This is a genomic window from Lentzea flaviverrucosa (assembly GCF_003350445.1).
Classification (GTDB): Bacteria; Actinomycetota; Actinomycetes; order Mycobacteriales; family Pseudonocardiaceae; genus Lentzea; species Lentzea californiensis.
On sequence record NZ_QQAU01000008.1, the window covers coordinates 228,490 to 284,630 of the forward strand.

Genomic DNA, 56,141 nt, shown 5'->3' on the forward strand with positions numbered 1-56,141 from the left:
GTCCCGTCCGACGGCTTCGGCCTGCCCGCGATGCGCCACCGCGTGCACCGCCTGTCCGGCGCGTTGTTCGTGGAGTCCGAACCGGGCGCGGGCACGGCGATCTCGGCGCGGGTGCCCGCGTGATCCGCCTCGTCATCGTCGACGACCACCCGGTCGTCCGCGACGGCCTGCGCGGCATGCTGTCCACCGGCGACTTCGAGGTGGTGGGGGAGGCCGCGTCCGGAGACGAGGCGGTCGCCGTCGTCACGGCGGTGTCGCCGGACGTGGTGCTGATGGACCTGCGCATGCCGGGTTCGGACGGCGTGTCCGCGATCGAGCGGCTGCGCGACCACCCGTGCCGCGTCCTGGTGCTCACCACCTACGACACGGACCGAGACGTGCTGCCGGCCATCAAGGCGGGTGCCACCGGCTACCTGCTGAAGGACACCCCGCGCGACGAACTGCAACGCGCCATCCGCGCCGCGCACGCGGGCGAGGCGGTGCTGTCGCCCGCCGTGGCCACGAGGCTGCTGGGCCAGGTGCGCGAGCCCGCGCTGGAACCGCTGTCCACAAGGGAGCTCGACGTGCTGGCGCTGGTGGCCAAGGGATCGACGAACCGGGCGGTGGCGGCGGCGTTGTTCATCAGTGAGGCGACGGTGAAGACCCACCTGCTGCACGTCTACGCCAAGCTGGGGGTGTCGGACCGGGCCGCGGCCGTCGCCGTGGCGTACGAGCGCGGGCTGCTGAGAGGGGCCGGACGCTGACGTCCCGCTGATCTGGTCGATGCGAGCCCGGAAACGGGCCCTCGGCGGAGACCGGAGCGCGGAGACCGCAAGGCGAGGACCATGCGGCGGGACCACTTCGGTTGGTCCCGCCGCCTGCGGCAACTCCCCCTTGCCAGTGGCACCCCCCGATGCCACTCCCTCACCCCTCGCGATGAAGGAACTCCCGCCAGTCTCCGAGATACGAGAAACCGTCGGGATCACTCGTTCGGAGTAGTCCAGAGCTCGTCGACCATGGATTTCGCCGTGTCGGTGAGTTGCTGGCCGCCGAAGCGGCCGATGCGCGTCCACGGGCCGAGGCTCACCTCGTAGACGGGCGTGTCCCACGCCTCGGGGTGGGTGAGGTAGCCGAGGTAGTTGTTGGCGTACCCGATGGGCAGCACCGTGCGGTCGTCGTCGGACATCGACTTCAGCTCGAAGCCGAGTTCCACGAACGGCTCACCGGGCAGGCCGGCGAGAGCGAGTCCGCCGATGCGCAGCACCTGCACCTCGGCGTCGATGGGGTCGGTGCCGCGATCGATGGCGACGAGGACCTCCTCGGTGTCCTGCACCAGTTGCGTGAGCTGGACGATCTCGGTCCTCGGGGCGCCGCGGTCGACGGCGTCCGCGAGTGCGCGCCGGCGGTCGATCAGCTCGGCCTCGAAGGGCCCCCGGTCCGGCAGGCTGCGGGAGGCGACCTGGACGGTGCGCTGGGCGGCCGTCACCGGGCCGGTGAGTTCGGTCTCTCCGGGGATGTCGAGCGCGGTCTGAGCGAGGTACATGCCCATGCGCTCGTTGTGCGCGAACAGGTTGCGGATGACCTCGAAGTCCGGGTTGTTCTCCTCGTCGAACCTGGAACCGTCGTGCGTGAGCGGGTCGGGCGGCGGCGCCTGGTTGCCGGCCGCGCCGGGCAGGAACAGCGCGGCCTGGCAGTGCGGTTCGCTGAGCTCGATCATCGCGGACGTGACGCCGGGGAAGTCGGCCGAGACGTACGGCTGCACCTGCACGTACACCGGGTGCGTGGTGAAGTGGTAGAGGACGGTGCTCCACTCGTCGCCCTGCAGCCGCACGACGGTGACCTCGGGGTCCTCCGGCGGGGCACCGGGGTAGACGTGGCTGTTGCGGTTGATGGCCAGCGTGCCGCGCAACACCTCGCCCGTGCCGACCGTCACGGTCACCGGCCGCCGGCTCTCGACGGCTTCGCGTGCGGCCTGGACGATCCTGTCGCGGAACGTCGCCAGCCAGTCCTGGTCGGGAAACGGCCGGAAGTCGGCCGTCTCCGGGCTGGAGTGCGTGTGGGAGCTGGCGATCATGACGTGCGTGGGTGGCACACCGGTCTGCTGCTGAATGCGCCCGCGGACCTCGGCGGTGAAGTCGCGGCCCGGCCCGAGGATGCTGTTGTTGATGCCGAGTGAGTCGACGGCGATCACGATCACGGTCTCCCCGTTGGTGATCGCCGTGGCACGGACGAACAGCGGATCGTGCACTCCGAGGAACAGCGAATGCCGCGGTTGACCACCTAAGTAGGGAGCTGTTGAAGGCGGCGTCACATCTACTTTCGCCGAACCGGCCTGGAATTGCATGACTTCACCCCTGTACCTGGATTACCTGTACAAGTGCAGGTTCCAGTCGCCCAGATGTGAGATGTCCGTGAGATCGCCCGAATGGAGGAACTCGTTCCTGAGCACGGTGGCGAGCGCGGCGCCACCGTCCTCGAGCTCGACGACCCCGATTTCCAGCTCGGCGGGCTCGGCGGGGATCAGGTGGTCGCGCAGCACCGTGAGCGGGAGGTCGTACAGCTCACCGACGACCTGTGCCCTGCCGGAGGCGTGCATGGCGGGGAACTCGTCGCGGACGGAGAAGTAGCGGTACTTCGGCGCGCTCTTCACCCGGCCGAGCATCGGAGTGCCCTGGAGCTGGCCGTGAAGGGGCCCACCCTGCATGCCGCCGCCGTTGAGAAAAATAAGTGTCATTCTCTTCTGACCTCGGGTTCTCGAGTGGGGTCTGATTGTGAAAGGTGTGCCAGCCTGCGGTTTCTCTCCGAGTGAACGGTCCGTTCACACCCAGTTGCCGAAATGATCAGGAACTTGTTGGGAGACAATTTCGTTGCGCCAGGAGGAAGCGCGCGGGGGTGCGGTGGATCGGGGTGGTGAGGTCGCTCAGCGGTAGACCGGTGCCGCCGTGCCTGAGTGAGACGAGCTCGGCGGCGATCGACACCGCGGTCTCCGCGGGGCTGCGGCCGCCCAGGTCGAGGCCCACGGGGGAACGCAGCCGCGCCAGCGACGCCTCCGGAACCCCTTCCGAGCGCAGGCGTTCGAGCCTTTCGGCGTGGGTGCGGCGGGAGCCCAGGGCACCGACGAACGCCAAAGGCCTGGACAGGGCCTCCACCAGTACGGGGATGTCGAACTTCGGGTCGTGCGTCAGCACCACGACGGCGGTCGAGTCGTCGGTGTGGGTGGAGGCGAGGTAGCGGTGCGGCCAGTCGACGACCACGGAATGTGCTGCGGGGAAACGGGAAGAAGTGGCGAACACGGGGCGTGCGTCGCACACGGTCACGTGATAGCCGAGAAAGCGTCCGATCTCGGCCACCGCGGCGGCGTGGTCGATGGCGCCGAACACCAGCAGGCGTGGCGGCGGCATCCACGACTCGGTGAACACCCTGCCCTCCGCCTCGAAGCGCACCGACACCGGGCTCCCGTCGGCAGAAGCCTCCAAGGCCGCGCGCAGCGAAGGGGAATCGCGTTGCACCAGCACGTCCAGTGAGCCGCCGCAGGTGAGGCCGACCGCGAACGCCGTGTCGTCGGAGTACCCGAACGAGGCGAGTGCGGGCACGCCCGACTCCAGGACCTGGCACGCCAGGTCGTGGACCTCGGCCTCCACGCAGCCGCCGGACACGCTGCCGATCACCTCGCCCGAGGGTCCGACGGCCATCGCGGCGCCGACCGGTCGCGGCGCACTGCCGCGCACGGCCACCACCGAGGCGACCGCGAACCGGTCCCACGCCAGCAATGTCGGCGCCAGGTCACGCATCGAGCCCTCCAGAGGTCTGAGAAGAGCTCGGCCGGGTGGCCGCCCGGCCGAGCCCCCTGGTCACTTGCCGCTGATCAGGTCCACGCCGAAGTACACGGCGAACATCAGGGCGAGGCCGGTCATCAGCCAGCCCGGCCAGCGGCCCTTGCAGACGCGCAGCACGACGTAGGACACGAGGCCCGCGCCGATGCCGTTGGTGATCGAGTAGGTGAACGGGATGATGGCGATGGTCAGGAAGACCGGGATCGTGTAGTCCGTTTCCTGCCAGGGGATCCGGCGGATCTGGGTCATCATCAGGCCGCCGATCACCACCAGCGCCGGGGCCGCCGCCTGCGCGGGCACCACCGTCGCCAGCGGCGTGAAGAGCAGTGCCACCAGGAACAGACCGCCGGTCACCACCGAGGCCAGGCCGGTTCGGGCGCCTTCGCCAACGCCCGCGGCCGACTCCAGGAACACGGTGTTCGGGGCGGACCCCGTGACGCCACCGGCGATCGCGCCGGCGCCGTCGACCACCAGGATCTTGCCCATGCCCTCGACCTTGCCGTCCTTGGTCAGGCCCGCCTCGTCGGAGACCGACGTGATCGTGCCCATGGCGTCGAAGAAGCCGGACAGCACCAGCGTGAACAGGAAGATCGTCGCCGCGATCACGCCGGCGGACACGAAGCCGCCGAACAGGTCCACCCGCCCGAACAGGCCGAAGTCCGGCGAGCTGACCACGGAGTCGGGCAGCGACGGGGTCACGAGACCCCAGCCCTCGACGTCGAACGCGGCGTTCACGCCGATGGCGACGACGGTGGCCACCACGATGCTGATCAGCACGGCACCGGGCACGCCGCGCGCCAGCAGCACGATCATCAGCAGCAGGCCGAGGCAGAAGATCGCGATCGGCCAGCCGCTCAGGTGGCCGTCGACGCCCATCCGCACCGGCACCGTCGAGTGCGCCGCGTCCGGTGTGCGGGTCACGAAACCGGCGGAGACCAGTCCCACCAAAGCGATGTAGAGCCCGATGCCCACGGTGATCGCGATCTTCAACGGCTCCGGGATCGCGTTGATGATCCGTTCGCGGACGCCCGAGGCGGCCATGACCACGATGCAGATGCCTTCCAGCACCACCAGACCGAAGGCCTGCGCCCACGTCATCGTCGGTGCCATCTGGAAGGCCACCACGCCGTTGACGCCGAGACCGGCGGCGATGGCTAGGGGAGCGTTGCCGACGAGTCCCATGAGGACGGTCATCACACCGGCGGCGAGCGCCGTCGCCGTGGTGATCTCGGCGATGGTGAGCTTGGCGCCGGTGATGTCCGCGGACGCGCCGAGGATCAACGGGTTCAGCAGCACGATGTACGACATCGCGACGAACGTGGTGATACCGCCGCGCACCTCGCGTCCGAACGTGCTGCCGCGCTCGGTGATGCGGAAGAACTGGTCGAACGACGAGGACGTCGGTCGGCTCCGTAACTGGGTCATTGAAGGACGGCCTTTCCCATGCCGGTGGGCGCGTTCCAACGCCGGAACGCGTTTGAGACAGCTCCGGTCAGCGATCAGGCTTGTGGCCCTTTATTGCGCGGCCAGCGCTCCTCCGGGGGCACGCCGCTCATGGACTGGTTGCTCGTGAACAAACACAGCCTTAGTAATCGATCCGAGTTGCGAGTGACGTCCACGCGGTGAACGGGGCGTTGTCCTCACCAGTGGAGATCTGATGTACCGGCAAGTCCCACTCACTGCGGGGCTTGCTGAACAGCTCGTAGAACTCCCGGTCGTCGAAACCCGCCGCCGCCGCGTCGTCGCGGTCGGCGGCGTAAATGACCTTGTCCACCCGCGCCCACAGCGCGGCGGACAAGCAGAGGGGACACGGCTCGCACGAGGAGATCAGCGTGCAGCCGGTCAACTTGAAGTCACCGAGGGCCTGGCAGGCCGCGCGGATCGCGACGACCTCGGCGTGGGCGGTGGGGTCGAGGTTCGGCGTCACCTGGTTCACGCCGGTGGCGATCACCTCGCCGTCACGGACGATCATCGCGCCGAACGGCCCCCCGCCGGAGGCCACGTTGCGGGTGGCCAGGTCGATGGTGGCGAGCAGATGTGCGTTCACGGCAGACAACTCCAGGGATCAAGCACAGATCAGGTACCGGTGAGGTGTTCCGGGCGGACCGGGACGCGGGTGAGCGCCAGGCCGGTCGCCGCGCGGATCGCCGCCACGATCGCCGGGGTCGACGAGATGGTGGGCGGTTCGCCGACGCCCCGGATGCCGTACGGGGCATGGGGATCGGCGAGCTCGAGCACGTCGATGCTCATCGGCGGCATGTCGAGCACGGTGGGGATGAGGTAGTCGGTGAAGGACGGGTTGCGGACCTTGCCGCCGGAGGTCTGGATCTCCTCCATCACCGCGAGGCCGAGGCCCTGGGCGGAACCGCCCTGGATCTGGCCGACCACGGCCTGCGGGTTGAGCGCCTTGCCGACGTCCTGCGCGCAGTCGAGCGACACCACGCGCACCAGGCCGAGGTCGACGTCCACGTCGACGACGGCGCGGTGGGCGGCGAAACCGTACTGGACGTGAGCGTTGCCCTGTCCGGTGACGGGATCGAGAGCTTCGGTCGCACGGTGACGCCACTCGGTGGTCTCGTCGATCACCTCGTCGCCGATGTCGGTACGGCCTGCCAGGCGATCGAGCACGATCGCGCACGCGGCCTTCACCGCGCCGCCGGTGACGTACGTCTGGCGCGAGGCCGAGGTCGAGCCACCGTTGCCGATCGTGGTGTCCATCGGCAGCACGGTCACGCGCTCGATGCCGAGCTCGGTCCGCACGATCTGCTGCATGATCGTCACCAGGCCCTGGCCGACCTCACACGCGGCGGTGTGCACCGCCGCGGCCAGCGAGCCGTTGACCATCGAGACCCGGACGCGCGCGGTCGAGTAGTCGTCGTAACCCTCGGAGAAGCAGATGTTCTTGATGCCGACCGCGTAGCCGACGCCGCGGACGACGCCCTCGCCGTGCGTGGTGTTCGAGACGCCACCGGGCAGCTCGCGGATGTCCGAGGACGTCCCGGCGGGCAACGGTTTGTCCTGCACCAGCTTCAGCAGCTGCGCGACGGGCGCGGCCGAGTCGACGACCTGACCGGTCGGCATCACCGAGCCTTCGGTCATCGCGTTCCGCACGCGGACGTCGACCGGCGACATGCCCAGCGCCTCCGCCAGCTTGTCCATCTGGGACTCGTAGGCGAAACCTGCCTGCACAGCACCGAATCCGCGCATCGCGCCGCACGGCGGGTTGTTCGTGTAGAGGCCGTAGGCGTCGATCGTGACGTTGTCGACCTCGTACGGGCCGACGCCCAAAGTAGCCGCATTGGCCACAACAGCGGGCGTTGAGGACGCGTACGCGCCGCCGTCGAGGTACATCTTCGTGCGGACGTAGACCAGCTTGCCGGTGTGGTCGGCGCCGTGCTCGTAGTACAGCACGGCCGGGTGCCGGTGCACGTGCCCGTAGAACGACTCTTCGCGGTTGTAGACCATCTTCACGGGCTTGCCGGTGTGCAGGGCCAGCAGGCACGCGTGCACCTGCATCGACAGGTCCTCGCGGCCACCGAACGCACCGCCGACGCCGGACAGCGTCAGCCGCACCTGCTCCTGCGGCAGGCCCAGCGCGGCCGCGATCTGGTCGCGGTCGACGTGCAGCCACTGCGTCGCGACGTAGAGGTCCACCGAGCCGTCGGTGGCCGGCACCGCGAGCCCGGACTCCGGCCCGAGGAACGCCTGGTCCTGCATGCCGACCTCGTACCGCCCGGTCACCACGACCTCGGCCTGGACGTCCTGCGAGCCGCGCCGGATCGGCACGTGCCGCACCAGGTTGCCGCCGGGGTGCAACGGGGTGTCGTCCGCGGCGGTCTCCATGTCCACGACGGGTTCGAGCACGTCGTAGGTCACGACGATCTTCTTCATCGCCCGCAGCGCGGTCTCCGGGTGGTCGGCGCCGACCAGCGCGACCGGTTCACCCTGGTAGCGCACGACGTCCACGGCCAGCACCGGCTGGTCCTTGTGCTCCAGCCCGTACAGGTTGCGGCCGGGTACGTCCGAGTGCGTCAGCACCGCGTACACGCCCGGCACCTTCAACGCCTCCGTCAGGTCGACCGACGTGATGCGGGCGTACGGGTGCGGCGAACGCAGCGTCGCGCCCCAGATCATGTCCTCGTGCCACAGGTCGGACGAGTAGGCGAACTCGCCGCGCACCTTCAGGTTGCCGTCCGGGCGCTGCGGCGACGTCCCGATGCCACCCGACACCGCGGAGGTCAGTTCGGCGGGAGTGAGGGTCATCGCGCAGCCTCCTGGAGCTTGGCGCTGGCCGCGGAGAGGTCACGGGCCAGCTCGTCGGTCGACGCCGTCAGCAGGACACCGTCCCGCACCACGACCTCACCGCCCACGATCAACAGTTTCAACGGCGGGGGAGTGCCGAGCACCAGTGCCGCCACCGGGTCCGCGATCCCCGCGTAGTCCATTCCGGACAGGTCCCACACGGCGAGGTCGGCGACCTTGCCCGGCTCGATCGAGCCCAGCGAGTCCGCCCGGCCCAGCACCTGCGCGCCGCCCATCGTGCCCATCCACAACGCCTTGCGGGCGTCCATCGCACCCGGTCCGCCGCGCTGCCGCGCCTGGTACAGGGCCGACCGCAGCTCGACGACCAGACCACCGTCCTCGTTGGACGCGGCACCGTCGACCCCGAGGCCGACCGGCGCACCGGCGTCCAGCAGGTCGCGGACCGGAGCGATCCCGGTGCCCAGCCGCCCGTTGGACGTCGGGCAGTGCGCGGACCCGGTCGAGGTGGCCCCCAGCCGTTTCACCGCGCCGGCGTTGAGGTGCACGGTGTGCGCGAGCCACACGTCCGGCCCCAGCCAGCCGAGTTGCTCGGCGTACTCGGTCGGCGTGCACCCGTTCTCCGCCAGGCACTGCTCTTCCTCGTCCATCGTCTCGGCGAGGTGCGTGTGCAGCCGGACACCGTGACGACGAGCCAGGGAGGCGGCCCCGGTCATGAGTTCGCGCGACACCGAGAACGGCGAGCACGGCCCCACGGCCACCCGGACCAGGGCATCGCCGGCCGTCGAGTGGTAGTCGCCGATCGCCTGCTCGGTCGCGATCAGCGCGGCCTCCGTCTCCTCGACCAGGTTGTCCGGCGGCAGCCCGCCGTGCGACTGGCCGCGGTCCATCGAGCCGCGGATCGCTTCCAGGCGGATGCCGATCCTGCGTCCCGCCGACACCAGCGCGTCGAACACGTCACCGCCACCGGACGGGAAGACGTAGTGGTGGTCGGCGGCCAGCGTGCAGCCCGTCAACGCCAGCCGCGCGAGCCCGGCCGACGCCGCCGCGTGCGTCACGGCGTCGTCCAGCCCGCGCCACACCGGGTACAGCGCGGTCAGCCACTCGAACAGCGTGGCGTCGGTCGCGAGACCGCGCGTCGCCCACTGGTACAGGTGGTGGTGGGTGTTGATCAGACCTGGCGTGACCAGGCACGACGACGCGTCGACGTAGGTGTGCGACTCGGAGGGCCGAGGAGCCGCACCCGAACCGACGGACTCGACGCGTCCGCCGTCGATCACGACGTGCCCGGACAGGTGCTCGGTCCCGGCCTCGTCCACAGTGGACACCGCGCAGCGGTCGAGGACGATCATCGGCGCGACGCCGCCAGTCGCACGGCGTCCAGGATCTTCTCGTACCCCGTGCAGCGGCACAGGTTCCCGGCCAGCGCCTCGCGGATCTCCGGATCCGACGGGTTCGGCACGCGGTCCAGCAGGTCGTGCGCCTGCACCACGAGACCCGGCGTGCAGAACCCGCACTGCACCGCGCCCGCCTCGACGAACGCCTCCTGCACCGGGTCGAGCTGGTCGCCGTCGGCCAGCCCTTCGACCGTGCGCACCTCCCGGTCCTGCACCTGCCCGGCCGCGACCAGGCACGCGCACACCGGCACGTTGTCCAGGTACACCGTGCACGAACCGCATTCGCCCTGCTCACAGGCGTTCTTCGAGCCGGGCAGCCCGAGCCGCTCGCGCAGCACGAACAGCAGCGACTCGCCTTCCCACACGTCGTCGGCCTGGCGCTGCTCGCCGTTGACCGTCACGTTCACGCGCATGCCCGCTCCCCGTCCACAAGTTCCTGCCAGGCCCAGCCCAGCGTCCTGCGTGCCATCACCGCGAGGGCGTGCTTGCGATACGCCGCCGACCCTCGCACGTCGTCGATCGGTGACGCCGCCCGCGAGACCAGCTCGCCGAACTCGCGCTTCACCGAGTCGAGCAACGGCTTCGGGTTCTTGAAGTCCAGTGCCGAAGCCAGGAACTGCTCGGCCTCGTGCGCCCGGCGTGGTGTGGGAGCAGCGGAACCGACCGCCGCGCCCACCCGGTTCTCGTCGGGGAACAGTGCAATGCCGAACGAGCACACCGCGATCACCATGGCGTTGCGCGTGCCGACCTTCGAGAACTGCTGTGGCCCCTTGGCAGGCTTCAGGTGGACCGCCACGATCAGTTCGTCGGGCTCCAGCGCGTTCCGCTTCACCCCCAGGTAGAACTCGGCGGCCGGGATCATCCGGGTACCGCGCACGGAGGCCACCTCGATGACGGCGTCCGACGCCAGCAGCACCGGGTGCGTGTCCCCGGCGGGGGAGGCGGCGCCGAGGTTGCCGCCGACCGTGCCGCGGTTGCGGATCTGCGGCGACCCGACCGTCCGCGAGGCCATGGCGAGGCCCGGCAGCTGAGCGCCCAGTTCGTCGATGATCCGCACGTACGGCACGCCGGCACCGACCCGCAGCCCGTCTGAGCACTGCTGGAGCTCGGGGATCCGGGTCAGGTCGAGCAGGGCGGAGGGCCGGCGGTGGTCGTAGTTCAGCTCCACCATGACGTCCGTGCCGCCGGCGATCGGCACGGCGTCAGGACGCTGGGCTTTCAGCTCCAACGCCTCCGCAAGCGTTTCCGGTCGAAGGAAGTCCATGGTCAGCTACCTCGGTAGGTGGAGTAGGCGAACGGCGACAGCAGCAACGGCACGTGGTAGTGCTGCGCCGGATCGGAGTAGTCGAAGGTGAGCACGACCTCGGGGAAGAACGGCGCCGCTTCCGCCGTGTCGAACACCAGCCGGTAGACCCCGGCCTCCAGACCGTCACCCCATCCGGTGATCCGGCCATCGGTGTTCGTCTCGGCGTTCGCCACCTCGGTCCCGTCGCGCCGCTGCAACGACACGGCGATACCGGCGAACGGCCTGCCTCGTGCCGCGTCCAGCACGTGCGTGGAGATCGTCACTCGCCCTCCCATCTGGTTGTGAGCCAGTACACAGACCCACTGTGTCCCTGAGCTACGGCCGCGTTACATGAATCGCCAGGCTCCTACACACCGTGAATTTGTGCTTTCCTACAAACACGAATGGACGAAAGTGACCTGTCATGTTGCTGCTGCGGACGTTGCTGCAGATGCCGGAACTGCGCCTGAGCCTGCACACCGGTGAAGACCAGCTCGACCGCACCGTCACCCGCGTGTACGGAACGGAGCTGCCCGACCCCAGCCGGTACCTGTCCGGAGGGGAGCTCGTGCTGTCCGGCCTGCTCTGGCACCACGGCCCGGAGGACTCCGAGACGTTCGTCCACTCGCTCGCCTCGGCCCGAGTCGCCGGCCTGGCCGCGTCCGAGACCGAGAACCGCGAGCTGCCCGGCGACCTGGTCGACGCCTGCGTCCGCCACCACGTGCCGCTGCTCGAAGTCCCCGTCGACCTCTCGTTCGCGACCATCACCGAACGCGTCTCGATGGAACTGGTGGGCCTCTCCCGCCACCGCCGCCTGCTGAACGTCGTGGCGGAGGGCTCCGGCCTCCCCGCACTGCTGCTCGCCGGTGCCCACGAACTCGGCGCGTCCTGCTGGGTGCTGTCCACGGCGGGCCGCGTCGTCGCGGGCGGCGAACTGCCCGACCGGCTCACGCTGGTCAAGGAGTTCCTGCAGGCCGACCGCCTCCCGAAGACGGTCAAGGGCGTCACCCTCGTGCCCGTCTCCGAACGCGGCGGCAACCGGCTCACCAGCTGGATCCTCGTCGTGGGCGGCTCGGTGCAACCGGAGGCCGCCGCCGAGCTCGCCTCACTGGTCGCGCTGGAGAGGCTGCGCGAGGCGCAGGGCAGGCAGATCGAGAACCGCACCGCCGCACCCCTCGTCTCCGCCGTGCTGAGCGGCTCGGCCGACCTGGAGTCCCGGCTGGCGGCGGCCGGCCTGGAACGCGCCCAGCTGCGCGTGATCAGCGCGGTGACGTCCGACCAGCGAGCCGACCTCGCGGCGGCGGTGCTGGAGGAGGCGCTGCCCCAGGCCCTCGTGACCCCCGTCGGCGACACCGTCTACGCGGTGGCCGTGGCCGGCGACGCCCAGCCCGACGACCTCCGCGAGGCGATGCGCGTCATGGAACCGGGCCTCGGCTCGTCCCGCGTGCTCGTCGGCATCAGCTCGCCGGTGGGGTCCCGCGGCCTGCGCGGCGCAGCAGAAGAAGCCACGCACGCGCGCCGCCTGGGAGAGCGCCGTGGCGGCCGCACGTGTGTGGTGGCGGGCGAGGAGATCGCGCTGCACCAACTGCTGCTCGCGGGCGTGCCGGAGGAGCTGCGCACTTCGTTGCGCCGACGGCTCCTCGGGCCCGTGCTGGACTACGACGCCGAGCACGGGTCGGATCTCGTGGGCACGCTGAAGGTGTTCCTGGACTGCTCCGGCTCGTGGACGGCGGCGGCTGCCCGGTTGCACGTCCACGTGAACACGTTGCGGTACCGGGTGGGGCGCGTGGAGGAACTGCTCGGCACGGACCTGGCGGGGTTCGAGGCGCGCGTGGACCTCTTCCTGGCGTTGCAGGCGGGGTAGCTTGGGCTGGTGCCCGATCATCGGCCGATCGAACGAATCGCGGCCGACCTCCGTCGTGTGCGCCGGGTGCGGGCCGGGTTCGAGCCCGGCGCGTCGGCGGCCAATAAGATCGGTGCGCGTCAGGCGTACGACGCGCTGCTCGTGCAGGCGTGCGATGCGCTGGGTGTCGAGCACCGGCTGGGTTCCTTGCCAGAAGGCATGGATCGCGAGATCGAGCGGTTGCGGGTCGAGGAGCGCTTGAGGGACCACGGCTTGTCAGTCTGACGGCTGATGCCGTTCGAGCCTTCAGGCTGATGCTCGGGCACACCCCCGCTTCCTACTGTTCGGGCCATGAAGACCGCCGCTTTACTCGTGGGCCTGCTGCTGGCCGGGATCACCGGCTGTGCGGTAGCGCCCAGCATCCGCGTGGTGGTCGAGGGAACGGGCACGACCGATCGGCTCACCTACGCGTTCCCCGGCGAGGAGGAACGCACGCTGCGCAACCCCGATCTGCCGTTCGAGCGCATGGGCAAGCGCAAGGGGCGGGTCGTCGTGCGGCTCGAGGGAGTGCACGGCGAGCTCACGTGCAAGATCATCATCAACGGCCGGCAGGTGCGGTCGTCGACGTCTCGCACTGGTGCCGCACTCACCTGCGATCACTCGATGGCCGTCTGATGTAAGACGAGGAAAGCCCGTAGCTTCAACGTGTCGGGGAGGTACGGGTTGATGAGTGACGTGCTGGCTGTCAGAGCCGCAGGAGTGATCAGGGGCAGGAACGACGTACCGCCGCGATTCCGGCCACCCGCGCCGCCGCGGCACTTCGTCGGCAGGGACGCGGAGCTCGCGAGCATCAGGGCCGGGGTGACGGTGCTGCACGGCGCGGCGGGGGCGGGTAAGACCGCGCTGGCGTTGAAGTGGTTGCGGGAGAGGGGATCCGGCGATCAGCTGTACCTCGACCTGGCCGCGCACGACCTGGGGCGCGTGCTGCGGGCGTTCGGGTTGAGCGCTGAGCCGGACGACGAACGTGCCGTGTTCCGCAGTCTCGTGCTGCGCCGGCAGTTCACCCTGTTGCTGGACAACGCGGACTCGGCCGAGCAGGTGACGCCGCTGCTGCCCCCGTCGGGCACGGTGCTCGTGACCAGCCGGGTCAGGCTGATCCTGCCGCAGGCGCACGAGATCGCCGTCGGGTCGCTCACCGACGACGGGCGGCTCGGGCCGTTGCTCGACCGGTCCTATGTGGAGCTCCCCGAACGGCAGGCGCGGCTCTACCGGCTCTGCGCGTGGGAGCCGGACACGTTCGGCGTACCGGTGGCGGCGGCCATCGCGGGGGAGTCCGAGTGTGATGTCGAGGACGCGCTGGACGACCTGGTGGAGAAGTCGTTGCTGACCGAGGTGGGGGACGCGTTCCGGTTTCATGACCTCGTGCGTGCCCATGCGCGCGCAAAGCGCTATCAATCGTAAATAGGGTCCACGGCCGTTTAACGCAAAGAGCTTCGTTGAACGAAGTTCGTTGGCGCTGAACGGTTGTCCACACCGGCCCGCCCTTTCGGGAATCCGAATCAGTCATATCCTTCGCGTCATGCCGAAGGATTTCCGGGCCACGACTCTCGAACGCGCCATCGGGCGGCAGCTGGCCGGGTGGCGCGACGAGCGCGAGCTGAGCCTCACCGAGGCCGGTCGGCGCGTGGGCTTCAGCAGCGCCAAGCTGTCCATGATGGAGAACGCGGTGCAGCCGTCGGCGCCCGTGGACGTCATGGCGCTCGGCTACGTCTACCAGGTGCCCACCCCGGAATGGCAGGCCGTGGTGCTGCGCGCGCAGTACGCGGAACAGGTGCGCACGCGCTCGGTGAACAACGGGCCGCATTTCGACCCGGCGGCGGATTTCGTGAACCTGGTGTTCGAGGCGACGTCGCTGCGGGTGTTCACGACCGATCTGGTTCCACCGGTGTTCCAGCTCCCCGGATACGCGAACGCCGTCCTGCAGTCCGACGACCCGGTGCGGACGGCGCGGCTCGCCCTGGTGCGCGAGGCGTGGTCGGCTCGCCTGAACGACAGGGACCCGCTGAGGGTGCGGGCCGTGTTCCCGGAAGCGGTGCTGCGGCACGTGATCGGCGGGCCGCGCGTGATGAAGGCGCAGCTGCTGCACCTGATGGAGGTCAGCGAGCACGAGACGGTGAGCGTGCAGGTCGTGCCGCGCGACGCGGGGGCGTATCCGGCGATGGGGTCGCCCTTCACGTTGCTCGGGTTCCCGCACCGGCAGCACAACGACGTGGCCTACCTGGAGACGTTCATCAAGGGCGAGTACGTCGAGGAGGCGGGGCTGACCGAGGAGTGCGCGCAGCGGTTCGCGGGCCTGCGGAAGATCGCGCTCGGGGAAGGCGAGTCGCTGGAACTCATCGCCGAGGCGGCCGCTGACCTGTAGGGATGTCACACTGCAAGGAGGTGGTACTGCGTTGTGGTTTCGCTTGGAGAGATCGGCGAGAGCCTGAACAGGGTGCTCGACAAAGCGGCGGAGGCCGGCGCCGCCCTTCGAACCGCGGTGGAACTGGCCGAAAATGCGCGGGACCTACTGCAGTCGGCCAGCGGGGGCAGCCTGCAAGCGGATGTCGAAGCCTCGAACGCTCGGTTCACCCAGGCTGTCGACGGCATCGCCGAACTCCATCAGCACCTTGGTGCTGCGGTCGACGGAACCCAGGAGATTCTGCACGGCCTCGAGCTCGGCGGGAGTGTCACAGCACCCCGTCCTTCTGCGCCATCGACCTCAATCCCATTGCCTCAACCAGGTGTTCGCGAACGTGTGGACCAGTTGCGTCGGGCTCTTCCGCCGCCGGTGCAGCCCCGATCAGGGCAGAAGACCCATGGGCGCAAGGGCCGATTCGGATGTGACACGCTGGTTCCGGTAGTGCTTCCGGAAGGCAGCAGCCTGACCGTTCACGGAGTCTCTCCGGACGGCCGGATGATGCAGAAGACCTGTACAGGAGGGGCAGCGGCGCCGTGGAGCTGGAGGTCTGGGGCGAAGAGGGCACCGAAGAAGCGACATTGGTGCACACTTCCGCTGAGTTCGCGGCACTCCTGGAGAAGGCGCGGGCAGTCGACTACCCGATCTTGTTGGAAGTTCTCGACGCTGCTTCGCCTTATCGGGTGATCTTCAACGTGGGGCTGCACGACGGCCTCGGCGTGCTGCGATACGCGGGGGGAGAACATCCCGACGGTGTGTACAGCAGAAATCCGCATCAGATGCGTGATCAGGCTGAGGTGGTGCTGTACTACTACATGAACAGTGATCATGAGTTCCCGGCCAGTGCTCACTACCCCGTCGACGTGGTACTGCGGGCGTGTACCGAGTTCATGGAGACCGGGGGCGCTCGGCCGACTGGTGTCGAGTGGCAGTCCTGGCCCGCGACCGCGACCGCGACCGCGAGTGCGCCGTGACGGCCGCTGACCTGTAGGGATGTCGGGTTCCTGAGAAAACTCCTGTTCGCCGCCCAGCCGGGGAAGGATCAGGGGCGCACACCCCGATCCGAGATATCCCCTCTGGTAAGGAGGCGGCATGTACCGCAGATTCGGTGTCCTGCTCGCGGCGGTCCTGGGCGTCACGCTCACCGCCGCGGCGCCGGCCACCGCAGGCGCGTCAAAGCACTTCCCCACGGAGTTCTCCCTGCCCAACGGGTGGCAACCGGAAGGCATCGCGATCAGTGGCACGACGGCCTACTTCGGGTCGCGGGCCGACGGGTCGATCTACGCGGCGGACCTGCGCACCGGCAAGGGCGAGGTGCTCGCCAAGGGGCCGGGCACGCCGTCGCTCGGTCTGAAGGTCGATGATCGCAAACGGCTGTGGGTCGCCGGTGGCGTCGGTGGCGACGCACGGGTCTACGACACGCGGTCCGGCAGGTTGCTGGCGACGTTCCAGTTCGCGACCGCGGACACGTTCGTCAACGACGTCGTGCTGACCGAGAAGTCGGCGTGGTTCACCGACTCGCGCAAGGCGGTGCTCTACGAGGTGCCGCTGAACCTCAAACCGCACCGCACGCTCGCGCTGACCGGCGACCTCGTCGTCACCCCCGGCGCGACGAACCTCAACGGCATCGTCACCGGGCTCGACGGCGGTCTGATCGTCGTGCAGAGCAACACCGGAAAGCTGTTCAGGATCGATCCGCGGAGCGGGAAATCGGCCGAGATCAATTTGAGCGGTCAAACACTCACCAATGGCGACGGTCTGTTGCGTGAGGGACGTCAGTTGTACGTGGTGCAAAACCGGCTGAACAAAGTCGCGCGCTACACGCTGAGCCGTGATGGCGCGACGCTTGCGGCGGAACGCACGGACGCGCGGTTCGACGTTCCGACGACGGTCGCCGCGTTCGGCAAGCGCCTCTACCTGCCGAATGCCCGCTTCAGCACGCCTCCGACGCCCGAGACGACCTACACCGTCGTCGCGGTCGAGCGTCCGTAGGAGAACGAGCGCCAGAACTAGCCCGTACGGGGGTTCTTGCCTAGTGAGAACCCCTGTACCGGGTGTTGCTCAACTCACTCGACTGGGTAGCCTGCCAACCGCGTACTGCGTGTGATCGCTGTCATTGGGTAACGATGATCTCTCGCCGTAACCTAATTACAGCCGAAGGAGTTACTCAGGTAACCCGCAGCGCTAGCCGTGGGACACAGGAGACCGTGAGAGCGCTGTGAACGAGAAGAGCGGTTACACACCGACCAACTACCGGACCATTCGGTCGCGGCTGGCCGGTGTCGTGGTCGTTCCCAGCGTTGTCCTGCTGGTCATGTGGGCCGTTTTCTCCTCTTACACCCTTTTCGACGGTTTCTACATGCGGTCGGTCGCGTCCGGGGTGAAGGCCACGACGATCCCGTCCGTCGAGGCGCTCGCCGGCCTGCAGAAGGAACGCCAGCTGACCCTGGAGGTCCTCAGCAACGCCGAGGGCGTCGACCGCGGCGGGCTGGGACGTCAGCGCAGCGTCACCGACGAAGCGGTGCGCAAGATGCGGGACGCGTTCACCGAACTCTCCGAGAGCGCGCCGCAGGACACCGTCGACCGGATCAACGCGCTCAACTCCGTGCTGGACGAGCTGCCGCAGCAGCGTTCGCGCGTCGACTCGGGTTCGGCGAACCCGCAGGCGCTCTACGACTACTACAACGGCCTGCTCGACTCGGGTGTCGCGCTGCTGTCCCGGCAGGCGCGCCTCGTGCCCGACTCGGAGGCGAGCCAGGCAGGCGTCCAGGCCGTCACGATCTTCCAGACCTCCGACTGGCTCTCGCGTGGCGCCACGATCGGGTCTCGCGGGCTGCTCAACGGCACGTTCACCGCGCCCGAACGCGTCGAGTTCGCCCGGCTGACCGGCGCCTACCACTCGGGCCTCGACTCCACGATCCCGTTCGCACTGGAGCAGCCGCGCGTGCAGTACGACGCGTTGCGCGGCAGCACCGAGTACCGGACACTGCTCGACCTCGAGGGCCGGATCATCAACGGCGACTCGACCGTCACCGACGTGCAGTGGCGCGCCGTGGCCAGCCCCGTGCACGACAACCTCGTCGGCCTCGCGGTCACGCAGGCCCGCAACGCCTCCGACCTCGGTCTCGACAAGGCCGACAGCCGGGTCGCCGCGGTGCTGATCGGCAGCCTGATCGCGTTGCTCGCGGTGGTCGTCGGCATCGTGCTGGCGTTGCGCATCTCGAACCGGCTCGTGTCGAAGGCCCTGGTCATGCGGCTGGCGTCGCTGCGGGAGGACACGCTGCGGCTCGCGCAGGAACGGCTCCCGCACATCGTGGCCCGGTTGCGCGGCGGCGAGCAGGTGGACGTGCACCGCGACATGCCGCCGCTGGACTACGGCAACGACGAGATCGGCCAGGTCGCGGACGCGTTCAACGCCGCCCAGTACACGGCGGTCGCGGCGGCGGTGAAGGAGACGCAAGCACGCGAGGGCGTGAACCGGGTCTTCCTCGACATCGCGCACCGCAACCAGGGGCTCGTGCACCGGCAGCTCAAGATCCTCGACAAGCTGGAACGCGAGGAGGAGCACCCCGAGCAGCTCGACTCGCTGTTCCAGCTGGACCACCTGGCGACCCGAGCGCGCCGCAACGCGGAGAACCTGATCATCCTCGCCGGCGAGCAGCCCGGCAGGCAGTGGCGCAAGCCGGTGCGGCTGAGCGACGTCATCCGCTCCGCCGTCGCCGAGACCGAGCAGTACGTCCGGGTCAAGGTCAACCCGGTGCCCGACCGCGCACTGGTGGGCGTGGCCGTCGCCGACACCATCCACCTGCTCGCCGAGCTCGTCGACAACGCGACGGCGTTCTCGTCACCGCGCTCCGAGGTCGTCATCCACTCCAGCGCCGCGCAGCACGGCCTCGTGGTGGAGATCGAGGACCACGGCCTCGGCATGACGCAGGAGGAGCGCCTCCAGGCCAACGCGAAGCTCTCCAACCCGCCCGACTTCGAGACGATGGCGTTCCGCGGCGAGTCCAGGCTGGGGCTGTTCGTCGTCGCCCGGCTGGCCGCACGGCGGGGCATCAAGGTGGAGCTGCGCGACTCGCCCTACGGCGGCACGGTCGCGTTGTGCGTGCTGCCGCCGAACATCGTCGCCCCGCACAACACCGCGGGCGACATCACCGAGACCACGCAGATGCCGGTGCGGTCGTTCCACGACGAGTACCACGGGCACACCGAGGACCACCCGAGCTTCCCCGTGAAGGTGAATCCCGAAGTGCAGGAGGCACTGAACGCGGGGCTGAGGGCGCTCGTAGAACCTGATATGAGCACAGTCGCCCCAGCTGCCGTGTCCGCGCCAGACGCATCGGTGGAAGCACCACCCTCCGCGGCACCCCCGGCCCAGGACGGGAAGGCACCCCTTCCCCGCAGGAAGAAGCGGCAGAACCTCGCGCCGCAGCTCATGCAGTCCTCGGAGGAGCCGCCGCACGCCGAGCCGGTGACCGGCGAAAGGTCGGCCGAGCGGACCCGTGACGGTTTCGCCGCGTTCCAGCGCGGTACCCGTGACGCCCGGCTGACCGACGACTGGAGATCAGAAGGAGCCCCCTCGTCATGAAGGACAACGCAAGCCAGCACGGCGAACTGAACTGGTTGCTGGAGGACCTGATCCAGCGAGTGGTCGGCGCCCGCCACGCGGTCGTGCTGTCGGCGGACGGACTCCTGCTCGGCCGTTCGGCCGGGCTGTCCCGCGACGACTCGGAGCACCTGTCCGCGATGGCGTCGGCGTTCCAGTCGCTCGCCCGCGGCACCGGACGGCACTTCGGCGGCGGCGCCGTCCGGCAGACCATCGTGGAGATGGAGCACGCGTACCTCTTCGTGACGGCCGCGGGTCATGGGGCTTGCCTGGCCGTGCTGGGCGAGGAAGATGCTGACATGGGCATGATTGCGTACGAGATGAACATGCTGGTGAAGCGCGTCGGCACGTACCTCTCGTCGGCTCCGCGCGCGGAGACCGCGACTGTGCCCTCGGCGCGTGAGTCGCGCTGATGACCTCGCGCGAGGACTGGTGGTACGACGAGGCCGCAGGGCCGCTGGTGCGGCCCTACGCGATGGTGCGCGGCCGCACCCGGCCGAACGCGCCAGACCTGCACCTCGTGACGCAGGTCCGAGCTTCCGCGTTTGCGTCCGACCAGACGTCGCTGACGGTCGAACATCGCGAGATCATGGCCCTGTGCGCACGCCCGCTCTCGATCGCCGAGGTCGCCGCCTACCTCGACGTGCCGCTGATCGTGGTGAAGGTCCTGCTGTCGGACCTCATCGAGCGTGGTGACGTGCTCGTGCAGAACTCGTCCCCCAAGGTTCCCGACCGGAACCTCCTGCAGGCCGTACTGGATGGTGTTCGTGGGATCTGATGGCCAGCTGATCGTGCCGACCGCGGTCAAGATCGTCATCGCGGGCGGGTTCGGCACCGGCAAGACCACGATGGTCGCGTCGGTGTCCGAGATCCCGCCGCTGCGGACCGAGGAACTGCTCACCGAGGCCGGCGTGCACGTCGACGACCTCGCCGGCATCGAGGGCAAGGACACGACCACCGTCGCCCTCGACTTCGGTCGCATCACCATCAACACCAAGGTGGTGCTGTACCTGTTCGGCACGCCGGGCCAGAACCGGTTCTGGTTCATGTGGGACGAGCTGGCGACCGGCGCGATCGGCGCCGTGGTCCTGGTGGACACGCGCCGGCTCGACTCGTCGTTCCCCTCGATCGACTTCTTCGAGCACCGGGCCATCCCGTTCATCGTCGCCGTGAACTGCTTCGACGGGTCGCAGCTGTACACGGTGGACGAGGTCCGTCATGCGCTGGACCTCGATGAGGCGATTCCGGTGGTGCTGTGCGACGCGCGGAACCGGGAGTCGTCGAAGACGGTGCTGGTCGAGCTGATCCAGCACTCGATGAACCGGCTGGCCGCTGTCTAGGTCAGGCTGAAGAACAGGAACCACGGGCTGTTCGCTCACGACCGCGCCTCGCGCAAGCAGAAGGCCCGCTCGCGGGAGCGGGCCTTCTCGTCAGGTCACTTGGCGTAGTTGTGGAAACCGCGGCCCGACTTCTTGCCCAGCAGGCCCGCGTCCACCATGCGCAGCAGCAGCGGCGGCGGCGAGTACAGCGGCTCCTTGAACTCGTCGTACATCGACTCCGCGATGGCCTTCGTGGTGTCGAGGCCGATCAGGTCGGTGAGGCGCAGCGGACCCATCGGGTGCGCGCAGCCGAGCACCATGCCGTTGTCGATGTCGTCGGCCGAGGCGAAGCCGGACTCGAGCATGCGGATCGACGAGAGCAGGTAGGGGATCAGCAGCGCGTTGACCACGAAGCCGGCGCGGTCCTGCGAGCGGATGACCTCCTTGTGCAGGGTCTCGCGCACGAACTGCTCCGCGCGGTCCTGCGTGGTGGCGCCGGTCAGCAGCGACGGCACGATCTCCACGAGCTTGAGCACCGGCACCGGGTTGAAGAAGTGCACGCCGATGACCTGCTCCGGACGGCCGGTGGCCATGCCGAGCTTCATGATCGGGATGGACGAGGTGTTGGACGCGAAGATCGCGTCGTCGTCCTTCACGACCTTGTCGAGCGCGGTGAAGACGTCGGTCTTGACCTGCTCGTTCTCGGCGACCGCCTCGACCACGAACTGCCGGTCGGCGAACTCGCCGATGTCGGTGGTGAACCGGATGCGCCCCAGAGCGCCGTCCCGGTCCTCCTCGCTGAGCTTGCCGGACTTGACGCCCCTGGCGAGCGAGGTGGCGATCCGCCCCTGCGCTGCCTCGGTCGCGGCCGCGTTGACTTCGACGACGATGACGTCGAGGCCGGCGCGGGCGCTCACTTCGGCGATTCCGGAGCCCATGAGGCCGGAACCGACGACTCCCACACGTTGAATGTCACTCACGTGAGCGATCCTGCCACGACCTGCTCGAAACGAGGTCGCGGTGCGGGCGGCGGCACGGCCGTGAGGCCCATGCCGCCGCCCGGCGACTGCTCACTCGAGCTGTCAGATCAGAGACCGAGGCCGAGGCCATCGGTCAGGCCGCCGTCGAGCACGTCGAGGTCGGTGACGCCACCGAGCACGTTCCCGACCGTGCCGTCGACGACGCCGTGGACGGTGTCGTGCACGCCGCTGACCGGCGCGACGTCCGGGACGACCTCGTGGACCACGTCGGTGACGGTCGTGACGTCGGTGGTGACGGCGCTGAGCACGCCGGGCACGCCGTCGACGGAGACGACGTCGGTCACGCCCGTGACGGTGCCGAGGACGCCGTCGACGTCCGCCACCCCGGTCACCCCGGTCACCGTGCCGAGGACGTCGCCGGTGCCGGCGAGACCCGTGACACCGGACAGGTCGGTGATGTCGCCGAGGTCCGCGACGTTGCCCAGGCCGGCCACGTCGCCGAGGCCGGGGACGGCACCGGTGACGCCGTCGAGGGTGCTCGACACGTCGCAGTGGCCGGACAGGTCGCCGACGAGGCCGTTGGCGGCATCGAGGTTCGCGAGGCCCGTGAGGGCGTTGTAGGACGAGAGGCCGTCGACGTCCGCGATCGAGGCGGCGTCGAGCACCAGCGGGAGGATCTCGTGGACGTCAGCGGGGGTGATGTCGCTCAGACCGCAGGCGCCGAGGACGCCTTCGGGGTCGAGGTCGAACGCCGTCAGGGCCGCCGGGTCGTTCAGGAGGTTCAGGGCGAACTCCTGCAGCGTGGCCGGCTGGGCCTCCTGCGGCACGGCCACGGGGGTGGCCGGGGCGGACGCCTGCGGCGCGGCGGGCTGAACGGGCTGCTGCGGGGTGGCCGGCTGAATGTCCTGCTGCATCATGGAAGTGGAGCTCCTACGGCGGGTCGGGGGATGTCACCCGGAACCGTATTGAGATCGACATCCCCTCACATCGGGTGTGATCCCCGTACTTCGGACGGCTGAACTCCTTAGGGGCCGAAGGTCACCCGTTAGGGGGATGCCGCACGTCGTTAGGGGCCTCGCAGACGCCGAGCGGCGGCACGGCCGACGAGGCCCGTGCCGCCGCTCGGCGCCCGCTCAGTCGAGTTCGGCCTCCGCCTTCGCGATCGCCGCGAACTCCTCCTCCGGAGCGTTCGCGACGAGGTGGTGGCGACTGTAGAACCAGTAGTACGCAACGGCGACCAGCACGATGCCCGCCGTCACAGCGGCAGCGACCTCGTCCACGAAGAACGTGGCGATGACGGCCGCGACGGCCAACACCAAGGCCACGCTCGTGGTCACCACACCGCCAGGAGTCCGGTACGGGCGAGGCAGGTCCGGCGCCGTCCTGCGCAGGACGATGTGCGACACCATCATCAGCACGTAGGACAAAGCGGCACCGAACACCGCGATGTTGATGAGCCGCGCGCCACCCGTCACCGGGTCGACCGACTTCATCACCGTCGCCAGCGCGAACCCGATGGTGCCGGGCACGATCAAAGCCAGATAAGGCGTCTTGCGCTTGCCGGTCTTCGACAGCCAGCGCGGCAGGTACCCCGCTCGGGACAACGCGAACAACTGCCGCGAGTACGCGTAGATGATCGAGAAGAACGACGCGACCAGGCCTGCGAGGCCGACGTAGTTGACCAGCTGCGCCAGGAACGTGTCGCCGCCGTAGGCCGCGCGGACCGCCTCGGGCAACGGGTTTCCGGACGCCTCCAGGGCCTTCGAGCCCGCACCGCCGGGCGCGACGAGCAGGATCGCCGCCGCGAACACCAGCAGCACGACCATCGCGCCGATGATGCCGCGAGGCATGTCCCGCTTGGGATCCCGTGCCTCCTCGGCGGCCAGTGGCACGCCTTCGACCGCGAGGAAGAACCAGATCGCGAACACGATCGCGCCCCACGCCCCTGTCACGCCCATCGGCAGGAACGAGCCGTCGCCGATGTCGAACAGCTTCGAGGAGTCGAACTTCGGGATCATGCCCGCCACGAACGCGACCAGGGCCACGACCGCGACACCGGTGATCACGAACATCACCCGCAGCGCCTCGCCGACGCCGTAGAGGTGGATGCCGACGAACACGATGTAGCAGACCAGGTACACCGGCCAGGTGGCGTCCAGGAGACCGAGTGCTTTGACGTAGTCGCCGATGAACACCGAGATCGCCGCGGGAGCGATGGCGTACTCGATGAGGATGGCGATACCTGTGGCGTACCCGCCCAACGGGCCGAGCGCGCGCCTCGCGAAACCGTAGCCCGCCCCCGCCACGGGGAGCGCTGAGGCCAGTTCGGCGAGACCGAACACCATGCACGTGTACATCGTCGCCATCAGGATCGTGGCGACCAGCATCCCGCCCCAGCCACCTTGGGCGAGGCCGAAGTTCCACCCGGCGAAGTCGCCGGAGATCACGTACGAGACACCTAGCCCGGCCAGCAGGACCCACCCCGCTGCGCCACGCTTGAGCTGACGGTGCTCCAGGTAGTCGCTGCTCACCTTCTCGTACTCGACGTGCTTGGCCATATGGACTCCTAATAGTCCTTTAAGCAGTGGTTGAGGGTGGCGCTCGTCACCCGGTGGTGTCAAGATGATGCGGTCAATGGCTCGCAGACATACCTTTGGAGGAACGCGGAGATGCTGACCGTCGAGGAGTTGCGCGTGGCCGTGGACGCCGGTGAGATCGACACCGTCCTGGTCGCGATCGTGGACATGCAGGGCCGCCTGCAGGGCAAGCGGTGCGCCGCGCAGTACTTCCTCGACGAGGTCCTCGGCCACTCCGCCGAGGGCTGCAACTACCTGCTCGCCGTCGACGTCGAGATGAACCCGGTCAGCGGCTTCGAGATGTCGAGCTGGGAGCGCGGGTACGGCGACTTCGTGATGAAGCCGGACGTGGAGACCCTGCGCCGCGTGCCGTGGCAGGAGGGGACCGCTCTCGTCATGTGCGACGTCGTCTGGGAGAACGGGGATCCCGTCGTCGCCTCGCCGCGGCAGGTGCTGCGCAAGCAGCTCGACCGGCTCGCCGCGCTCGGCCTGGACTGCTACGTCGGCACCGAGCTGGAGTTCATCCTCTTCGACGACTCCTACGAGCAGGCGTGGAACGCCGGCTACCGCAACCTCACGCCGTCCAACCAGTACAACGTCGACTACTCGTTGCTCGGCACCGCGCGCGTGGAACCGTTGCTGCGGGCCATTCGCAACGGGATGACGGGCGCGGGCATGGTCGTCGAGTCGGCCAAGGGCGAGTGCAACCCCGGCCAGCACGAGATCGCGTTCAAGTACACGACGGCGCTGCGCACGTGCGACCAGCACGCGATCTACAAGAACGGCTCCAAGGAGATCGCTTCCCAGCAGGGCAAGGCGCTCACGTTCATGGCGAAGTACAACGAACGCGAGGGCAACTCCTGCCACATCCACCTCTCCCTGCGCTCCAAGGACGGCGAGCCGGTCTTCGCCGAGGGCCACGGGATGTCCCAGCTGATGAAGCACTTCCTCGCGGGCCAGCTGGCCGGGCTGCGGGAGCTCACCTACTTCCTCGCCCCGAACGTCAACTCCTACAAGCGTTTCGTGCAGGGCTCGTTCGCGCCGACCGCGGTGGCCTGGGGTCGCGACAACCGCACGTGCGCGCTGCGGGTCGTCGGCCACGGCCACGGGCTGCGGTTCGAGAACCGGGTGCCCGGCGGCGACGTGAACCCGTACCTCGCGGTGGCGGCGCTGATCGCGGCCGGACTGCACGGTGTCGAGCAGGAGCTGGAGCTGGAGGACGAGTTCGTCGGCAACGCCTACGCCTCGGACCGGCCGACGGTGCCGACGACGCTGCGCGAGGCCGCGGAGCTGTTGGAGGCCAGTGAGATCGCGCGGGCGGCGTTCGGCCAGGAGGTCGTCGACCACTACCTGAACGCGGCCAAGGTCGAGCTGACCGCGTTCGACGCGGCGGTCACGGACTGGGAGAAGGTGCGCGGGTTTGAGCGCCTCTAAGCCGCTCATCGGCATCAGCACGTACCTGGAGCGCACGCGCTTCGGGCTGTGGGACGTGGAGGCCGCGGTGCTCTACCGCGGTTACCTCGACTGCGTGGTCGAGGCCGGGGGCAACCCCGTCATGCTGCCGCCGGTCGGCACCTGGAACGCCGAGACCATCGGCTTCCTGGACGGCGTGGTGATCGCGGGCGGCGCCGACGTCGACCCCGCCGCCTACGGTGCCGAAAGGCATGAGAGGACCGGCGAACCGAGCCGTGCCCGCGACGACGCCGAGTTCGCGCTCGTCGGCGCCGCGCTGAAGCTCGACCTGCCGGTGCTCGGCGTGTGCCGGGGCATGCAGGTCCTCAACGTGGCGCTGGGCGGCACGCTGCACCAGCACGTCGAGGGCCACAACGAGGCTCCCGGCGTGTTCGGGCACACCGAGATCGAGGTCGTGCAGGACACGCACCTCTACACGATCATCGGCCCGGAGACGACCGTGCAGTGCCATCACCACCAGTCGCTGGACCGCGTGGCGGACGGGCTGCGCGTCACCGCGAAGGCGCCCGACGGGACCGTGGAAGCCGTGGAGCTGGAAGGCGCGCGGTTCGTCGTCGGCGTGCAGTCGCACCCGGAGCAGGACATCGAGGACCTGAGGCTTTTCGAGGCACTAGTGGCAGCGGCCCGAGATTGCGCAAGGAGCAAAGCGTCGTGACCTTTGACGTCATCAACCCCGCCACCGAGAAGATCGTGCGGTCCGTGCCGCACACGACCCTCGGTGACACGGACGCGGCGATCGGCCGTGCGCAGAAGGCGTTCGAGAGCTGGCGGAACGTCGCCCCCGGTGACCGCGCGAGGCTGCTGCGGAAGTTCGCGGAGGTCGTCGACGCGCACGTCGAGGAGCTGGCGCTGCTGGAGGTCGAGAACTCCGGCCACACCATCGGCAACGCGCGGTGGGAGGCCGGCAACGTCCGCGACGTGCTGCAGTACTACTCGGCCGCCCCGGAACGCCTGTTCGGCAAGCAGATCCCGGTCGCGGGCGGACTCGACGTCACGTTCCACGAACCGCTCGGCGTCGTCGGCGTGATCGTCCCCTGGAACTTCCCGATGCCCATCGCGGGCTGGGGGTTCGCCCCGGCACTGGCGGCGGGCAACACGGTCGTCCTGAAGCCCGCCGAGATCACCCCCCTGACCGCGATCCGGCTGGGCGAGCTCGCGCTGGAGGCGGGCATCCCCGAGGGCGTGTTCCAGGTGCTGCCGGGCAAGGGCAGCGTCGTCGGCAACCGGTTCGTCACGCACCCGTTGGTGCGCAAGGTCGTCTTCACCGGCTCGACCGAGGTCGGCAAGCAGATCATGGCCGGCTGCGCGAACCAGGTGAAGCGGGTGACGCTGGAGCTGGGCGGCAAGTCGGCGAACATCGTCTTCGCGGACTCCGACCTGGAGAAGGCGGCCGCCACGGCGCCGTACGGGGTGTTCGACAACGCGGGGCAGGACTGCTGCGCCCGCTCGCGGATCCTCGTGCAGGCCAGCGTCTACGACAGGTTCATGGAACTGCTGGAGCCCGCCGTCCAGGGCGTGAAGGTCGGCGAACCCGGCGACGAGGCGACCGAGATGGGTCCGCTCATCAGCGCGGCGCACCTGCGCAAGGTCGCGTCTTACGTCCCAGACGACGCTCCCGTCGCGTTCCGCGGCAGCGCGCCGGACGGGCCGGGGTTCTGGTTCCCGCCGACGGTGCTCACGCCCGCCTACGACCACCCCTCGGTCACCGAGGAGATCTTCGGCCCGGTCGTCGTCGTGCTGCCGTTCCAGGACGAGACCGGCGCGATCCGGATCGCGAACGACTCGGAGTACGGCCTGTCCGGGTCGATCTGGACGAACGACGTCGGCCGCGCGATCAGGGTGTCCCGCGCCGTCGAGGCCGGGAACCTCTCGGTGAACTCGCACTCGTCCGTCCGCTACTGGACGCCGTTCGGCGGCGTGAAGCAGTCGGGCCTCGGCCGTGAGCTCGGCCCGGACGCGCTCGACTCCTTCACCGAGCTCAAGAACGTCTTCATCGCTACCTGATTCCGGTCCGGCTGTTTCCGGCGAACCTGAGGAGAACAAGAGATGGTGCAGCGACTCGAGGGCCGCGTGGCCGTCGTGACGGGTGGCGGCAGCGGGATCGGACTCGCGACCGCGCGCAGGTTCGCGAGCGAGGGCGCGAAGGTCGTCGTCGCCGATCTCGACCCGGCCACCGGCAAAGCGGCCGCGGACGAGGTGGGCGGGCTGTTCGTCCAGGTCGACGTGACCGACGAGGAACAGGTCAAAGCACTGTTCCAGACCACTGTGGACACCTACGGCAAGCTGGACGTCGCGTTCAACAACGCCGGTATCTCGCCGCCCGACGACGACTCGATCCTCACCACGGGCATCGAGGCGTGGGAGCGCGTCCAGAAGGTGAACCTCACGTCGGTTTATTTGTGTTGCAAGTACGCCATCCCGCACATGCAGGCGGGCGGCAAGGGCTCGATCATCAACACCGCGTCGTTCGTGGCGACGATGGGCGCGGCGACGTCGCAGATCTCCTACACGGCGTCGAAGGGCGGCGTCCTGGCGATGTCGCGCGAGCTCGGCGTGCAGTTCGCGCGCGAGGGCATCCGCGTCAACGCGCTGTCGCCCGGCCCCGTCAACACCCCGTTGTTGCGGGAACTGTTCGCGAAGGACCCGGAGCGGGCGGCACGGCGTCTCGTGCACGTACCGCTCGGTCGGTTCGCCGAACCCGAGGAAATCGCCGCCGCCGTCGCGTTTCTGGCGTCCGACGACTCGTCGTTCATGACGGCGTCGAACTTCCTCGTGGACGGCGGCATCGCCGGCGCGTACGTGACACCGCTCTAGCCGTGGTGGAACACGCGCAGGAGGCGTTGTTCCGCCCGGTGCGGGCGGGCAACGCCTTCGAGGAGACCGTTGAACGGCTCATGCAGTCCATCCGGCTCGGCGTCGTCGCGCCGGGTGAGCGGCTGCCGTCCGAACGGGAACTGGCCACCCGGCTCGGCGTGAGCCGGGTGACCGTGCGCGAGGCCATCAGGTCGTTGCAGGAGAACCACTACGTCGAGTCCCGAAGGGGGCGCTACGGCGGCACGTTCGTCAACGAGGTGCTGCCGAAGTCCGCGCCCGCCAAGGACTTCGGCGACGTCCACGACGTGCTGACGCTGCGCAGGGTGCTGGAGACCGGCGCCGCCGAGACCGCGGCGGGACGGTCGCTGGGCCCCGCCGAACGACGGGGACTGCGCGCCCGGCTGGAGGAGGCGTCCACTTCAACGCTCGCGGAATATCGGCGCAAGGACTCGCGGCTGCACCTGGCGATCGCCGAGGCCACCGGGTCCGCCGCGCTGACCGCCGCCGTCGCCGAGTCGCGGATGCGCGCCAACGAGCTGCTGGACCACATCCCGCTGCTCGAACCGAACCTCGCGCACTCCAACGCCCAGCACGAGCGCATCATCGCCTCCATTTTGGACGGAGATCCCGTGGCGGCACGGCAGGCGATGGCCGAACACCTCGACGGCACCGCGTCGTTGTTGCGCGGCTTCCTGGTCTGAGGGGTCAGACCGTGCCCGACACCGGTGGGAATGGTCACGGTTGTGAAAGCGAGTCGGTGTAAACGTTTGCAGGGTAGAATGTCGTGTTGTCATGCTGATTCCGCATGGAACAACCCTTGGCGAGAGCCTTGCGGACAGTTACCGTCCGAATACCTCGGGGACTTGCAGCGCGAGGAGCTGTTGATGCCAGGGTTGCGCAAGGTGTTTCGCGACGCCATGGGCCGGGTGCACTCACTCCGCGTCTTGTCCGCCGCGGGCATGGTGAGTCTCACGAACTTCAAGATGTCCATGCAGGCGTTGCAAGAGGTCAAGGTCTGGGGCCCGAACGTCACGGCGCTGCGCCGTTCCGTCCGGCTGAACCCGGACGGCATCGCCGTCGTCGACGAACGGGGATCCGTCACCTACCGGCAGCTCGACCGGCGCTCGAACGCGATCGCGCAGGGCCTGCGCGCGCTCGGCATCCAGCACACCCACATCGTCGCGCTGATGTGCCGCAACCACCGCGGCATGGTCGAGTCGCTGCTGGCGTGCGCGAAACTCGGCGTCCGCGTGCTGCTGGTGAACACCGGGTTCGCCGCCCCGGTCGTCCTGGACCTCCTGCAACGCGAACGCGCGTCGCTCGTCATCCACGACGAGGAGTTCACGCCGCTGTTCCACCAGCTACCGCCGTCGATCCCGCGCTGGCTCTCGTGGTCGCGCGACGGACTGGACCGTCGCACGCCGACACTGGACCAGCTCGTGGCCAAGGCCCCGCGCGGCGAGCTCGAACCGCCGCGCGAACCGGGCGTCGTGATCCAGCTGACGTCCGGCACGACCGGCACGCCCAAGGGCACTGCCCGCGAGATCAAGTCGGTGCTCACCGCGTCGGACTTCCTCGACCGCATCCCGATGAACTCGGGCGAGTCGACGTTCATCGCCGCACCGATCTTCCACTCCGTCGGCTACTCGCACCTGACGCTCGCGATGTCGCTGGGTTCGCGCGCGGTGCTGCACCGCCGTTTCGACCCGCGCAAGACGCTCTGGTCGGTGCAGGGCCAGCGCTGCACGACGCTCGTCCTGGTGCCGACGATGCTGCAGCGGATCATGGAGCTCGACCGGCACGTGATCGACTCGTTCGACCTCTCGCACCTCAACGTCGTGTTCTCCTCCGGCGCGCCGATCACGACAGACCTCGTCGAACGCACCCAGGCCGTGCTGGGCCCGGTGCTCTACAACCTCTACGGCTCAACGGAAGTCGCGGTCGCCACGGTCGCCACCCCCGAGGACCTCGCGGCGGCGCCGTCCAGCGTCGGCCTGCCACCGCACAACTGCGTCGTGCGCATCTACGACGCCGAGGGCAACCGCATCACGCGGTCGTTCGTGACGGGCAAGATCTACGTGCGCGGCTCGCTGACCGTCGACCTCTACACGGACGGCACGCAGAAGGAGTCCATCGACGGGCTCGTCGCGACCGGCGACCTGGGGCACTTCGACCCCAGCGGCCGGCTGTACTTCGACGGCCGCGAGGACGACATGATCGTCTCCGGCGGCGAGAACGTGTACCCGGTCGAGGTCGAGAACCTGCTCATGACGCACTACCGGGTGCGGGACGCGGCGGTGCTCGGCGTACCGGATCCCGAGTACGGGCAACGGCTGCGCGCGTTCGTGGTGCCGGTCGCCGGGGCGCGGATCGACGTGCGGGAGCTGCGCGAGTTCGTGCGCACCCGGCTCGCCCGGCACAAGGTGCCGCGCGAGGTCGTCGTGGTCCCGCAGTTGCCGCGCAACGCGACCGGGAAGGTGCTGCGGCGCCAGTTGCTGGCGATCCGGCTCGGGCCGCAGCCGCACTGACAGTCGGCGGAACGCACGTCACGGCAGAACGAGGGGGACTAATCCGGCTGTGACGTGCGTTCCTGGCTTTGGGGAGCGCACGCCCAGCGCCGTCGGGGATTCGGTGTTCGCTGGGCGTGCGCTCGGTCGGTCACCGCTCGAAGCGGTCGCCGGGACGGCCCTCACCGAAGGGGCCGCGCTGGTCGAAGCGGTCTCCACCGCGTTCGTTGCCGCGGTCGGGACCTCGCTCGCCGCGCTCGTACATCCGCACCTGGCCCGGGCCGCCGCGGTGGTCGAAGCGGTTCGCGGCGACCGCTCCCACGATGCCGCCGCCGAGGACGAGCCCCAGCAGGCCCACGGCGACCAGCTGCGTGGCGCGGTGCCGCACGAAACGCCGGCCCCGGCCGGGACCCGTGGGCACTGCGACCACAGGGGGCGCCACCGGAGGGGGCGGAGGTGGAGTCGGTGCTTCCGCTGCCGTGGCCGCTGCCGGCGTGGGTGCTGCCGCCGCCGGCGTGGCGGGCTGCTGGGCCGGCAGTTCGGCGGCCGGTCGCTGACCAGGCGTGGCCGGTGCTTCGGCCGGCAGCGGGGTCGTTGCCTGGTCCGGGGCAGGCGGGGTGGCCTGCGGCTCGTTCTCGGACGGCTCCCGCGGTGGAGGCGTCTGTCCCTGCTCGCTCATGTCCTCAACGATGCGCCGTTCGACTGAGCTGGGGCTGACAGCCACCTGTTCGTTTCCTGAAGTCCTCCGGAGTCGCGCCGTGAGTTCACCACGGGCCTGGAACCAGCGAAAACGTGCCGCTGGTCGGCGTAGGTCGCGCCGAAGAGCTCGTCGTCCAGGACGCCGGTCCACAGGAAGTGCAACGTCGTGCGGGTGCCGTTGCGGGCGTCGCGGCGTGCGTAGTGGTCGCGCAGATCGGCGTAGAGCAGGCGCAGTTCGTCCCGGTTGGACTCGGTGAGGCGGACCGGGCATTCGACGACCAGGTCGGACATGATCGGTGCTCCATTCGCGAGCCGGGAGTCAACAGCGTGCTCGCCCCAGGCGCTCGGCCGCATCCGGAAAACCACTCAGAAGCGCGTACGTAGGTATCGCGGACGGAATCCACTTGCGCGCACCGGCTTCAATCGAGGCATGGAACTCGTACCACTCCGCAAGGACTTCGCGCAGGCCATGCTCGACGGCGGCCCGAACAACGACGAGGTCAACCGGTTCACCGGTACTCACGCGACGTTCACGCTGGAGGATTGCGAGGCGTACATCGAGCGGACGCTGAACGACCCGGACCGCTACACCCGCGCGATCACCGAGGACGGGAAGTATCTCGGCGAGGTCGTTCTCACCATCAATCCGCACAACCGGTCAGCGGGCATGCGGATCGTCCTGTGGGACGGCTTCGGCAAGGGGTACGGGTCGCTCGCGATCAAGCACGTCCTCGACCACGCGTTTCACGAGCGGGGGCTGCACCGGGTCGATCTGGAGGTGTACGACTTCAACGACCGGGCCATCCACGTCTACAAGAAGCTCGGCTTCCGCGAGGAGGGCCGGTTGAGGGACGCCCTGCTCTGGGACGGCGTCTTCCACGACGCGATCGTCATGTCCGTCTTGAGCACCGATAACATCTGATCCGAACACCCCACCACATCGAACGTAGGAGTCACCGTGTCCGAGTCGCGCCCAGCAGTCGCCCAGAACCCGCCGCGCGTGGTGGTTCCGGCTGGGACGACGGCGGGCACGGCCGTGCGTGAGGCGGGCCTGCCGGGCAAGGGGCCCGACGCGATCGTCGTCGTGAAGGACGCCGAGGGCCACCTGCGCGACCTGTCGTGGACCCCGCAGGTCGACGTCGAGGTCGAGGCCGTCGCCGCGGACACCGAGGACGGCCGCAGCGTCGTCCGCCACTCCGCCGCGCACGTGCTGGCACAGGCCGTGCAGCAGCAGTTCCCCGAGGCCAAGCTCGGCATCGGCCCGCCCGTCAAGGACGGCTTCTACTACGACTTCCAGGTCGACAAGCCCTTCACGCCCGAGGACCTGCAGGCGCTCGAGAAGCGCATGAAGCAGATCATCAAGTCCTCGCAGCGGTTCTCGCGCCGCGTCGTCGAGTCGATCGACTCCGCGAAGGCCGAGCTGGCGAAGGAGCCGTTCAAGCTGGAGCTCGTCGACATCAAGAGCGACGTCGACACCAGCGAGGTCATGGAGGTCGGCGGCGGCGAGCTGACGATCTACGACAACCTCGACCCGCGTTCCGGTGAGCAGGTCTGGGGCGACCTGTGCCGCGGCCCGCACGTGCCGACCACCAAGCACATCCCGGCGTTCAAGCTGACCCGCGTGGCCGCCGCGTACTGGCGCGGCAACGAGAACAACCCGCAGCTCCAGCGCATCTACGGCACCGCGTGGGAGTCGCAGGAGGCGCAGGAGGAGTACCTGGAGCGCCTGGCCGAGGCCGAGCGCCGCGACCACCGCAAGCTCGGCGTGGAGCTCGACCTGTTCTCGTTCCCGGACGAGATCGGCTCCGGCCTCGTGGTGTTCCACCCCAAGGGCGGCATCATCCGCAAGGCGATGGAGGACTACTCCCGCCAGCGGCACACCGAGGCGGGCTACGAGTTCGTCTACTCGCCGCACATCACCAAGGGCAAGCTGTTCGAGGTCTCCGGTCACCTGGACTGGTACAAGGACGGCATGTACCCGGCGATGCACCTCGACGCCGAGTTCAACGAGGACGGCACGGTCCGCAAGCCCGGCCAGGACTACTACCTCAAGCCGATGAACTGCCCGTTCCACGACCTGATCTTCAAGGCGCGTGGCCGGTCCTACCGCGAGCTGCCGCTGCGCATGTTCGAGTTCGGCTCGGTCTACCGCTACGAGAAGTCCGGCGTGGTGCACGGCCTGACCCGCGTGCGCGGCATGACGCAGGACGACGCGCACATCTTCTGCTCGCGCGACCAGGTCCGCGACGAGCTGAAGTCGCTGCTGAACTTCGTGCTGGACCTGCTGCGCGACTACGGCCTGGACGACTTCTACCTGGAGCTCTCCACCAAGAACCCGGAGAAGTTCGTCGGCCCGGACGACATCTGGGAGGAGGCGACCGCGACGCTCGCCTCGGTCGCCGAGGAGTCCGGTCTCGAGCTCGTGCCCGACCCCGGTGGCGCCGCGTTCTACGGCCCGAAGATCTCCGTGCAGGCACGCGACGCGCTCGGCCGCACCTGGCAGATGTCGACCATCCAGCTCGACTTCATGCTGCCCGAGAAGTTCGAGCTGGAGTACACCGGCCCGGACGGCTCGCGCCAGCGCCCGGTCATGATCCACCGCGCGCTGTTCGGCTCGGTCGAGCGCTTCTTCGGCGTGCTGACCGAGCACTACGCGGGCGCGTTCCCGGCGTGGCTCGCGCCGGTGCAGGTCATGGGCATCCCGGTCACCTCCGAGAACGCCGACCACCTGTTCGCGGTGCGCGACGTGCTGCGCAAGGCCGGTATCCGGGTCGACGTGGACGCCTCGGACGACCGCATGCAGAAGAAGATCCGCAACCACACCATGCAGAAGGTGCCGTTCATGCTCCTGGCCGGTGCCAAGGACGTGGAGGCGAACGCGGTGTCGTTCCGGTTCCGCGACGGCACCCAGATCAACGGCGTGCCGGTGGAGCGGGCGGTCGAGCAGATCGTCGAGTGGGTCGGCCGTCGCGAGAACGCCTCGCCCACGGCGGAACTGCTCTCGTGACGCCTGAGTTCTCCGAGCAGGCCGGTGTGGGGGTCCACGACGCGTTGCAGCGCCTGTGGACCCCGCACCGCCTGTCGTACGTGCAGGGCGCGGGCAAGGCCGACGGTGACGAGCCCGCCGGCTGCCCGTTCTGCCGCGTGGTCGAACTGTCCGACTCGGACGGTCTGATCATCGCGCGCGGGGCCGAGGTCTTCGCGTTGCTGAACCTGTACCCGTACAACCCCGGTCACCTGATGGTGCTGCCGTACCGGCACGTGGCGGACTACCCGGAGCTGACGGTCACGGAGACCGCGGAGCTCGCCGCGTTCACGCAGAGGGCCATGAAGGTCGCGCGGCACGTGGCGGCGCCGCACGGGTTCAACATCGGCATGAACCAGGGCGTCGTCGCCGGCGCCGGGATCGCCGCCCACCTGCACCAGCACGTGGTGCCGCGGTGGGGTGGCGACGCGAACTTCATGCCGGTCATCGGCCACACCAAGGTGCTCCCGCAGCTGCTGGGGGAGACCCGGCAGCTGCTGGCGGACGGCTGGAAGGCAGTCGACTGATCGTTTCGCAGTGCCTATCTGTTGACTTTCGATAGATCACAAGCGATAGTCGATCTATGCCTCGACTGTTGCTGCCCTTGGTGGGCTGCGTCCTGCTCGTCGCGCTCGGCGTGAGCGCGCTCATGTACGCCCAGTACGACGACGCTCCAGGCCTGGGCCTCATCGCGTTCGTGCTGATTTTCGGTGGCATCGGCCTTGGTGTTCGCGCGGTATTGCGGGCTAAACGGGGCGTTTAGTCGGTGTGCCCGTGATTGAAAGTCGTACTAATTGTTGGACAAAAGAGTGACAAAAACCACTCAGGTTGTCTGGACTGGACAATCAAGGCTGTTTCCACGTGAGGCGGAATGGCTTTCGATTGCATCTTTCGGGTGCATTTCTCCAGTCGATCGAGACGTAACAGCAGCACAAAGCGATTCCAGGTAGGTGAGATCACCCACCTGGAGGTGTCAACTGCGAGTCAAGTCCCCGCCTATGGCCGATCGTCTCACCGTGTGCGAATGGTTACGGTGCGAACATGACCGCACCTGAGCGTTCGCGATTAGCGAGAGAGCGGCTTTCGCGTGAACTACGCCGGTTGCGCACCGAGGCGAAGATGACCGGCACGGCCACCGCCCGTGCCACCGGGATGAGCCAGTCCAAGCTGTCGAAGATCGAGAACGGCATGCTGCTCCCGTCCGTGACGGACGTGGAGCGTCTCGTGGCGGAACTGGCCGCCGCGAGAGAGACGCGCATCGAACTGGTCGAACTCGCCAGGTCGCTGCACGCGGAGGCGGAAACCCGCCGCGTCGTGCTGCACCGAGGAGCGCACCGCCACCAGCAGACGATAAGCCGCGTGGAGGCGCGGGCCGCGACGTCGAGGTTCTTCCAGGTCAACCTGGTGCCCTCACTGCTGCAGTCCGAGCCCTACCTGCGGACCGTGCTGGGGACGATGCCGCACTCGGAGCACGAGGCCGCGGTGGCCGCGCTGCGCACCCGCCGATCCCGGATGGACGACCTGGCGAAGCAGTTCGTGTTCGTGCTCTCCGAGAGCGCGCTGCGCTGGCGGATGGGCTCGGCGGAGCTGATGGCGGAACAGGTGGAACACCTGGCCGCGATCCAGCGCCGCCCGAACGTCCGGCTCGGCGTCGTGCCGTGGTCGGCGGACGCGAACGTGGTCGCTTTGCACGGGTTCCACATCTACGACGAGCGAGTGGTCACGGTCAGCGTGCTGACCGGCAACGCCACCATCACCGACCCGCTGGACGTGCGCGAGTACCTCGCGTTGTTCGGGCGGCTGGAGAGGCTGGCGGTGCGAGGGGAGGAGTTGCAGGGGTTGCTGAAGCGCATCGCCGAGGACCACCGCCGGCTCGGGTAGCCCGGCTCGGATAGCCCGGCTTGGCTGGAGAACGTCCGCCGGACGCTTTCCGGCTGGAGGGTCTGCGGCCGGAGGGATTTCCGCGAGGGGTTCGGACGGGCTGTTCGTGAGTGCTGTCGCCGATTGGGGACGGCGCTCGCACGGCCCGCCCTCGCCCGCCCCGGAGCCTGTGCGCACGTGATCCCCGGACGTCCCGCTCTGGCGGAGGCGCTTCGGAGTCCGCTGCCACCCGCGAGCCTGTCGGCTGTGTTCCCTCCGCAGGGGTGCTGCCTCTCGACCGTGGATGCTGCCGCCTGACCGCCGGTGCCGCCGCCCTCCTGTCGGCTCCGCCGCCCGCCCGTGGCTGGTGCGCTCACCCGCGAGCGGTGCGTTTCACCAGTCCAGCTAGGCTGCGACCTGCCATGCTGAACATCTTCGCTCGCGCGTCCGTCTCGCGCGTCACCGATCCGATCGGGGCGTGGCTGCTGGCGCGTGGCCTCACGCCCAACGCCGTGACCGTGGCCGGCACCATCGGTGCCGTCGCGAGCGCGCTGTGGTTCATCCCCCGCGGGCAGCTGTTCGTGGGCTGCGCGCTGGTGACGTTCTTCGTGCTGCTCGACCTGATCGACGGCGCCATGGCCCGCGCGCAGGGGCCCACGAAGTTCGGTGCCGTGCTCGACGCCACCTGTGACCGCATCGCGGACGGGGCGCTGTTCGCGGCGCTCACCTGGTACGCGTTCGACACCGGCGACCGGTGGACGGCCGCGGCCGGGTTCATCTGCCTGGTGGCCTCGCAGGTCATCTCGTACGTCAAGGCGCGCGCCGACGCGACCGGGCTCTCCGCCGACGGCGGGCTGGCCGAGCGGGCCGAGCGGTTCATCATCGCGTTGCTCGGCGCCGGGGTGCAGGGCCTGGGCGTGCCGCACCTGATGGCCGTCTCGCTGTGGCTGCTCGCGGCGTTGACGGTCGCGACGGTGCTGCAGCGGATCTTCGCGGTCGCGAAGTCGGCGCGGGAGGCCGCGTGAACCTCGCGACCCTCGGGTACAGCGCCGGGTGGCGGCTGATCCGCCTGTTGCCCGAGTCGTGGGCGCGCGGGTTGTTCCGCGCGGGCGCCGACTACGCGGTGAAGCGCGGTGGCGCGAGCATCGACCAGCTGCGCACGAACCTGCGGCGGGTCGTGCCGCGCGCGGGTGAGGACGAGCTCGACGAACTGGTGCGCGACTCGCTGCGGTCCTACGCGCGGTACTGGTGCGAGGCGTTCCGGCTGCCGTCGATGGACATCCGCGCCGCGCACGAGAACCACAGGTTCCAGGTGTCCGGTCAGGAGAACCTCGACGCGGCGCTGGCGAACGGCACCGGTGCGATCGCCGCCCTGCCGCACAGCGGCAACTGGGACATGGCGGGCGTCTGGCTCGTCGGCCACTCCGGCACGTTCACGACGGTGGCCGAGCGGCTGAAGCCCGAGTCGCTGTACCGCAAGTTCTTGGAGTTCCGCGAGACGCTGGGCTTCGAGGTGCTGCCGACCAGCGGCGGTGACCGTCCACCCGCGACGGTGCTCGCCGAACGCCTGCGCGCCAACAAGGTCGTCTGCCTGCTGGCGGACCGCGACCTGACGTCGTCCGGCGTGCCCGTGACGTTCTTCGGCGAGCAGACCCTGATGCCCGCGGGCCCGGCACACCTGGCCGCGACGACGGGCGCCGCGCTGCTGCCGGTCGGCTGCTGGTTCACCGAGGACGGCTGGCACTTCCGCATCCACCCGCCGATCAAGGTCAGCACCGTCCAGGCCGCCACGCAGGCCGTCGCGGACGTGTTCGCCGCCGACATCGCCGCGCACCCTGCCGACTGGCACATGCTGCAGCAGCTGTGGCTCGCCGACCTGCCCGAGAAGCGTCGCGCCGCCCTCGCCCGGAGGCTTTCGCGGTGAAGGTCGGCATCGTCTGCCCGTACTCCTTGGACGTGCCGGGGGGAGTGCAGGCGCACGTCGTCGATCTCGCGCGCGCCCTGATCGGCCTGGGGCACGAGGTGAACGTCTTCGCGCCCGCCGACGACGACCAGGCGCTGCCGCCGTTCGTCACGTCCGCCGGCCGCGCGGTCGCCATCCCGTACAACGGCTCGGTGGCACGCCTCAGCTTCGGGCCCGTCTCGTACGCGCGGGTCCGCCGCTGGATCGACGACCACGAGTTCGACGTCCTGCACCTGCACGAACCGACCGCGCCGTCGCTGTCGTTCCTGGCACTGGTGGTCGCGGACGGCCCGATCGTCGTCACCTTCCACACCTCGACGCCGCGCTCCAAGATGCTCTCGGCGTTCCAGGGCGTGCTGCAGCCGTTCCTCGAGAAGGTCACCGCACGCATCGCCGTCTCGGCGCTGGCCCGCCGCGTCCAGGTCGAGCACCTCGGCGGTGATGCGGTGGAGATCCCGAACGGCGTCGACGTCGACTTCTTCGCCTCCGCGTCCACTTTGGACGGCTATCCGCGCGCCGGTGGCACCCTCGGCTTCGTCGGCCGCTACGACGAACCGCGCAAGGGCATGCCGATCCTGTGGGAGGCGTTCGGCCTGATCGCCGACGAGTTCCCGGACCTGCGCCTGCTCGTCGTGGGCCGCGGCGAGCACGAGTTCGACGGTCCCTTCGCCGACCGGGTCGACCTGCTGGGCCAGGTCAGCGACGAGGACAAGGCGCGGATGCTGCGTTCCGTGGACGTCTACGTCGCCCCGAACACGGGCGGCGAGTCGTTCGGCATCATCCTGACCGAGGCCATGTCGGCCGGTACCGCGGTCGTGGCCTCGGACCTCGACGCGTTCCGCCGCGTGCTGGACGACGGCAAGGCGGGCGTGCTGTTCCCGGTGGGTGACGCGCAGGCGCTGGCCGACGCGCTGCGCCCGGTGCTGCGGGACTCGGCACTGCGGGCCGAGTACGTCGACGTCGGCTCTCAACGGGTGCAGGCCTTCGACTGGTCCGTCGTCGCCTCGCAGGTGCTGCGCGTGTACGAGACGGCCATCGCCGCCGACCCGCGCCGGGTGAGCGAGGCATGACCACCGCACTCGTCGTAGTCGTCCTGGCCCTGCTGTTCGCCGCCTGGGTCCTCTCGATCGCGAACCGCCTCGACCGCCTGCACGTCCGCACCGACGCCGCCTGGGCCGCCGTCGACGCCGCCCTGGCCCGCCGGGCCGTCGTGGTCCGCGCGCTGCTGGACCCCGGACTCTCCGCCGCCGCGTCGAAAGCCGAGACCGCCTCGCGCGCCGACCGGGAATCCGCCGAGAATGAACTCTCCGCCCTGCTGGGCGCGCTGGACCGGTCCGCCCTTCCCGCGGCGCTGGCCGGCGAACTGTCCGACGCCGAAGAACGCGTGATGCTCGCCCGCCGCGTGCACAACGACGCCGTGCGCGACACGTTGTTGCTGCGCCGCCGCCGGGTCGTCCGCTGGCTGCGCCTGGCCGGCACGGCGCAGCAACCGTCGTACTTCGAGATCGCCGAGCCGGCGGCCCCGTCGGACGCCGTGATGCTCACGCCTCGGCCGTCCGCACGCGTTGTCCTCACGAACACCGAAGGCCGGGTGCTGCTCTTCCAGGGCTTCGATCCCGCCCGCCCCCAGGAGCTCTTCTGGTTCACCGTCGGCGGTGGCGTCGAGGAGGGCGAGGAACTGCGGGACACGGCGGTGCGCGAGGCCTTCGAGGAGACGGGGCTCAAGCTCGCGCCGGAGCAGCTGACCGGCCCGATGTGGCGCCGTCGTGCGGTGTTCAGCTTCGACGGCAGGACGTTCGACGCCGAGGAGTGGTTCTTCCACGCCACCGTCGACGGCGAGCTGGCTGTCGACACCTCGGGTTTCAACGACGTCGAGGAGACCATCATCTCCGGCCACCGCTGGTGGAGCGCCGAGGAACTGCGGTCCACAGAGGACACGGTGTACCCGGTGCAGCTGGCAGAACTGCTGCCCGAGCTCACCCGGGACTGGGACGGCCGGACTCGCCCGGTTCGCTGACGCCACGCCAGTGCTCCAGTTTTTCGCGAGTCGCGCGGACGTCGGGGTGGTGTTCGCCGAGGACCCTGATCTGGTCCTCGACCAGCTCCTGGAACTCCACCACCGCGCCGTCCGGATCACCGGTCAGCGCCCGCCACTGAGCGAGGCTCCACCGGGTCCACAGCGTGCGCGGGTGATCCGCGCCCAGCACTCGGATCTGGTCCTCCAGCAGGTCTTCCAACTCGTCGGCCGCGTCGTCCACCGCGCCGGCGTCGCCGAGGACGGCGGCGAGGCCGTAGCGCGCTTCCAGAGCGCCGGGATCGTCCGGGCCTTTGACGCGTTCCAGATCCCGCAGCAGTGCCTCGAACGTCTCCACCGCGCGGTCGTGGTCACCTGTTTTCGCCTGCGCGAACGCGAGGTTGTGGCGAGTGGTCAGCGTGATCGAGTGATCCGGTCCGAGCACCCGCATCTGGTCGAGGAACAGGTCGCGGAACGCGGTGACCGCCCCGGCCCTGTCACCCGAGACACCGAGCCAGTGGGCGTGGTTGTTGCGGACTCTCAGCGTCTCGACGTGGTCCGGCCCGAACAGCCGCGTGAAGTCGGCGGACAGGGCCCGGAACCCTTCGGCCGCCGCGGCCGCGTCGCCTCCGTTGCCACGCCAGCCGGCGGCGTTGAAGCGGCACATCAAGGTGTCGAGGTGATCAGGACCCAGGTACCCGGCAGCGGTGGCCTGGAGATCGTCGAAGTAGCGGACGGCGTCCGCGTGGTACCCGGCCGCACCAAGGCTCCTGCCCGCGAGGAACAGCACGAAGTGGCCCTCGGGGCGCCACAGGTGCACGCCACCGGCGTTGGCGAGCGCCTGGGCGTTGGCCCGCAACACCTGGCCCAGCAACGGATCCGTGACGACCTCCGGCCATGCCTGCTCCAGCGCGTCCGCGGCGGCTTTGACCACCACCCCGGCCCGTTCGTCGGACCACGCCGCGCGGGTGGCGCGCTGCACGAGCGAATGCACCCGCACCTCGCGTGACAGCGCCCCTTCGCTGAAGGTGACCAGACTCAGCCGGTGCAGGCACCCGAGCCCGTCCCGTGCGCCGGCCTCGTCCACGCCGAGGAAGTCGAGCACCGCCCGCGTCGTGAAGACCGCCACCGGAATCCCGTTGGCGTCCAGCACGCTCGCGACGTCGAGCAACGGCCGCACCACCCCGGTGCGCGCGAGCCGGTCGGCCTGCTCGACCGCCAGCGACCAGGTCGCGGCACTGGGATCGAGCCGTTCTGGCAGGAGAGCGCGGTACTCGGCGCACGACAGGTGGTTGTCCAGCATGTTCGCCGCGGCCTGGGCCAGCGCCACCGGCAACCCGCCGAGATCGCGCACCAGCCCGTCGTCGTCCAGCAGCGCGGGCTGGTCGGCCAGCGCCGTTCGCAGGTAGGCGATCCCCTCGTCCTCGGTGAAGGCCTCGACGGAGACCAGCCGCCGCTGGTGCCCGCGCAGCACGGCGTCCCGGCGCGGCGTGGTGACCACCACCTGCCCACCGGACGGCGGCCACAGCCCGTCGAGGTCGCCGGGCGTCCGCAGGTCGTCCAGCACGACGAGCCACGGTTCGTGCGTGCCCGCCAGCCACTCCAGGAACGTGCGCGCGCCCCGCTCCGGATCGGGGTCGTCGACACCGAGGACCTTCGCGGCCGCATCGGCGTAGCCGGAGACGATCGCCTCGCGCGAGGTCGCCGTGACCCACACCAGCAGGTCGACCTCACCGGCGACCCACTGCCGTTCGGCGTGGTCCGCGGCCAGCTGGCTCTTGCCCACGCCCGGCAGCCCGGACAGCACCGTCACCGGGGCGTCGAGGTCGACCGGCCGTTGCTGGAACGCGGCCGCGCGGGGAGGCACCAGGCCGCACCGCAGCGGAAGAGCGGCCCGGGCGGGACCGGGGTGCTGGTGGTGGTGGAAGTCGCCGGTGACCGCGCCGACCTGCAGGACCATCCCGTGCACGTCTCCGTGCACGGTGTTCTCCACGGACTGGGTGAGCGGCTCGTCAGGCATCAAGACCAGTATCCCGGCAACGCGTGCCGGACGTGCCCTCCGCTGTTGCGGGCACGTCCGGCACACCGCTACACCGCCGGGATGACCGCCGATCCGTAGGCGTCGCGCGTCTTGTCCTTCTCGTCGTGCATCAGGTAGAGCGCGAAGTTGTCGACGCCGATCTCCTTCAGCTCCTGCAGGCGGTCGACGTGCGCCGACTCCGGCCCGACGAGGCAGAAGCGGTCCACGATCGCGTCCGGCACGAAGTCGGTGGAACGGTTGCCCGCCTTGCCGTGGTGGGAGTAGTCGTAACCCTCGCGGTCCTTGATGTAGTCGGTGAGGGCCTTGGGCACGACGCCCGAATCGCCGTACCGCGCGACGAGGTCCGCGACGTGGTTGCCCACCATGCCGCCGAACCACCGCAGCTGGTCGCGCTGGTGGCCGAGGTCCGTGCCGACGTAAGCCGGTGCCGCCACGCACATCGTGATCGCCGACGGGTCACGCCCGGCGGCCACCGCGGCCTCGCGGACCGACCCGATCGTCCAGCGGGCGATGTCCGGGTCGGCGGTCTGCAGGATGAAGCCGTCGGCCTGCTCGCCGACCATCTTCAACGCGCGCGGACCGTACGCGGCCATCCACATCTCGAGCTTTCCGTTGCGCACCCACGGGATCTGCACGGGTGTGCCGTGGTGCTCGACCTCCCGGCCCTCCGCCAGCTCCTTGATCACGTGCATCGCGTCGCCCAGTGTCGCGAGCGTCGCGGGCTGCTGGCCGATCACGCGGCGGGCCGAGTCGCCGCGGCCGATGCCGCAGACCGTGCGGTTGCCGAACATGTCGTTCAGCGTCGCGAACAGCGAGGCGGTCACCGACCAGTCGCGGGTCGACGGGTTCGTGACCATCGGGCCGACGACGAGGTCGCGGGTGGCCGACAGCACCTGCGAGTAGATGACGAACGGTTCCTGCCACAGCACGCAGGAGTCGAACGTCCAGCCGTAGCGGAAGCCGCAGTCCTCGGTCGCGCGGAGGCCTTCCACCACGTCCCGCGCCGGCGGGTCGGTCTGCAGCACTACACCGAAGTCCACGGGTGACCGCCTTTCTCAGACGAGGTACTGGTTGAGGTCGCGGGAGACGAAGCGGCCGTGGCCCGTCGAGCCGTGGTACGCGCCGTCCGCGATCACCTTGCGGCCGCGGGAGAACACGGTGTCGACCTTGCCGGTGACCTCGAAGCCCTCGTAGGCCGAGTAGTCCACGGCCATGTGGTGGGTGTCGGCGGAGATCGTCTGGGAGGCCTTGGGGTCGTAGACCACCACGTCCGCGTCGGCTCCCGGTGCGATGACGCCCTTGCGCGGGTACATGCCGAACATCCGCGCGGGAGTCGTGGAGACGATCTCGACCCAGCGTTCGCGGGTGATCTCGCCCTTCACGACGCCCTGGTGCAGCAGGTCGACGCGGTGTTCGACGCCGGGCATGCCGTTGGGAATCTTGGAGAAGTCGCCGACGCCGAGCTGCTTCTGGTCCTTGAAGCAGAACGGGCAGTGGTCGGTGCTCACCACCGAGAGGTCGTTGGTGCGCAGGCCGCGCCACAGCGACGACTGGTGCTCCTTGGGCCGCAACGGAGGCGACGCCACGTACTTCGCGCCCTCGAAGCCCGGCCGGGCCAGGTCCTCCAGCGAGAGGTACAGGTACTGCGGGCACGTCTCGGCGAACACGTTCTGGCCCGTGTCCCGCGCCGCCGTCACGGCGTCGAGCGCCTGCGAGGCCGACAGGTGCACGATGTACAGCGGGGAACCGGTCACCTTGGCGAGCTGGATCGCGCGGGAGGTGGCCTCGCCCTCCAGCTCCGGCGGCCGGGTCAGGCCGTGCTGCACCGGGTCGCCCAGCCCCGAGGCCAGCGCCTGCGCGACGAGCTGGTCGATCGCGATGCCGTTCTCCGCGTGCATCATGATCGTGGCGCCGGTCTCGCGGGCCTTCTGCATGGCGCGCAGGATCTCGCCGTCCGTCGCGTAGAAGACTCCGGGGTAGGCCATGAACATCTTGAAGCTGTTCACGCCCGCCGCGATGCACGAGTCCATCTCCTTGAGCGACTCGTCGGTCACGTCGGAGACGATCATGTGGAAGCCGTAGTCGACGGCGCAGTTGCCGTCCGCCTTGCTGTGCCACTTGTCCAACGTGGACAGCAGGCTGCTTCCCTTGGGCTGTACGGCGAAGTCGACGATCGTGGTCGTGCCGCCCCATGCCGCCGCCGTCGTGCCGGTCTCGAAGGTGTCCGCGGACTGGGTGCCGCCGAACGGCATCTCCATGTGCGTGTGCGCGTCGATGCCGCCCGGGATGACGTACTTCCCGGCCGCGTCGACGACTTCGTCGGCCTGGACGGAGAAACCGGGCGTGACGAGCGCGGCGATGTGCTCGCCGTCGATCAGCACGTCGGCGGCGTGCGAGCCGGTCGCGTTGATGACCAGGCCGTTGCGGATCAGAGTGCTCACGGGGTCACCAGGCCCTCGTAGGTGTCGGGGCGGCGGTCGCGGTAGAACGCCCACGTGTCCCGGACCTCGGTCAGCAGGTCCAGGTCGAGGTCGCGCACCACGAGCTCTTCCTCGGTGTCGGACGCCGCGTCGCCGACGAGCTGGCCGCGCGGCGAGACGAAGTACGTCTGGCCGTAGAACTCGTTGTCACCCAGCGGTTCCACGCCCACCCGGTTGATCGCGCCGACGAAGTACTCGTTCGCGACGGCCGCGGCGGGCTGCTCCAGCTTCCACAGGTACTCGCTCAGCGAACGCGAGGTCGCGGACGGGTTGAAAACGATCTTCGCGCCCGCCAGGCCGAGTGCGCGCCAGCCCTCGGGGAAGTGGCGTTCGTAGCAGATGTAGACGCCGATCCGCCCGACCGCCGTGTCGAACACGGGATAACCGAGGTTGCCGGGCTTGAAGTAGAACTTCTCCCAGAACCCCTTCACCTGCGGGATGTGGTTCTTGCGGTACTTGCCGAGGTACGTGCCGTCCGCGTCGATCACGGCGGCGGTGTTGTAGTAGACACCCGGCTGTTCCACCTCGTACATCGGCACGATCAGCACGATGTTGTTCTGCGCGGCGACTTCCTGCATCAGCGCCGTTGTCGGGCCGTCCGGGATCGACTCGGTGTAGGAGTAGTAGTCCGCGTCCTGGACCTGGCAGAAGTACGGGCCGTAGAAGAGCTCCTGCAGGCACAGCACCTGCGCGCCCTGGGAGGCGGCAGCGCGGATGTGCTCGACCGCGTTCGCGATCATCGACTCCTTGTCGCCCGTCCACTTCTGCTGGACGAGCGCCGCCCGGATGATGTTGCTCACCTGGTCGTCTCCTTTGCCGTGGTGTCCTTCAGAGCGAGGAAGACCAGGAAGCCGGCCGCGAAGCCGACGACCCAGTTGTAGTCGTAGAGGGGCTTGAGGAACGGGATGAGCCCGTCCACCGGGAACGGCCCTCCGTGGGCGCCGCCGACCGCGAGCACCGAGCCCACGAGCGTCGCCAGCACGGCACGCCAGTTCCAGCCGCCGTTGAACCAGTACGCGCCCCTGCCGTCGAGGTAGAGGTCGGTGAGCTCCAGGTGCGTCTTCTTGATCACCCAGTACCCGGCGACGAACACACCGGCCACCGAGGCCAGCAGGCCGCCGTAGAACCCGAGCCACGCGAAGATGTAGATGTTCGGGTCGGAGATCAGCCGCCACGGCTGGATCACGATGCCGATGACACCGGTGATCAGGCCGCCGATCGCGAACGTGATCCTGCGCGGGAAGGCGTTCGAGAAGTCGTACGACGGGCTGACGACGTTCGCCGCGAGGTTCGCCGAGATCGTGGCCAGCACCAGCGACACCAGCGCGATGATCACCAGGAACGTGTTGTCGAAGCGGGACGCGAGGTCCGCGGGGTCCCAGATCGCTTCGCCATACAGGGCCTGCGCGCCCGACGTCGTCAGGATCGCGACGATGGCGATGAACGACATGGTGGTCGGCAGGCCGAGGAGCTGCCCGATCGCCTGTTTCCTCTGGCTACCGCCGAACCGCGTGAAGTCCGGCATGTTCAGCGACAGCGTCGACCAGAACGCGATCATGCCCATCAGCGCGGGGAAGAAGACCTTCCAGAAGTCCGGGCCCCAGCCGAGCTTGCTGGGCGTCTCGAGGATCGGCCCGAAGCCGCCCGCCTTCACCAGCACGTAGCCCAGCAGGATGAGGAACCCGATGCTGACCAGCGGCGCCGTCCAGTTCTCGAACCGCCGGATCGCCTCCATGCCGCGCCAGATCACCAGCATCTGCACGACCCAGAAACCGAAGAAGCACAACCACAACGTCCACGGCTGCCCGCCGATCTGCGACGCCTTCGTCCAGCCGTCGCCGGTCAGCCGCCCGATGATCACGTGCAGCGCCTTGCCGCCCACCCACGTCTGGATGCCGAACCAGGCGCAGGCGATGAACGCGCGCAGCAACGCCACCAGGTTCGCGCCGCGGATGCCGTAGAAGGCGCGGGCGAACACGGGGAACGGGATCCCGTACTTCGTGCCCGCGTGGCTGTTGAGCAGCATGGGGACCAGCACGATCAGGTTGCCCAGGGTGATCGTGACGAAGGCCTGCACCCAGTCCATGCCGATCGCGATCAACGACGCCGCGAGCGTGTAGCTGGGGATGTTGTGCGCCATGCCCATCCACAGCGCGAAGAAGTTGTACGTCGTCCATGTCCGCTGCTCGACGGGCACGGGCGCGAGCTCGGGGTTGTAGAACCTGCTGTCCTTGATGGGACCTGCGTCGCTCAGTTCGACGCGGCCATCAGGTGTGACCTGGGGCGGTGAGGACTCGACTGCCATCGTTCAACCCCCTGTTACGCTGCTGAAACAACGCCAACCCGGTCGGATTCCATCCCGGAATCCTGGGTCCGCCGCCGCAGGTGTGGCAGTGTCAGAGTGTCCACGCTTGTCATGATCGGCGCACATTGTGTTCCACTGGCGACCGTGGGGATCTCGCGGCGCGCCGTCCTGCTCGGTGGCGCGGGCATGGTGGGAGCAGCGGGGACGTACGGCGCGCTGACCCCGCGGGGCCGTCGTCTGCTCGGCTGGACAGGCCCCGACGGCGTGGTGCCGTCCGTCGAACCTGTACCCGTTCAGCCCATGCCATGGGGTGCGTGGATGGGTGCGGCCGGGCCGGTGGTGCTCGTGCTGCACGGGCGTGGCGGCAGCGTCGCGTGGTGGGAGGAGCTCGGGCTGCCCCGGTTCCTGCAGGGGTGCGGGTTCCGGTGCGCTGTGGTCAACGGTGGTGAGGATTACTGGGTGGGGTTCGACCCGCTCGCGCCGTTCGAGGCCGCTCTCGGTGTGTCGATGGGCGGGTTCGGGGTGCTCGACATCGCTTCTCGTCACTTGAGGTATCGGAAGCGCACGAACCGTTGCGGCACAAGGCAGCCACGACGTCACCGGTCGGTGTGTGGTGTGGCCGGGAGGCTGTCGGTTCGTTCGAACACGACGTCGGTTATCGGCGGCGCGTGCTGCCGGACGCGTTGAGGTTCATCGGGCAGCGACTTTGAGCCGCACCACGGCCGTGCCCGCCTTGCGGTCGTGCCAGGTCCGCGTGCCACGCAGGTCGAGCGCCTCCACGACGGACAGCACCAGCAATACGAACCCACCCACCAACAGCAACGACGACAACCATCCCGCAGACCCCGGCCCGACGTGCTCCCCGATGACGACCCACGGCTGCTGCCAGCCGAGCCCCGCCATCAACGCAGGCTCCCGCCAGCCCAGCCCGGTCAGCACGAGCACCACACCGGCGCCCGGCAGCGCGGTCGTGACGAGCGTGCGCGCCAGCGCCCGTCTGAGACTCAGTCCGGACGCGGGACCCACGACCCGCAGCCCCGTCAGGACTTTGCCGAGGGTGTTCAGCCGGAGCAGCAGAGCGTCGTAGACCGCCGCGCAGAGCACCACCAGCACGGGTTCGTGGACCAACGGCCAGGCCACGACCAGCACCAGGAGCCAGTCGAGCAGTCGGGCGATCAGCCGGCGAACGAGCATGATTCACGCTAAGCGGCGGAAGTCCGTCATAAGTGGTCAGTTCATGGCCAGTTGCCGCACGAACTCGGCGACCCACCTGCCGTTGTCACGCCTGACCGAACGCGGCCTCAGCCCGTCGCCCGCGAACGCCTCGACCTCCGCGGGCGTGAGCGGCCACGGCGGACCGTCCGGCTCGGGACCCTCGTCGCGCGCCACCGCGAGGACCAGCAGCGTCGAGCCGGTCAGCGCCGAGACCCGCGCGGTCGCCTCGGCGTGCAGGGCGACGGGCAGCGCCTGCACCGTCATGTTCTCCACGACGAGGTCGAACGCGCGGTGCCACTCGGCGGGCGGGTCCAGCAGGTCGGCGACCACGTAGGAGACGGACGACTCCGGGTAGCGCTTCCGGACCGCGGCCACGGCGGTGGGGGAGATGTCGAACGCGGTCACCTCGAAGCCCAGCGAGGCCAGGAACTCCGAGTCGCGGCCGTAACCGCAGCCCACGACCAGGGCGCGCTGACCGGTGCCGTCGAGGCCGTCGGCCCACTCGACGAGGTGCGGTTGCGGGTTCGGGATGTCCCACGGGACGGAGGCCTTGCCGGCCTCGGCCTCGGCGTAGAGGTCCTCGAACCAGCCGGTCGGGTTGGCGGCCTGCAGGCGTCGGTCATCGGGAAGCATGACCCACTTCTACCGAACCGCCGCGCGGCGCGCGCCCGAGTTGCGCGATTCCACCGGGGCCGTCGCCCACCGGAAGGGTCCGAGGAGAGGCTGCGGCGAGTCCGATCGGGACAGTGCCGGCCGCACCTCTTTCAGCGGTAGAACGAAGTGACGCAGCGATCTCACCTGATAGAGGTGTCGGATGCCGTCCGATGTGTACCGGCGGTGACCGGAGGGCGTGCGCTCGGAGGCGGCCACCGGTCAGATTTCGTCGTGGTGTTGCAGGGTGCGAACGCTCGCTTTGGCCAGGTCACCGATGCTCCAACGGGTCACACCGAGACCGTAGGACCTCCCGTGGCGTGAGGTTCAAGCCCTGAACACCCGATCGAGCGGGTTAATTCGCGAACCGAACGCGCCGATGAAATCGAAGATCGGTCCCCAAAAACCAGATTGAGGAAAACTGTGTCTCGTTCCGGACTGTTCCGTGCCGCCGCCCTGCTCGCCGCCAGCGCCGCCCCGCTCCTCGCGGGTTCCGCCGGCGCCGCCGAGCTGCCGCAGCTGAACACCGGCGTTCCCGAGGTCGGCGCGGACAAGCTGGTTTCCGGCGCCACCCAGCTCGCCAACCCGCTCGACGCCGCCAGCGCGGTCCAGCTGCCGCACGTCGGCGCGCCCGTGGCCTCCGACCTGCCGGTCCCCGCCCTCCCGGCCGTGCCGGCCGTCGCGCAGGAGCGCTCGGTTCCCCACCCCATCGCGGCCGAGGTCGGCCATGTCGCAGGGCTGCCGGACCCGCGCGAGCTGCCGGGCACCGCGAACGTCGGCAACCTGCCGTCGCCGCCGCTGTCCGACCTGCCGACCAACAACGTCGTGCCGAACCCGGCCGTCCTCTCGGGCACCTTGCCGACGATCAACGGCTGAGTTCACACGTCGAAAATGGGCCCGTGCGCGCTCACGGGCCCATTTCGTGCACCAGCAGGGCGACGTACAGCGACAGCACGGACTCCGGGTCCTCCAGCGAGACGCCGAGAACCTGCTCGATCCGGCCCAGCTGCTGGTAGTACGCCGTCCGGGACAGGTGGGCCGCCGCCGCGGCCGCCGACTTGTTGCCGCCGTTCTCGCACAGGCACCGCAGCAGCTCCACGAGCCGGGAGCCCTGGACCGAGTCCCGTGCCAGCAACGGCCCGAGCTCGCGGTCCGCGAACGCCCGCACCCGTTCGTCCTCGCGCAGTAGGTGCAGGAGCCCGCGCAGCCGCACGTCGTCGAGCCGGTGGTAGAGCTGCGATCCCGGTGCCCGCAAAGCGGCCCCGGCCACGTGCGCGGCCTCGCCGAGAGAGCGGCGAACGTCCGTTGTGGACGTCACGGTCGTGCCGACGGCGATGACCACGGAGAACGCCGCGGTCCGGTGGATCTCGCGCGCGACCTTGCGCAGAACGCCTTCCACGCCCACGGTCATCGGCACCGACAGCAGTGCACGCACCGAGATGTCGTCCACGACGCCGACCAGCGCCGCGACCGTGACCCGGCGGGCCGCCAGCGCCGTCGCCTCCGCGAGATCGCGCAGCACCTCCTGGGTGGCGAGCGTCTGCCCCTGCAGCATGGACACCGGCCGGACCGCGACGCCGATCAGCTGCCGCCGTTCCAGCGGCACCCCCAGCGCCGCCGCCCGCGCGCCCAGGTCCGGTGACTGCGGTGCCTGGCCGAGCAGCTGCGCCAGCAGCGTGCGGTGCGTCTGCCGTTCCAGCGACTCCCGGTCGCGCGCCACGAGCCGGTGCACCGCCAGCGCGGACGCGGCGCGTTCGGCGACCACGACGTGCCGGTGCGGTGGGGGTTCGGGCGAGACCATCACGAGCCGGCCCCAGTCCGCGCCGCGCGCCCCGACGATCGTGATCAGCCAGCCGGACTCGGTGTCGTAGGCGGTCCGCTCGGTCACCGTGACGGCCCGCGAGCGCGCCGCCCAGTCGTCCAGCAGGGTCACCGGGTCGTGCCCGGCGGCGTCGTAGGCGAGCACGTCGTGGCCGAGCGTCTCCAGCACGACCGCCAGTCCGGACGTCCGCGCCACCTCGCGCAGCACCTCGGAGGGTTCGGCGCCCGCGACCGTCAGCGCCGTGAACGTCTCGTGCACCTGCTCCGCGGCCCGCAGCTCGGCCAGCTGGGCGTCCACGATCAACCCCACGACGGCCTCGGTCACCGCCACGTACTTGGTCTCCTCGGTGAGCGTGACCAGCGGCAACCCGTGCCGTTCGGCCGCTGTGACGAGCGCGCCCGGCACGTCGTCGCGCCACCGCCGTCCCAGCTCGACGACGAGGCCCGCGCACCCGACGGCGGCCAGTTCCTCGACGTAGCGGGCGAGGCCGGACTCGGGCAGCATCACGCCGGTCGTGAGCACCAGCTCGCCGCCGCGCAGCAGCGGCGCTATGTCTGCGATCTCCGCCACGTGCACCCACCGCACGCGACGGCTGAGACCGGCCGATCCGGCCACCAGACGCGGCTTTCCCTGCCGGATCACCGGCAGAGCGACGACTTCGGCAACCGTCGGGTACATGGACACAACGTAATGCCAACCAGCCGATCCGGGTACAGGTTGTGCATGGCGGCGCACCCGGTGCGCCAGCAGACTCCGAGGCAGGCGTCAGACCCCTGGAGGACGAGATGGCCCACAAGGAGCTGCTGGCACGACACCGCGCGGTCATGCCGAAGTGGCTGGCCCTCTACTACGACGAGCCCATCGAGATCGCGAGCGCCAGCGGGCGCCGGGTGACTGACCGCGAGGGCACGACCTACCTGGACTTCTTCGCCGGCATCCTGACCAACGCCATCGGCTACGACGTCGCGGAGATCAGCGACGCGATCCGGTCGCAGCTCGACACCGGCGTGCTGCACAGCTCCACGCTCTACCTGATCCGCTCGCAGGTCGAGCTGGCCGAGAAGATCGCGGAACTGAGCGGCATCCCGGACGCCAAGGTGTTCTTCACCAACTCGGGCACCGAGGCCAACGAGACCGCGCTGATGCTCGCCACCCAGGCGCGTCGCAGCGAGCAGGTCCTGGCGCTGCGCAACAGCTACCACGGCCGTGCGTTCGCCACGATCGCCATCACGGGCAACCGCGGCTGGTCGGCGTCCGCGTTGTCGCCGATCAAGGTCAGCTGGGTGCACGGCGGCTACCGCTACCGCTCGCCGTTCAGGGCGATGGACGACAAGGACTACATCAGGGCCTGCGTCGAGGACCTGCGCGAGATCATCGAGACCACCACGTCCGGCGACGTCGCGTGCATGATCGCCGAGCCGATCCAGGGCGTCGGCGGCTTCACGTCCCCGCCCGACGGCCTGTTCCGCGCGTTCAAGGACGTGCTGGACGAGTACGGGATCCTGTTCATCTCCGACGAGGTGCAGACGGGCTGGGGCCGCACCGGCGAGCACTTCTGGGGCATCCAGGCGCACGACGTGGTGCCGGACGCGATGACGTTCGCCAAGGGCCTCGGCAACGGCCTGGCGATCGGTGGCGTCGTGGCCCGCGGCGACCTGATGGACACGATCAACGCCAACTCGATCTCGACGTTCGGCGGCAACCCGGTCTCCACGGCCGGCGCGCTCGCCACCGTCGACTACCTGCTGAGCCACGACCTGCAGGCCAACGCGGCCAAGCTCGGCTCACGGCTGCTCGGCGGCCTGCGCGAACTGGCCGAGAAGCACCCGGTCATCGGTGACGTGCGCGGCAAGGGCCTGATGGTCGGCGTCGAGTTCGTCGGACCCGAGGGCGAACCGAACGCCGGTGCCGCCGGTGTCGTCCTGGCCGAGGCGAAGGCGCGCGGACTGCTCGTCGGCAAGGGCGGCCTGTACGGCAACGTGATCCGCCTGGCCCCGCCGATGACGCTGACCGAGGAAGAACTCGAAGAGGCTCTCGGAATCCTGGCGCAGGCGGTGGAGCAGGCGTGATCAACACCCAGAAGTGGATCAGGCACCGCATCGGCGGCAAGCCCTGGGACGACGCTCCGGAACGTCTCGGCGACGTCTACGACCCGACGACCGGCAAGGTGGCCCAGCAGGTCGCCTACGCCTCGGTGTCCGAAGTGGACGCCGCGGTCGACGCCGCCGCGGAAGCGTTTGCGTCCTGGCGCAACGCGTCCCTGGCGCAGCGCTCGACGGTGATGTTCAAGTTCCGCGAGCTGCTGAACGACCGCAAGGGAGACCTCGCGAGGATCGTCTCGGCGGAGCACGGCAAGGTCGTGTCCGACGCGGGCGGCGAGATCCAGCGGGCGCTGGAGTCGGTCGAGTACGCGTGCGGCATCCCGACCCTGCTCAAGGGCGGGTTCAGCGAGAACGCGTCGACCCGCGTCGACGTCTACTCGATCCAGCAACCCGTCGGCGTGGTCGGCGTGATCTCGCCGTTCAACTTCCCTGCGATGGTCCCGCTGTGGTTCGTGCCGACCGCAATCGCTTGCGGCAACACCGTGGTGCTGAAACCGTCCGAAAAGGACCCGTCGGCGGCGAACTTCATCGCCGAGATGTTCGCTGAGGCAGGACTCCCGGACGGCGTCCTGAACGTCGTGCACGGCGACAAGGTGGCAGTCGACAGGCTTCTTGAACACCCGGCGGTGAAGGCGATCTCCTTCGTCGGCTCCACCCCGATCGCCCGCTACGTCTACGAGACCGGCACCGCGCACGGCAAGCGCGTGCAGGCGCTCGGCGGCGCCAAGAACCACATGGTCGTCCTGCCCGACGCCGACCTCGACCTGGCCGCGGACGCCGCCGTCTCCGCCGGCTTCGGCTCGGCCGGCGAACGGTGCATGGCGATCTCGGTCGTGGTGGCCGTCGGCGAGTCCGGTGACGCACTGGTGTCGAAGATCAAGTCCCGGATCGCCGACGTGAAGGTCGGCTCCGGGGCGTCGTGCGAGATGGGACCGCTGGTCACCGGCGTCCACCGGGACAAGGTCACGTCCTATCTGGACGCCGGCGTCTCCCAGGGCGCGGTGCTCGCGGTCGACGGCCGCGACCACCCGATCGACGGCGACGAGGGCGGGTTCTGGCTCGGCCCGACGCTGTTCGACCACGTCGGCACCGACATGACGATCTACACCGACGAGATCTTCGGCCCGGTCCTCTCGGTCGTCCGCTGCGGCACCTACGAGGAGGCCGTCGAGGTGGTGAACCGCAACCGGTACGGCAACGGCACCGCGATCTTCACCAACGACGGCGGCGCGGCCCGCCGGTTCCAGAACGAGATCGAGGTCGGCATGGTCGGCGTGAACGTGCCGATCCCCGTGCCGGTGGCCTACTACTCGTTCGGGGGCTGGAAGGAATCGCTGTTCGGCGACTCGCATGCGTACGGACCGCACGGCGTGCATTTCTTCACGCGCTCGAAGGTGGTCACCTCGCGGTGGCTCGACCCGTCGCACGGTGGCGTGAACCTGGGGTTCCCGCAGAACACCTAGGGCGTGTCCCGCAAGTCCCGTCCGCGATAGTCGCGGTCGAGGGCCCCGGAGGCGGCACCGCCGCAACACCCGAATACGCCCGGTATGAGGGCGCTGCGGCGGCACCGCCTCCGGGTCTCTCGACCGTGACTCTCATCGAACGGACTCACGGGACACGCCCTAGCGCGGTTTGCCGGGAGTCCCCGATCCCTGGTTCCTTCTCCTCGCACACGAGAAGAACCGGGGAAAGAGGGATGAAGTTGACTTTCGTGGAGAGGGTCCAGCGGGCGATCCGGCTGACCGAGGAGCTCAACGCGCTGCGGTACGCCGACCAGGAGGCGATCCGCGAAGGCTGGAGCGAACTCACCGGGCAGGACGTCGACGAGACGTTCCACCTCATCCCGCCCGTCTACTCCGACCACGGGGTCAACATCCGGATCGGGCGCAACGTCTTCGTCAACCAGGGCTGCCGCTTCAACGACATCGGCGGGATCGAGATCGGTGACGACGTGATGATCGGTCCCGCCGTCAGCCTCATCAGCTCCGGTCACCCGGTCGGTCCGGAGGAACGCCGCAGGGGTGTCACCTCGGCGCCGATCCGGATCGGCCGCAACGTCTGGATCGGCGCTTCCGCGATGGTCCTGCAGGGCGTGACGATCGGCGAGGACGCCGTCGTCGCGGCCGGGGCCGTGGTCACCCGCGACGTACCCGCCCGGACCCTCGTGGCCGGCGTACCCGCGGTGGTCCTCCGTGAGATCGACTGAGCACTGCTCGTTCGGCGTGGTTTCCCGCGGAACACCTAGGCTGGTGCGGTGAGCACTCGCCGCTCGTACGACCGCGTGGCCGCGCGCTACGCGGTCGAACTGAGCGGCGAGCTCGCGGGGAAGCCGCTGGACCGCGCCCTGCTCGACGCCGTCGCGGAGTCGGCGGACGGCCTGGTCCTGGACGTCGGCTGCGGGCCGGGTCACGTCGCGGCCTACCTGGCCGGACGAGTGCCCGTCGTCGGCGTCGACCTGTCACCGCGGATGTGCGCGCACGCCGACGTGCCCACCTGCGCCGGCGACATGACAGCGCTGCCCGTGCGAACCCGTTCGGTCTCCGCGCTCGTCTGCCTGTACGCGGTCATCCACCTCGACGCGGGGCAACGCGCGCAGGCCTACGCCGAGTTCGCACGGGTGCTACGGCCTGACGG

58 protein-coding genes and 1 pseudogene (2 of these 59 only partly in view) are annotated in these 56,141 nt (G+C 69.4%); 35 read left to right on the forward strand and 24 right to left on the reverse strand.

The features are described from left to right. Positions 1–123, forward strand: the final stretch of a protein-coding gene (locus DFR72_RS25255; protein WP_090067102.1) for a sensor histidine kinase. Its footprint begins 1,032 nt before the window's first position; only the last 123 of its 1,155 coding nucleotides appear in the window; its start codon lies off the left edge, out of view; its stop codon occupies positions 121–123. Then, the gene (locus tag DFR72_RS25260; protein WP_090066934.1) at positions 120–743 is read left to right on the forward strand and encodes a response regulator; all 624 of its coding nucleotides are present in this window, start codon (positions 120–122) and stop codon (positions 741–743) included. The genes DFR72_RS25255 and DFR72_RS25260 overlap by 4 nt, the downstream gene beginning before the upstream one ends. 218 nt (positions 744–961) lie before the next feature. Here DFR72_RS25260 and DFR72_RS25265 read toward each other — a convergent pair whose 3' ends face one another. From DFR72_RS25265 to uraH, 10 genes are all read right to left on the reverse strand, one after another. Continuing rightward, positions 962–2,227, reverse strand: coding sequence for a hypothetical protein (locus DFR72_RS25265; protein WP_090066935.1), 1,266 nt, complete (start codon positions 2,225–2,227; stop codon positions 962–964). Positions 2,228–2,344: 117 nt separating this feature from the next. After that, positions 2,345–2,713, reverse strand: a complete 369-nt coding sequence (locus DFR72_RS25270; protein ID WP_090066936.1) for an allophanate hydrolase-related protein — start codon at positions 2,711–2,713, stop codon at positions 2,345–2,347. Between the two features lie 106 nt (positions 2,714–2,819). Beyond that, positions 2,820–3,770: an XdhC family protein gene (locus DFR72_RS25275; RefSeq protein ID WP_090066937.1), complete on the reverse strand. Its 951-nt coding sequence runs from the start codon at positions 3,768–3,770 to the stop codon at positions 2,820–2,822. A 60-nt stretch (positions 3,771–3,830) separates the two neighbouring features. Beyond that, complete coding sequence (locus DFR72_RS25280) at positions 3,831–5,237, reverse strand: NCS2 family permease (protein ID WP_090066938.1); 1,407 nt, start codon at positions 5,235–5,237, stop codon at positions 3,831–3,833. A gap of 160 nt (positions 5,238–5,397) precedes the next feature. Then, positions 5,398–5,859, reverse strand: a complete 462-nt coding sequence (locus DFR72_RS25285) for a nucleoside deaminase (protein ID WP_177224573.1) — start codon at positions 5,857–5,859, stop codon at positions 5,398–5,400. A gap of 29 nt (positions 5,860–5,888) precedes the next feature. Next, entirely contained in the window at positions 5,889–8,075 is a 2,187-nt protein-coding gene (locus DFR72_RS25290) for a molybdopterin cofactor-binding domain-containing protein (RefSeq protein ID WP_090066940.1), read from the reverse strand. Further along, positions 8,072–9,424, reverse strand: coding sequence for an 8-oxoguanine deaminase (locus DFR72_RS25295; RefSeq protein WP_090066941.1), 1,353 nt, complete (start codon positions 9,422–9,424; stop codon positions 8,072–8,074). Before DFR72_RS25295 ends, DFR72_RS25290 begins: the two co-directional genes overlap by 4 nt. Then, positions 9,421–9,882: a (2Fe-2S)-binding protein gene (locus DFR72_RS25300; protein WP_090066942.1), complete on the reverse strand. Its 462-nt coding sequence runs from the start codon at positions 9,880–9,882 to the stop codon at positions 9,421–9,423. The genes DFR72_RS25295 and DFR72_RS25300 overlap by 4 nt, the downstream gene beginning before the upstream one ends. Continuing rightward, positions 9,873–10,733, reverse strand: a complete 861-nt coding sequence (locus tag DFR72_RS25305; protein ID WP_090066943.1) for an FAD binding domain-containing protein — start codon at positions 10,731–10,733, stop codon at positions 9,873–9,875. Before DFR72_RS25305 ends, DFR72_RS25300 begins: the two co-directional genes overlap by 10 nt. Positions 10,734–10,735: 2 nt before the next feature. Then, the gene (gene uraH, locus DFR72_RS25310; RefSeq protein WP_090066944.1) at positions 10,736–11,050 is read right to left on the reverse strand and encodes a hydroxyisourate hydrolase; all 315 of its coding nucleotides are present in this window, start codon (positions 11,048–11,050) and stop codon (positions 10,736–10,738) included. Positions 11,051–11,178: 128 nt separating this feature from the next. Here uraH and DFR72_RS25315 point away from each other — a divergent pair, with 128 nt between their 5' ends. The 5 genes from DFR72_RS25315 to DFR72_RS25335 all read left to right on the forward strand — a co-directional run bounded on the left by DFR72_RS25315 (position 11,179) and on the right by DFR72_RS25335 (position 15,019). Further along, positions 11,179–12,618, forward strand: a complete 1,440-nt coding sequence (locus DFR72_RS25315; protein WP_090066945.1) for a PucR family transcriptional regulator — start codon at positions 11,179–11,181, stop codon at positions 12,616–12,618. A 9-nt stretch (positions 12,619–12,627) separates the two neighbouring features. Further along, entirely contained in the window at positions 12,628–12,882 is a 255-nt protein-coding gene (locus tag DFR72_RS25320) for a hypothetical protein (protein WP_143086771.1), read from the forward strand. Positions 12,883–12,948: 66 nt separating this feature from the next. Further along, positions 12,949–13,272 (forward strand): hypothetical protein, encoded by a 324-nt coding sequence (locus DFR72_RS25325; protein ID WP_143086772.1) that lies wholly within the window; start codon positions 12,949–12,951, stop codon positions 13,270–13,272. Positions 13,273–13,323: 51 nt separating this feature from the next. Then, the gene (locus DFR72_RS25330) at positions 13,324–14,058 is read left to right on the forward strand and encodes a hypothetical protein (RefSeq protein ID WP_143086773.1); all 735 of its coding nucleotides are present in this window, start codon (positions 13,324–13,326) and stop codon (positions 14,056–14,058) included. Between the two features lie 118 nt (positions 14,059–14,176). After that, entirely contained in the window at positions 14,177–15,019 is an 843-nt protein-coding gene (locus tag DFR72_RS25335; RefSeq protein ID WP_090066949.1) for a helix-turn-helix domain-containing protein, read from the forward strand. A gap of 144 nt (positions 15,020–15,163) precedes the next feature. Here the strand turns inward: DFR72_RS25335 and DFR72_RS45670 are convergent, their stop codons facing one another. Further along, positions 15,164–15,304, reverse strand: coding sequence for a hypothetical protein (locus DFR72_RS45670; RefSeq protein ID WP_170176386.1), 141 nt, complete (start codon positions 15,302–15,304; stop codon positions 15,164–15,166). A gap of 123 nt (positions 15,305–15,427) precedes the next feature. Between DFR72_RS45670 and DFR72_RS47765 the strand changes: the two are divergent. From DFR72_RS47765 to DFR72_RS25365, 7 genes and pseudogenes are all read left to right on the forward strand, one after another. Continuing rightward, positions 15,428–15,550: pseudogene (locus DFR72_RS47765) on the forward strand (DddA-like double-stranded DNA deaminase toxin); the annotation flags it as partial. Positions 15,551–15,591: 41 nt separating this feature from the next. Beyond that, on the forward strand, positions 15,592–16,029 hold the full coding sequence (locus tag DFR72_RS25340; protein WP_170176387.1) for an Imm1 family immunity protein: 438 nt from the start codon (positions 15,592–15,594) through the stop codon (positions 16,027–16,029). A 118-nt stretch (positions 16,030–16,147) separates the two neighbouring features. Beyond that, positions 16,148–17,047, forward strand: a complete 900-nt coding sequence (locus DFR72_RS25345; protein ID WP_090066951.1) for an NHL repeat-containing protein — start codon at positions 16,148–16,150, stop codon at positions 17,045–17,047. A gap of 226 nt (positions 17,048–17,273) precedes the next feature. After that, a complete protein-coding gene (locus DFR72_RS25350) occupies positions 17,274–19,643 on the forward strand; it encodes a sensor histidine kinase (protein WP_342768674.1) in 2,370 nt (789 codons plus the stop codon). Then, complete coding sequence (locus tag DFR72_RS25355; protein ID WP_090066952.1) at positions 19,640–20,074, forward strand: roadblock/LC7 domain-containing protein; 435 nt, start codon at positions 19,640–19,642, stop codon at positions 20,072–20,074. Before DFR72_RS25350 ends, DFR72_RS25355 begins: the two co-directional genes overlap by 4 nt. Continuing rightward, on the forward strand, positions 20,074–20,439 hold the full coding sequence (locus tag DFR72_RS25360) for a DUF742 domain-containing protein (RefSeq protein WP_090066953.1): 366 nt from the start codon (positions 20,074–20,076) through the stop codon (positions 20,437–20,439). The genes DFR72_RS25355 and DFR72_RS25360 overlap by 1 nt, the downstream gene beginning before the upstream one ends. Beyond that, positions 20,420–21,001: a GTP-binding protein gene (locus DFR72_RS25365; protein WP_090066954.1), complete on the forward strand. Its 582-nt coding sequence runs from the start codon at positions 20,420–20,422 to the stop codon at positions 20,999–21,001. The genes DFR72_RS25360 and DFR72_RS25365 overlap by 20 nt, the downstream gene beginning before the upstream one ends. Before the next feature lie 95 nt (positions 21,002–21,096). Here the strand turns inward: DFR72_RS25365 and DFR72_RS25370 are convergent, their stop codons facing one another. The 3 genes from DFR72_RS25370 to eat all read right to left on the reverse strand — a co-directional run bounded on the left by DFR72_RS25370 (position 21,097) and on the right by eat (position 24,518). Then, on the reverse strand, positions 21,097–21,960 hold the full coding sequence (locus tag DFR72_RS25370; RefSeq protein ID WP_090066955.1) for a 3-hydroxybutyryl-CoA dehydrogenase: 864 nt from the start codon (positions 21,958–21,960) through the stop codon (positions 21,097–21,099). Positions 21,961–22,067: 107 nt separating this feature from the next. Next, entirely contained in the window at positions 22,068–22,874 is an 807-nt protein-coding gene (locus tag DFR72_RS25375; RefSeq protein ID WP_143086774.1) for an IniB N-terminal domain-containing protein, read from the reverse strand. A 219-nt stretch (positions 22,875–23,093) separates the two neighbouring features. Beyond that, complete coding sequence (eat, locus tag DFR72_RS25380) at positions 23,094–24,518, reverse strand: ethanolamine permease (RefSeq protein ID WP_090066957.1); 1,425 nt, start codon at positions 24,516–24,518, stop codon at positions 23,094–23,096. A gap of 111 nt (positions 24,519–24,629) precedes the next feature. On the opposite strand from eat, the gene DFR72_RS25385 reads away from it, so the two are divergent. The 6 genes from DFR72_RS25385 (at position 24,630) to DFR72_RS25410 (ending at position 31,351) form a co-directional block, all read left to right on the forward strand. Next, positions 24,630–25,970: a glutamine synthetase family protein gene (locus DFR72_RS25385; protein ID WP_090066958.1), complete on the forward strand. Its 1,341-nt coding sequence runs from the start codon at positions 24,630–24,632 to the stop codon at positions 25,968–25,970. Beyond that, positions 25,957–26,664 (forward strand): gamma-glutamyl-gamma-aminobutyrate hydrolase family protein, encoded by a 708-nt coding sequence (locus tag DFR72_RS25390; protein WP_211335526.1) that lies wholly within the window; start codon positions 25,957–25,959, stop codon positions 26,662–26,664. The genes DFR72_RS25385 and DFR72_RS25390 overlap by 14 nt, the downstream gene beginning before the upstream one ends. Beyond that, a complete protein-coding gene (locus DFR72_RS25395) occupies positions 26,661–28,013 on the forward strand; it encodes an aldehyde dehydrogenase family protein (RefSeq protein WP_090066959.1) in 1,353 nt (450 codons plus the stop codon). The genes DFR72_RS25390 and DFR72_RS25395 overlap by 4 nt, the downstream gene beginning before the upstream one ends. Before the next feature lie 42 nt (positions 28,014–28,055). Beyond that, complete coding sequence (locus DFR72_RS25400; protein WP_090066960.1) at positions 28,056–28,823, forward strand: 3-oxoacyl-ACP reductase; 768 nt, start codon at positions 28,056–28,058, stop codon at positions 28,821–28,823. A 5-nt stretch (positions 28,824–28,828) separates the two neighbouring features. Continuing rightward, positions 28,829–29,524 (forward strand): FadR/GntR family transcriptional regulator, encoded by a 696-nt coding sequence (locus tag DFR72_RS25405; protein ID WP_090067105.1) that lies wholly within the window; start codon positions 28,829–28,831, stop codon positions 29,522–29,524. Positions 29,525–29,707: 183 nt separating this feature from the next. Beyond that, entirely contained in the window at positions 29,708–31,351 is a 1,644-nt protein-coding gene (locus DFR72_RS25410) for an AMP-binding protein (RefSeq protein ID WP_090067106.1), read from the forward strand. 130 nt (positions 31,352–31,481) lie between these two features. Here DFR72_RS25410 and DFR72_RS45045 read toward each other — a convergent pair whose 3' ends face one another. After that, complete coding sequence (locus DFR72_RS45045; protein WP_143086775.1) at positions 31,482–32,009, reverse strand: hypothetical protein; 528 nt, start codon at positions 32,007–32,009, stop codon at positions 31,482–31,484. Continuing rightward, on the reverse strand, positions 32,006–32,320 hold the full coding sequence (locus tag DFR72_RS25420) for a hypothetical protein (RefSeq protein ID WP_090066962.1): 315 nt from the start codon (positions 32,318–32,320) through the stop codon (positions 32,006–32,008). The genes DFR72_RS45045 and DFR72_RS25420 overlap by 4 nt, the downstream gene beginning before the upstream one ends. A 139-nt stretch (positions 32,321–32,459) precedes the next feature. Here DFR72_RS25420 and DFR72_RS25425 point away from each other — a divergent pair, with 139 nt between their 5' ends. The 9 genes from DFR72_RS25425 (at position 32,460) to DFR72_RS25465 (ending at position 40,894) form a co-directional block, all read left to right on the forward strand. Continuing rightward, positions 32,460–32,951 (forward strand): GNAT family N-acetyltransferase, encoded by a 492-nt coding sequence (locus DFR72_RS25425; RefSeq protein WP_090066963.1) that lies wholly within the window; start codon positions 32,460–32,462, stop codon positions 32,949–32,951. A gap of 78 nt (positions 32,952–33,029) precedes the next feature. Next, positions 33,030–35,036 (forward strand): threonine--tRNA ligase, encoded by a 2,007-nt coding sequence (gene thrS, locus DFR72_RS25430; protein WP_090067107.1) that lies wholly within the window; start codon positions 33,030–33,032, stop codon positions 35,034–35,036. Continuing rightward, positions 35,033–35,581, forward strand: coding sequence for an HIT family protein (locus tag DFR72_RS25435; protein ID WP_090066964.1), 549 nt, complete (start codon positions 35,033–35,035; stop codon positions 35,579–35,581). Before thrS ends, DFR72_RS25435 begins: the two co-directional genes overlap by 4 nt. A 56-nt stretch (positions 35,582–35,637) precedes the next feature. After that, positions 35,638–35,817, forward strand: coding sequence for a hypothetical protein (locus DFR72_RS25440; protein ID WP_090066965.1), 180 nt, complete (start codon positions 35,638–35,640; stop codon positions 35,815–35,817). A gap of 278 nt (positions 35,818–36,095) precedes the next feature. Further along, positions 36,096–36,935 carry a helix-turn-helix domain-containing protein gene (locus tag DFR72_RS25445; RefSeq protein ID WP_090066966.1) on the forward strand — a complete coding sequence of 280 codons (840 nt, stop codon included), beginning with the start codon at positions 36,096–36,098 and terminating at the stop codon, positions 36,933–36,935. A gap of 401 nt (positions 36,936–37,336) precedes the next feature. Then, entirely contained in the window at positions 37,337–37,939 is a 603-nt protein-coding gene (gene pgsA / locus DFR72_RS25450) for a phosphatidylinositol phosphate synthase (RefSeq protein ID WP_090066967.1), read from the forward strand. Continuing rightward, positions 37,936–38,838 carry a phosphatidylinositol mannoside acyltransferase gene (locus tag DFR72_RS25455; protein ID WP_090066968.1) on the forward strand — a complete coding sequence of 301 codons (903 nt, stop codon included), beginning with the start codon at positions 37,936–37,938 and terminating at the stop codon, positions 38,836–38,838. The genes pgsA and DFR72_RS25455 overlap by 4 nt, the downstream gene beginning before the upstream one ends. Next, entirely contained in the window at positions 38,835–39,947 is a 1,113-nt protein-coding gene (locus DFR72_RS25460; protein ID WP_090066969.1) for a glycosyltransferase family 4 protein, read from the forward strand. Before DFR72_RS25455 ends, DFR72_RS25460 begins: the two co-directional genes overlap by 4 nt. Further along, positions 39,944–40,894 (forward strand): NUDIX hydrolase, encoded by a 951-nt coding sequence (locus tag DFR72_RS25465; protein WP_090066970.1) that lies wholly within the window; start codon positions 39,944–39,946, stop codon positions 40,892–40,894. Before DFR72_RS25460 ends, DFR72_RS25465 begins: the two co-directional genes overlap by 4 nt. Here the strand turns inward: DFR72_RS25465 and DFR72_RS25470 are convergent. The 5 genes from DFR72_RS25470 to DFR72_RS25490 form a co-directional block, all read right to left on the reverse strand. Beyond that, entirely contained in the window at positions 40,854–42,911 is a 2,058-nt protein-coding gene (locus DFR72_RS25470; RefSeq protein WP_090066971.1) for a tetratricopeptide repeat protein, read from the reverse strand. The genes DFR72_RS25465 and DFR72_RS25470 overlap by 41 nt on opposite strands. 68 nt (positions 42,912–42,979) lie before the next feature. Next, a complete protein-coding gene (locus DFR72_RS25475; protein WP_090066972.1) occupies positions 42,980–43,972 on the reverse strand; it encodes a TIGR03842 family LLM class F420-dependent oxidoreductase in 993 nt (330 codons plus the stop codon). A 15-nt stretch (positions 43,973–43,987) separates the two neighbouring features. Further along, a complete protein-coding gene (gene hydA / locus DFR72_RS25480) occupies positions 43,988–45,373 on the reverse strand; it encodes a dihydropyrimidinase (RefSeq protein ID WP_090066973.1) in 1,386 nt (461 codons plus the stop codon). Next, positions 45,370–46,212: a nitrilase-related carbon-nitrogen hydrolase gene (locus DFR72_RS25485; protein ID WP_090066974.1), complete on the reverse strand. Its 843-nt coding sequence runs from the start codon at positions 46,210–46,212 to the stop codon at positions 45,370–45,372. Before DFR72_RS25485 ends, hydA begins: the two co-directional genes overlap by 4 nt. Beyond that, positions 46,209–47,717, reverse strand: a complete 1,509-nt coding sequence (locus DFR72_RS25490; RefSeq protein WP_090066975.1) for an NCS1 family nucleobase:cation symporter-1 — start codon at positions 47,715–47,717, stop codon at positions 46,209–46,211. Before DFR72_RS25490 ends, DFR72_RS25485 begins: the two co-directional genes overlap by 4 nt. A gap of 144 nt (positions 47,718–47,861) precedes the next feature. Here DFR72_RS25490 and DFR72_RS25495 point away from each other — a divergent pair, with 144 nt between their 5' ends. Then, complete coding sequence (locus DFR72_RS25495) at positions 47,862–48,404, forward strand: hypothetical protein (protein WP_090066976.1); 543 nt, start codon at positions 47,862–47,864, stop codon at positions 48,402–48,404. A gap of 3 nt (positions 48,405–48,407) precedes the next feature. Here the strand turns inward: DFR72_RS25495 and DFR72_RS25500 are convergent, their stop codons facing one another. Beyond that, the gene (locus tag DFR72_RS25500) at positions 48,408–48,911 is read right to left on the reverse strand and encodes an RDD family protein (RefSeq protein ID WP_090066977.1); all 504 of its coding nucleotides are present in this window, start codon (positions 48,909–48,911) and stop codon (positions 48,408–48,410) included. A gap of 36 nt (positions 48,912–48,947) precedes the next feature. After that, the gene (locus DFR72_RS25505) at positions 48,948–49,565 is read right to left on the reverse strand and encodes a class I SAM-dependent methyltransferase (RefSeq protein ID WP_090066978.1); all 618 of its coding nucleotides are present in this window, start codon (positions 49,563–49,565) and stop codon (positions 48,948–48,950) included. Positions 49,566–50,006: 441 nt separating this feature from the next. On the opposite strand from DFR72_RS25505, the gene DFR72_RS25510 reads away from it, so the two are divergent. Next, entirely contained in the window at positions 50,007–50,459 is a 453-nt protein-coding gene (locus tag DFR72_RS25510) for a hypothetical protein (RefSeq protein ID WP_090066979.1), read from the forward strand. Positions 50,460–50,490: 31 nt separating this feature from the next. Here DFR72_RS25510 and DFR72_RS25515 read toward each other — a convergent pair whose 3' ends face one another. Further along, positions 50,491–52,083: a PucR family transcriptional regulator gene (locus tag DFR72_RS25515; RefSeq protein WP_090066980.1), complete on the reverse strand. Its 1,593-nt coding sequence runs from the start codon at positions 52,081–52,083 to the stop codon at positions 50,491–50,493. Positions 52,084–52,190: 107 nt separating this feature from the next. Between DFR72_RS25515 and DFR72_RS25520 the strand changes: the two genes are divergently transcribed. The 4 genes from DFR72_RS25520 to DFR72_RS25535 form a co-directional block, all read left to right on the forward strand. Next, positions 52,191–53,474: an aspartate aminotransferase family protein gene (locus DFR72_RS25520; RefSeq protein WP_090066981.1), complete on the forward strand. Its 1,284-nt coding sequence runs from the start codon at positions 52,191–52,193 to the stop codon at positions 53,472–53,474. Then, on the forward strand, positions 53,471–54,970 hold the full coding sequence (locus DFR72_RS25525; protein WP_425459915.1) for a CoA-acylating methylmalonate-semialdehyde dehydrogenase: 1,500 nt from the start codon (positions 53,471–53,473) through the stop codon (positions 54,968–54,970). The genes DFR72_RS25520 and DFR72_RS25525 overlap by 4 nt, the downstream gene beginning before the upstream one ends. Positions 54,971–55,203: 233 nt before the next feature. Next, positions 55,204–55,713, forward strand: coding sequence for a DapH/DapD/GlmU-related protein (locus DFR72_RS25530; RefSeq protein WP_090066982.1), 510 nt, complete (start codon positions 55,204–55,206; stop codon positions 55,711–55,713). Between the two features lie 48 nt (positions 55,714–55,761). Beyond that, a protein-coding gene (locus tag DFR72_RS25535) for a class I SAM-dependent methyltransferase (protein WP_090066983.1) crosses the window boundary here: on the forward strand, positions 55,762–56,141 show its 5' portion. Its footprint extends 259 nt past the window's final position; 380 of the gene's 639 nt are visible here — the first part of the coding sequence; the start codon lies at positions 55,762–55,764; its stop codon lies beyond the right edge, outside the window.

What these genes read in the sequence shown, in the direction of transcription:
- DFR72_RS25440 (WP_090066965.1), top strand. Translation starts at nt 35,638, where the DNA reads ATGCCTCGACTGTTGCTGCCCTTGGTGGGCTGCGTCCTGCTCGTCGCG.
- DFR72_RS25365 (WP_090066954.1), top strand. Translation starts at nt 20,420, where the DNA reads ATGGTGTTCGTGGGATCTGATGGCCAGCTGATCGTGCCGACCGCGGTC.
- DFR72_RS25355 (WP_090066952.1), top strand. Translation starts at nt 19,640, where the DNA reads ATGAAGGACAACGCAAGCCAGCACGGCGAACTGAACTGGTTGCTGGAG.
- eat (WP_090066957.1), bottom strand. Translation starts at nt 24,518, where the DNA reads ATGGCCAAGCACGTCGAGTACGAGAAGGTGAGCAGCGACTACCTGGAG.
- DFR72_RS25375 (WP_143086774.1), bottom strand. Translation starts at nt 22,874, where the DNA reads ATGCAGCAGGACATTCAGCCGGCCACCCCGCAGCAGCCCGTTCAGCCC.
- DFR72_RS25500 (WP_090066977.1), bottom strand. Translation starts at nt 48,911, where the DNA reads ATGCTCGTTCGCCGGCTGATCGCCCGACTGCTCGACTGGCTCCTGGTG.
- DFR72_RS25330 (WP_143086773.1), top strand. Translation starts at nt 13,324, where the DNA reads ATGAGTGACGTGCTGGCTGTCAGAGCCGCAGGAGTGATCAGGGGCAGG.
- DFR72_RS25520 (WP_090066981.1), top strand. Translation starts at nt 52,191, where the DNA reads ATGGCCCACAAGGAGCTGCTGGCACGACACCGCGCGGTCATGCCGAAG.
- DFR72_RS25490 (WP_090066975.1), bottom strand. Translation starts at nt 47,717, where the DNA reads ATGGCAGTCGAGTCCTCACCGCCCCAGGTCACACCTGATGGCCGCGTC.
- DFR72_RS25305 (WP_090066943.1), bottom strand. Translation starts at nt 10,733, where the DNA reads ATGGACTTCCTTCGACCGGAAACGCTTGCGGAGGCGTTGGAGCTGAAA.
- DFR72_RS25385 (WP_090066958.1), top strand. Translation starts at nt 24,630, where the DNA reads ATGCTGACCGTCGAGGAGTTGCGCGTGGCCGTGGACGCCGGTGAGATC.
- DFR72_RS25530 (WP_090066982.1), top strand. Translation starts at nt 55,204, where the DNA reads ATGAAGTTGACTTTCGTGGAGAGGGTCCAGCGGGCGATCCGGCTGACC.
- DFR72_RS25465 (WP_090066970.1), top strand. Translation starts at nt 39,944, where the DNA reads ATGACCACCGCACTCGTCGTAGTCGTCCTGGCCCTGCTGTTCGCCGCC.
- DFR72_RS25425 (WP_090066963.1), top strand. Translation starts at nt 32,460, where the DNA reads ATGGAACTCGTACCACTCCGCAAGGACTTCGCGCAGGCCATGCTCGAC.
- DFR72_RS25420 (WP_090066962.1), bottom strand. Translation starts at nt 32,320, where the DNA reads ATGTCCGACCTGGTCGTCGAATGCCCGGTCCGCCTCACCGAGTCCAAC.
- pgsA (WP_090066967.1), top strand. Translation starts at nt 37,337, where the DNA reads ATGCTGAACATCTTCGCTCGCGCGTCCGTCTCGCGCGTCACCGATCCG.
- DFR72_RS25335 (WP_090066949.1), top strand. Translation starts at nt 14,177, where the DNA reads ATGCCGAAGGATTTCCGGGCCACGACTCTCGAACGCGCCATCGGGCGG.
- DFR72_RS25315 (WP_090066945.1), top strand. Translation starts at nt 11,179, where the DNA reads ATGTTGCTGCTGCGGACGTTGCTGCAGATGCCGGAACTGCGCCTGAGC.
- DFR72_RS25290 (WP_090066940.1), bottom strand. Translation starts at nt 8,075, where the DNA reads ATGACCCTCACTCCCGCCGAACTGACCTCCGCGGTGTCGGGTGGCATC.
- DFR72_RS25280 (WP_090066938.1), bottom strand. Translation starts at nt 5,237, where the DNA reads ATGACCCAGTTACGGAGCCGACCGACGTCCTCGTCGTTCGACCAGTTC.
- DFR72_RS25300 (WP_090066942.1), bottom strand. Translation starts at nt 9,882, where the DNA reads ATGCGCGTGAACGTGACGGTCAACGGCGAGCAGCGCCAGGCCGACGAC.
- DFR72_RS25360 (WP_090066953.1), top strand. Translation starts at nt 20,074, where the DNA reads ATGACCTCGCGCGAGGACTGGTGGTACGACGAGGCCGCAGGGCCGCTG.
- DFR72_RS25505 (WP_090066978.1), bottom strand. Translation starts at nt 49,565, where the DNA reads ATGCTTCCCGATGACCGACGCCTGCAGGCCGCCAACCCGACCGGCTGG.
- DFR72_RS25345 (WP_090066951.1), top strand. Translation starts at nt 16,148, where the DNA reads ATGTACCGCAGATTCGGTGTCCTGCTCGCGGCGGTCCTGGGCGTCACG.
- uraH (WP_090066944.1), bottom strand. Translation starts at nt 11,050, where the DNA reads ATGGGAGGGCGAGTGACGATCTCCACGCACGTGCTGGACGCGGCACGA.
- DFR72_RS25515 (WP_090066980.1), bottom strand. Translation starts at nt 52,083, where the DNA reads ATGTACCCGACGGTTGCCGAAGTCGTCGCTCTGCCGGTGATCCGGCAG.
- DFR72_RS25470 (WP_090066971.1), bottom strand. Translation starts at nt 42,911, where the DNA reads ATGCCTGACGAGCCGCTCACCCAGTCCGTGGAGAACACCGTGCACGGA.
- DFR72_RS25410 (WP_090067106.1), top strand. Translation starts at nt 29,708, where the DNA reads ATGCCAGGGTTGCGCAAGGTGTTTCGCGACGCCATGGGCCGGGTGCAC.
- DFR72_RS25295 (WP_090066941.1), bottom strand. Translation starts at nt 9,424, where the DNA reads ATGATCGTCCTCGACCGCTGCGCGGTGTCCACTGTGGACGAGGCCGGG.
- DFR72_RS25325 (WP_143086772.1), top strand. Translation starts at nt 12,949, where the DNA reads ATGAAGACCGCCGCTTTACTCGTGGGCCTGCTGCTGGCCGGGATCACC.
- DFR72_RS25445 (WP_090066966.1), top strand. Translation starts at nt 36,096, where the DNA reads ATGACCGCACCTGAGCGTTCGCGATTAGCGAGAGAGCGGCTTTCGCGT.
- DFR72_RS45045 (WP_143086775.1), bottom strand. Translation starts at nt 32,009, where the DNA reads ATGAGCGAGCAGGGACAGACGCCTCCACCGCGGGAGCCGTCCGAGAAC.
- DFR72_RS25275 (WP_090066937.1), bottom strand. Translation starts at nt 3,770, where the DNA reads ATGCGTGACCTGGCGCCGACATTGCTGGCGTGGGACCGGTTCGCGGTC.
- DFR72_RS25400 (WP_090066960.1), top strand. Translation starts at nt 28,056, where the DNA reads ATGGTGCAGCGACTCGAGGGCCGCGTGGCCGTCGTGACGGGTGGCGGC.
- DFR72_RS25270 (WP_090066936.1), bottom strand. Translation starts at nt 2,713, where the DNA reads ATGACACTTATTTTTCTCAACGGCGGCGGCATGCAGGGTGGGCCCCTT.